This is a genomic window from Paraburkholderia solitsugae, from assembly GCF_013177695.1.
GTDB classification, from domain to species: domain Bacteria; phylum Pseudomonadota; class Gammaproteobacteria; order Burkholderiales; family Burkholderiaceae; genus Paraburkholderia; species Paraburkholderia solitsugae.
Genome location: NZ_WOEY01000089.1, coordinates 1 through 57,671, shown reverse-complemented (window position 1 = coordinate 57,671; position 57,671 = coordinate 1). Strand labels below are relative to the sequence as shown.

Sequence of the window (57,671 nt, the reverse complement as noted above, 5' to 3'; positions counted from 1 at the left end):
CAGTTCGCCTGTGACGGACGGCATGCGAAAAACGCTGTTGCCCGCGGCGTTCGCGTGCGACACGTATTCGATGCCGGTGTCGGTGATGCCGTAGAGCGTCACGCTCGATTGGGCTGCTGCGGTGCCGCTGGCGGCGCACAATGCGCCGCAAAGAAGAAGGCGTGTGGATGCTTGCATGCAGGGTGTCTCCGAACCTTTGATTGAATGTGTTTGTTGTTGGGTTTTCTTGGTGTTGCCAGGTTTTGCTTGTGCGACTGGTCAGTCGTCGGCGCGCGGGCGGCGTAGCAACAGCAACGCGGCTGCGGCGGCGATCAGCGTGACGGGAATGCTCGCGCCGATGACGGTCGACGAACTGCGGCCCATCGCCAGCAATTGACCTGCTGCCAGCGGTCCGACCACCGAGCCGATACGGCCCACCGCCACAGCTGCGCCGACGCCGGTGCCGCGCATGGCAGTCGGATAAAACGCCGCCGAGAGTGCGTACAGCACCGATTGCCCGCCGATCACGAACATCCCCGCGAAGAAAGCTGAGCTAGCGAGCGCGCCGAAGCCGGGCGCCATCGAAAGCGCCGCGAGCGACGCGATGATCCCGACGTACATGCCCGCCACCACGACGCCGGAGCGCATCCGGTCCATCAACATGCCGATGCACAACGCGCCGATGCCGCCGCCGATGTTGAAGAAAATCTGCACGTAACCCACTTGCGCACGCGACAGGCCGCTTGCCGCCATCAGCGAAGGCAGCCAGTTGAGCAGGAAGTAGAGGACAATCAGCGTGCAGAAATAGCTGACCCAGATCTGCACGGTCGAGAGGCCGCGTGTGCCACCGAACAGGACCTCGCCGACCGGCGCGGGCTTCGCATGACCGTCTCGCGAGGCCTTGGTGAATGCCTTCGAATCCGCGAGAAACACGAGCAACAGCGGCACCAGCACCAATGGCCCTGCGCCGCCGACGTAGAAGATGTGCCGCCACTCGGCGTCGCCCGCACTTAGCACGCCGATCACCGAAGCGATCACGCCGCCGAACGGAATGCCGCAATACATCACGCTCACCGCTGTGCTGCGCGAGCGCGGATCGACCGCTTCCGACGACAACGCGATCAGATTCGGCAGGGCGCCGCCTAGGCCGATGCCCGTCAGCACTCGCACGATCACCAGCGTGTGAAAGTCGCTCACCACCGCGGTCGCAATCGACAACAAGCCGAACAGGCATGCGGAAATCACCAGCACGCGTTTGCGGCCGATCCGGTCGGCAAGCCGTCCGCCGAACATCGCGCCCGGCAGCAAGCCGAAGGTCCCGGCGCTGAACGCGAGCCCCATTTGCCCGACCGACAGACCGAACTCGCGTGCCATCCTGGGCGCGGCGACGCCGACCGACTGCAGATCGAGTCCCTCGAGCAACGCGACGGCAAAACACAATCCGAGTGTGGCAACGGCGCCTGTCCGGCTGGACGTCGCCGATCCGGCAAGGCTTTCTGTCGAGGGTAGTATTCCGGCTCTTTTCACGTTAGTGATCCTTATTAAAATGCGTGCTTTTCCGGTGTCGATGAAGAGCGGCAGGTGCAGAGTCGCCGCCTGGTGTGCCGGCTTGGCGCAGAAACGGTTGCGTTTGCTCAGCGCGATGCAACGCGTCTCCCCGCGCTGCATCGTGGATGGGATTTAATATCAGGTAGACTGATAATACAAGTACAAATGCTTCGGTGAAAACACCTAGCGATTTGCTGAGACGGGGAAGTTAGCCGCGCAGGTTGCGCACGAAAGTTTCGAGGTGGGTTTGTACCGCGCCGGCCGCTTCGAGTTCGATGCCATCCATCATCTGCTTCTCGATCGCCTTGACGGCCTGCTCGCATTCGCGCAGCACGGCCCGCCCTTCATCGGTCAGTTGCAGAAGAACGATGCGACCGTGCGTCGGATCCGGCTCGCGGCTAACCCAGTTCCGGCTCGCCATTGCGTTCATCACTTCATTGGCCGATTGCGGCGTGATGAAGGAGCGCTCGGCCACTTGCGCATTGGACGCCTGCCCCTTTGCATCGAGCACCGAAAGCGCGGTGAATTGCGAGAGCGTCAGGCCGAGTGGTGCGAGTGCTTCGGTCATGCGGCGCCGCAGGATGCGGTCGAGACTCCCGATCACATAGGCCAACCGCAGGTGGGGGCGACGGGTACGCGTGGCGGTGGGTTCGGCGGGCGAATCTGGATTTTTGCTCATGGTGGGCTGGAGGTCCGGTCTAGCCTGCATCTTAGCGCGCCTCACCGTTTATTCGACCGATAGGGGTTTGCACCGAGTCAGCGAAATTACGCTTTACATATCAGGTAGACTGATATCAAATGCAGTCATCAGGCCGCCGCCGCGGTCAACATTCACGGAGAAAACAGATGAATTACGAAGGTCGTTGGAAAACCGTCAAGGTCGATGTGGCAGAGGGCATCGCATGGGTCACGTTCAATCGTCCCGAGAAGCGCAACGCGATGAGCCCGACGCTGAACAAGGAAATGATCGAGGTGCTCGAGGCAGTCGAGCTGGATGCCGAAGCACAGGTTCTCGTGCTGACGGGCGAGGGCGACGCGTGGACCGCCGGCATGGACCTGAAGGAGTATTTCCGTGAAGTCGACGCCGGCCCGGAAATCCTGCAGGAAAAGATTCGCCGCGATGCATGCCGCTGGCAATGGCAGTTGCTGCGCATGTACGCGAAGCCGACTATCGCGATGGTCAACGGCTGGTGTTTTGGTGGCGGCTTCTCACCGCTGGTGGCGTGCGATCTCGCGATCGCCGCGGACGAAGCCGTGTTCGGCCTCTCCGAAATCAACTGGGGCATTCCGCCGGGCAACCTGGTGAGTAAGGCGATGGCCGATACCGTGGGGCATCGTCAGGCGCTTTACTACATCATGACCGGAGAGACGTTCACGGGTCAGGAAGCCGCGCAGATGGGCCTCGTCAACAAGAGCGTGCCACGTACCGAACTGCACGAAGCCACGCGTGTTCTCGCAGGCAAGCTGTTGCAGAAGAATCCGGTGGTGCTGCGCGCGGCCAAGCACGGCTTCAAGCGCTGCCGCGAGTTGACGTGGGATCAGAACGAAGATTACCTGTACGCCAAGCTGGATCAGGCGCAACTGCGCGATCCCGAAGGCGGCCGCGAGCAGGGGCTGAAGCAGTTCCTCGACGAGAAGGCGATCAAGCCGGGTCTGCAAACCTACAAACGCTGAGCTGTCGCACGCGCAGACGTAGATTCAGGCCGATTCACGCGCCTGAGGGTGGTGGACGGCGAGCGCGAGAAGATCGGCAAGACGAGCGACACAGCGAGGAGACAACAGACATGCACGAAGTAACATTGTTGATCGGCGGCGAGAGCCGCGGCGCATCGGACGGGAGAACCTTCGAGCGGATCAATCCCGCGAGCGGCGTGGCGGCCTCGCGTGCGGCCGCCGCCACGTTGGCCGATGCGGACGCGGCGGTCGTCGCCGCGGCGCGCGCGTTCCCGGCATGGTCCGCATTGGCGCCGACAGAACGTCGCAAACGTCTATTGGCCGCAGCCGATCTCATGGATGCCCGCACCGCGCAGTTCATCGAAACCGGCGTCGCCGAAACGGGCGCCATGCCGAACTGGTACGGCTTCAATGTGATGCTGGCCGCCAACATGTTGCGCGAAGCCGCTGCGATGACCACGCAGATCGACGGCGACGTGATTCCGTCGGACGTGCCGGGCAGTCTCGCGATGGCCGTGCGCCAGCCGTGCGGTGTGGTGCTCGGCATGGCGCCGTGGAATGCACCGGTGATTCTCGGCACACGGGCAATCGCTATGCCGCTCGCTTGCGGCAACACGGTCGTGCTCAAGGCATCGGAAGGCTGTCCGGGGGTGCACCGGCTGATCGGCAGCGTGTTGCAGGAAGCCGGCCTCGGCGACGGCGTGGTGAACGTCATCACGCATTCGGCCGACGATGCGCCAGACATTGTCGAGCGCCTGATCGCTCATCCGGCGGTGCGGCGGGTCAATTTCACCGGCTCGACGCGGGTTGGACGCATCGTCGCGCAACATGCCGCGCAGCATCTGAAACCGGCCTTGCTCGAACTCGGCGGCAAGGCGCCCGTGGTGGTGCTCGACGACGCCGACCTGGATGCGGCGGTGGACGGCATCGCGTTCGGCGCATTCTTCAACCAGGGGCAGATTTGCATGTCGACGGAGCGGCTGATCGTCGACCGCAAGATCGCCGATGCGCTGGTGGAGAAGCTCGCGGCCAAAGCGCGAACCCTGAAGGCGGGCGATCCCGCTGCGGCCGATTCAGTGCTCGGCGTGCTCGAAAGCGTGGCGGCCGCACGGCGCATCAAAGCGCTTGTTGAAGACGCGCATGAGAAGGGCGCGAAGCTGCCGGTCGGCTGCTCGGTTGAAGGCGCCGTGATGCAACCGGTGATTGTCGACGGCGTGACGCGCGACATGTTGCTCTATGCCGAGGAATCCTTCGGCCCGGTGGTGACGGTGCAGCGTGTGGACAGTGACGAGGAAGCGATTCAGGTTGCCAACGATAGCGAATACGGTCTCTCCGCGGCGGTGTTCAGCCGCGATATATCGCGCGCGTTGCATGTGGCGAAACGGATCGAATCGGGTATCTGCCATATCAACGGGCCGACCGTGCACGACGAAGCACAGATGCCGTTCGGCGGCGTGAAGAAGAGCGGCTATGGGCGCTTTGGCAGCAAGGCGTCGATCGCCGAGTTCACGGACCTGCGCTGGATCACGATTCAAACCGGCCCGCGTCACTATCCGATTTGATTGTCCGCGGTCGATGAGCCGCGTCGAAGCATCGAAAGAAGGTCGCTCCGCCGCAGAGGGCGGAGCGGACTTTCCAGGGAGACAGGCGTTGCATTCCGAGCCGAGACAACCGAACACCCCCGTCGCGCACGACAACGCGCCGACGCATTACCGCGCGACGACGATCGGCGCGTCATCGTTGCACGCGCAACGACACGGCGACACGTGGTATTTGCGCGCTGCCGAGCCGCTCGGCGAACACCCGCAACGTTTGACAGACCGGCTCGGGAGCGGCGCGCGCGAACATCCGGAGCGCTGGCTGGCGGCGCGACGCGGCAGCGACGGTCAATGGATCGGCCTGAGCTACGCGAAAGCGCTGCAAAGTGCTCGCGCGATTGGGCAAGCGCTGCTGGCGCGCGATCTTTCCGTTGAGCGTCCGGTCGTGATTCTTTCGGGCAACGATCTCGAGCATCTGCAACTGGCACTCGGCGCGATGTGGGCCGGCATTCCGTATGCGGCGATTTCCCCGGCGTATGCGCTCGCTTCCGGCGACTTCGGCAAGCTGCGCCACACGATCGATCTGTTGACGCCGGGCCTGGTCTTCGCAAGCGGCTACGACACCTTTGCCAGGGCGATCGATGCAGTGGTGCCGATCGACGTCGAAGTCGTCGCTGCAACTGGGCCCAAAGAGCCGCAGGCGGCGCGCAGCGTGACTTTGTTCAGCGACCTGCTGAATACAATGCCCGGCACGGTTGATTCCGTTCAGGCGGCGGTGAGCCCGGACGCCATCGCCAAGTTTCTGTTCACGTCAGGCTCGACCAAACTGCCCAAGGCCGTGCCGACCACGCACCGCATGCTGTGCAGCAACCAGCAGATGCTGCTTGAAACGTTTCCTGAGTTCGCGAGCGTGCCGCCGGTGCTGGTCGACTGGTTGCCGTGGAATCACACCTTCGGCGGCAGCCATAACGCGGGCATCGCGCTCTACAACGGCGGCACGCTTTATATCGACGACGGCAAACCGGTCAACGGAAAGTTCGAGGAAACGCTGCGCAATCTGCGTGAAATCGCGCCGACGATCTACTTTAACGTGCCGAAGGGCTGGGAAGAACTGGCCATCGCGCTGGAGCAGGACGCGCAATTGCGCGAGACGTTTTTCTCGCGCGTGAAGGTGTATTTCTTCGCGGGGGCGGGGCTCTCGCAAGCGGCGTGGGACCGGCTCGAACGCGTCACCGAGCAATATTGCGGCGAGCGCATTCGCATCATGGCCGGACTCGGCATGACCGAGACCTCGCCGTCCTGCCTGTTCACCACGGGTTCGATCATGCGCGCTGGCTATGTCGGCTCGCCGGCGCCTGGCTGCGAGGTCAAACTTGCACCGGTCGGCGACAAACTCGAAGCGCGCTATCGCGGACCGCATGTGATGGCCGGTTATTGGCGCGCGAATTCCGCGGAGCTGAACGGTGTCTTCGACGAAGAAGGTTACTTTTGCAGCGGCGACGCGTTGCGCTTTGTCGATGTCGAACGGCCGGAGCTCGGACTGCTGTTCGACGGGCGCATCGCCGAGGACTTCAAGCTGAGTTCGGGCACCTTCGTCAGCGTCGGCCCGATGCGGGCTCGCGTGATTTCCGAAGGCGCGCCGTATGTGCAGGACGTGGTCGTTACCGGGATGAATTGCGACGACGTGGGTTTGCTGGTGTTTCCGCGGCTCGACGATTGCCGGCGACTGGCTGGTTTGCCTTTGTCGGCAAGCGCGCGTGAGGTCGTCGAAGCAGCCGTCGTGCGGGCGCATTTTGCGGCTTTTTTGGCGACGCTCAATCGCAGCGCGACCGGCGGCGCGACCACGATCGCACGTATCCGGCTGATGGACGCTGCCCCTTCGCTCGATCTCGGCGAGATCACCGACAAAGGATCGATCAATCAGCGCGCGGTATTGACGCATCGGGCGGCGCTCGTCGAAGCGATGTACGACGCGGCGCGGCGCGACCCCGCCGTGATTTACGCGGCCGCTGATGGCGCGACGTAAGGCACGCATCGCTCGCTGGCTCCGGGTCCCTCGTCGCACGGCAAAGGCGCTTCGCCGTATACAATTCGGCAGCGCCTGAATTTTGCCCAATACTGACCTGATCCTATCCATGCCGAATCCGACCCGGGCCTTTCTTCTCGGCCCGCTCCTGAAAGGCGTTTCACGCTCCTTCTATCTCACCCTGCGCGTGCTGCCCGTCGGGATGCGCGATCCGATCGGACTCGCGTACCTGCTCGCGCGCGCGGCCGATACGATTGCGGACACCTCCCTGATCTCGCCCGAGCAACGCCTCGCCATGCTGCTGTCGCTGCGCGGCCAGGTCAACGGCGCCCCGGACGACGGCGCGCTGTTCCAGCGCATGGCTGCCGAAGTGGCGGGCCAACAGGTCCAGTCCGATGAAAAAGTCCTGCTGGAATCGCTCGGCCCCGCGCTCGAGGTGCTGTCACAACTCAGCGAGTCCGACCGCAAAGCCGTACGCGAGATCGTGTCGACGCTGACCGAGGGCATGGAGTTCGACCTTCGCACGTTCCCCGACGAACGTTCCGGCGAGATTGCCGCGCTGCGCGAGTACGAGGAACTCGATCGCTATACCTACCTGGTGGCGGGCTGCGTCGGCGATTTCTGGACCACCATGACTTATGCGCACATGCCTGGCACGCTGAAAGAGCGGCCCGAGATCATGGCGCGCCGGGGCGTGCGTTTCGGCAAAGCGCTGCAGATGACCAACGTGCTGCGCGATTGCGGCAAGGATTTGCGCATCGGCCGGTGTTACCTTCCGCAGACGATGCTCGATCAACATGCGCTGAGCGCGCAAGATCTCTTGCAGCCGGCGAATTCTGTTCGCGCCCGGCCGCTGATGATCGAACTCGTGCGCAAGACGCTGGATCACTTCCGGGAGGCCTTGGACTACACGCTGGCGATTCCCGCGCTGTCGGTGCGCTTGCGTCTCGCCTGTTTGTGGCCAATCCTGATCGGCCTCGATACGCTGCTGTTGCTGGTGGATAGCGATGCCTGGCTCGACCCGGCCAAGGTCTCCAAGGTCCGGCGCAATCAGGTGTATCAGATCATCGCGTCATCCTTGCTGCTGGTGCCTTCGAATGGCCTGGTGCGCAAGTCGGTTGAAACGCGGATCAAGCAGATTGAAGCTCGGTTCTGAGCGTCCGTTCCGCTGTATGGATAGTTGGTTATCCGATGTAATGGAAAGGACGAATGGGCCGAAGGCGCGCAACGTATGCTGAAGACCGTGCGGATGCGGTGCGCGTGCAGTGTGGGCAAGCGAACTGAATAAAAACGCCGTGAGCCGTAGTTTGGCGGACAAACCTTTATGTCCGATTCCAGACGCCCATGGCACCCACCGGCAAACAGCATTGCGACACGTTAGACCTGATTCGCGCGCTGGCGGCAGGCGCGGTGTGCATCAGTCATTTGCGCAATCTGATGTTCGTCGACTACGGCTCGAGTACGGGTATCGGACTCGCGGGCAAGGCGTTCTATTTCATCAGTAACTACGGCCATACCGCGGTGATCGTTTTCTTCCTGCTGAGCGGCTATTTTGTCGGCGGCTCGGTGCTGCGGCAGGTCGAGGCGGGAACATGGAGTTGGCAGCGCTATCTGACCGAGCGCATGTCGCGGCTATGGATCGTGCTGATTCCTGCCTTGCTGCTGACGCTGTTCTGGGACCGCATGGGGATCGCGCTGGCAGGCGGGCCTTTTTATCTTGGGACCGAGGGCACGTTCGATCAGCAGATCAATGTCGCCTCACACCTCGGCCAGGCAACGCTGCTGTGCAATCTCGCGTTCCTGCAGACGCTCGCATGCGGCACATATGGGTCCAACGGACCCTTGTGGAGCCTCGCTAACGAGTTCTGGTACTACATGTGGTTTCCCGCCTGTTATGGTTTGCTGCGCCGGCGTCGCGGATTCAGCACAATTGCCGCGGCGGGGCTCGCGCTGGGCACGATGGTCGCGTTTCCTTCGCTCCTGAGCGGGTTCGGATTGTGGATGCTTGGCGTCACACTCGTGTTGCTTGAAAAGCGCTTCCCGGCGCGCAACACGCGAACAGGTTTGCCGTGGTTCACGCTCGCAAGCGGGACAGTTTTCATTGCGGCGCTGGTGTTGTCGCGCATATTCCTATTGAGTAACGACTGGATCGTCGGCGTGCCGTGTTTCGTGTTCCTGCGTTGCATACTGTGGGAAAACGTTCGCCTGCGTCCTGCGCCCCTGTCGCGTATCGCGGTTCTCTTTTCCGGATTCTCGTATTCGCTGTATCTGACGCACTTCTCATTCATTCTGTTTGTCGCGGCGGTCGTGGTCGGGCAGCGCATCCAGTTCGATGGCCGGGGCGCGCTGGTGTTCGTGACCATGCTGGTTGTTTGCTATGTGTACGCGTTCGCGGTGTACCTGCTGTTCGAGCAGAATACAAAACGCGTGCAACGTGGTATCCGGCAGTTCCGCTTTCTGCGGGCCAAGCCTGATCCAGCCACGCCGCATAGCTGATTTACGTGGCAGTATCCCTTAACTTAATCTGCATCATTGATTAGCCACCAATCGGGAAACCCCTAGCATCCTGCATCGATGGTTCACGTTAGTCTCTTCAAAAGAGGAGACGATCCATGAGACAAGCGTTCAATATTGCTGTGGTGTTGTTGCTTGGCTATTTGATGGCGGATAGGGCGCTGATGCGTGCGCAAGCCGGAGAAATGGGAACAATTACGTGCCACCAAGGCGCGGAGATGGTCAAGTCGGACGCGTTGAAAAAGGGTTTCGGTGACGCCGGGGCCAGCAGCCAGGGTGAAAATTTCCTGTCGAGCTGTCTTGTCATGGGGCGTGGCCAGGTGGGCGATCTGATCGCCCGTGAGTGACGCAAGCAGCTTGTCGCCGCTGAGGCGCGAAGAGGCGTAGCGACACATCAAGAAAAAGCGCCCAGACCGTGAAGGTCCGGGCGAAGTCATCGGGAGCCCGATGACGGAGGTATCGAATACAGAACTGGCCCGCGATCGGGGATGCTCGGTCGCGGGCCAGTTCGTTTGAATCAGGGCGCGCGGTTGTGTTGCGCGCTTAGCGGTCGATCAGGGCAAACGGCGTGGCCTCTGCGGTTGGTTCCGCTGGGCAGCTGGGTTGCCAGCCTGGTTACCCGCTTGGTTGCCGAAGCTTAGTTGCCGAAGTAAACCGACTTCGGACCGTTCGCCGGAACCGGGTGGCCCGACTGCGACGAACCACTCACCACACCGCCGTAACCGCTTTCTGCCGCTTGTGCGGCGCCGTTTTGCGCGGTGACACGGGCTTGCGCAGCCTGAATGTCAGCCGGGTAGTACGGGTCGGCACGGCCCGGATGGTAGCCGGCTTTTTCGAGTTGGATCAGTTCTGCGCGCACCTGGGCGCGGGTCACGGGCTGGTTGGACTGCGCAAACGCGGCAACGGGAGCGGCCAGCGCAGCGGCGATAACAACGGCTTGAATGAGCGATTTCATGATGAACTACCTCCAGTTCGGTCTTTATCGTGCTACGAGCGGTGTTGTTCGTAGCCAGTGATTGCATTGTAGTTTTGCGATCTGCCTGGAGTAATCGTCGATTCAGGTAAGGTTTGTTGCAAGATTTGCAATAAAAGAACAGATTCGGTTGATGGACTCTCGTGCGCGCGCCTTGCTAGGACCGCGATACCGTGACTGGGGCGCTGTCTTGCGGAGTCTTCGCAGGGGCCCTCGTGGACTGTGTGAGCCGTGTGAACGCCTGGCCGGTGCGCGCTTCACGATCATCTCGGGCTTGATAGAAGTCTTTGCTGAGCCACTGCCCAAAACGCATCATCGCGGAGCCGAGCGCGCTCTTTAGCCGAACCCACCCCGTTTCGGTAAGCGTGAGATGTGAAGCCGACTCCACCAGGTCCGCGGCCAATTTGTCCAATTCTGCGTGCAAAAAGTCCGCGAAATGATGGAGTCCGTGCTGATTGCCGTTCGTCGACTTCCTTTCCAGATCCACGTGCTCCGCAATCAGCGATTGATTAGTCACGCGGATAAAAGGTGGCGTATTGGTCCGGGCAATTCCCGTGGAACGGATCGCCAGTCCAACGCTTGCCGCGGCCTGTGTACGATTGCCGAGCGGCGCAAGCTCCCATTTGTCACAGAGGTATTTCAGCAGGCTGCAATGATCGAATTGCCTATTGCACACGCCTGCGTTGCACCATGGGGAGACGAGAATGGCGGGAACTCGTACACCGAGTTGGGTGAAGTCGAAGCTGTCCGTGTGTTCGTCGGGCGCCACTGCGTTCGACGGCGGAGGCACATGGTCGAAAAAACCGCCATGCTCATCGTACAGGATGACTAACAGTGTGCGTTCCCACAATGCCTGATTGGAACGCAGCGCATTGTAGGTGTCGGCGATCAGCTTCTCCGCCTTCATGATGTTGTGCGGTGGATGGTCGTCGTTCTGTGCTTCGCCGAAGTATTTCGGCTCGATGAGAACGAACTCGGGAAACTTGTTCGCGGGACCGACTGCGTCGTCGAAGAACGTATCGAACCGCCGGTAATTTGCGAGGTTTTTCGCTTGACGCTGGTTTTTCAAAAGCAGGGACGCGGGAAAATCGTAGAAGTAGACCTTCCACGTTTTCCCTTTGTCATTGAGGCGGTCGAAAATCGTGTCCTGGTTTTGCTCGGTGTACCACCTCGGATTCAGGGCGTCGAGTCCCACGGGCATCCCTACCTCGCCCTTCGACGTACCCGTCAGCGCAAAATAACGGTTCGGCCAGGTTGGGCCGGGTAACGATGAAAACCACTTGTCGCACACGGTGAATTGCTCGCCCAACGTGTGTAGCGCCGGCAGAAAGCCGCGCGGGTAAAAGCCCATGATGTCCTGCCGCGCGGCGAGGGTGCTCTTCGGGTAGTCCTTCGCGAACGACCGAACGAAGCCGCCGTTGTCTCCCGCGATCTGGGCCAGCACGGCCTCGTATCCGTGGTCCGGATCATGCCGCATCTGCCGCTCTTGGGTCGCCTGCGGGAAAAAGGTATGGCCTTCGCCGTCGTCGTTGGACTTCGACGCGGCGTTGCGTATTCCATCCAGGCCGGTGTGCACTTCGTCCAGACAGCCGAGCATCTGATCGAAGGAATGATTTTCCATCAACAGCAGAACGACATGTTCGATCCGATCCTTCGGCACGTTCGCTGCGTTCGACGTGTTTGCCTCGCTTGCTGCTTTGCCGTCGTGGACGTCACTCATACTCATCGCTCCAGCAGGGGATTGGATGGATTTTTGTGCGTACTACCGTGTCAGCTTGCTCAGGTGATGCCAGCGTTGCAAACGTAGCGCAAAACGCGCCGTTGCGAAAGCGCTGAGCTTCTCTGTTATGCTGAATGAGTGCAAGTCGGAACAAACAAATAAAGCGGAACGAAAAAAAGGGCGCCGACGGCGCCCTTTGTCCTTATACAACCTGATGGTCAACTCAAACCGCCGCAGGCCGCCACTTCAACAGTCGCTGTTCGACCGTCGTCAACAGATAGTCCGCAGCCAGCGCGACCACGGCCAACACGATCATTGCCGCAAACACACCGCTTGCATTGAACGCACCTTGCGCAGTGGAGATCAGCAGACCGATACCTTGCTTCGAGCCGAGGAACTCGCCGACCACCGCACCGACCAGCGCAAAGCCGAAGCTCACGTGCAAGCTGGCAAGAATCCAGCTCAACGCCGACGGAATCACCACCGAAGTCGTCACCTGACGGCGCGAGGCACCGAGAATCTGCGCATTCGCGATCATGTAGCGGTCCGCTTCACGCACGCCCTGGAACGCATTGGCGAACACGACGAAGAACACCATCACCACCGCCAGCGCCACCTTCGAAGCCATCCCAAGACCGAGCGAAATCACGAAGATCGAGCCGAGCACCACGCGCGGAATCGAATTGGCGATCTTGATGTAGAGGCTGAACACATCGGAGAGCAACTTGTTGCGGCCGAGCACGATGCCGCAGAACACGCCCGCCACTGAACCGATGATGAAGCCAAGACCGGTTTCTTCCAGCGTGACCCAAACCTGCGTAAGCAACGGACCTTGCGATGTGCCGTTCACGAACCAGTCGATGATCTGATTGAAAATCGCGGTCGGCATCGAGAAGAAGAACGGATCGATCCACTTCAGGCGCGCGGACAATTCCCACCCGCCGAGTACAACCACCAGCACGACAATGCGCAGCGTGATCACCAGCGCATGGCGTTGCCGGATGCGTTTTTGCGCGACGCGCTCGACCTGGGCGAGCGTCGCGGGATCGATGCCCGAAGGCATCGTCTGTTGAGGGGTAGTAGACATGTTTGCCGTTCCTTGATTAACCGATCTGCACTTCTTCGCGCAGGTCGTGCCAGATGTCGCGCGAGATTTCGATGAAACGCGGGTCGTAGCGAACCTCCGACGTGACGCGCGGGCGCGGCAGGTCGATTTCGTACACTTTCTTCAGCGTCGCCGGGCGGGCCGTCAGCACGAACACGCGATCAGCAAGCGCAATCGCTTCTTCCAGATCGTGCGTGACGAACACCACCGAACCGGCACCGCCCCACAGCTGCAGCAATTCGTCCTGCATCAGCGTGCGCGTCTGCATGTCGAGCGCCGAGAAGGGCTCGTCCATCAACAGGATTTCCGGCTTGTTGATGAAGGTTTGCGCAAGCGCCACGCGCTTTCTCATGCCGCCGGACAGTTGATGCGGATAGTGCTTGCCGAATTTGTCGAGGCCCACGCGGCGCAGCCATTCGTTGGCCTCGTCGTATGCGGCGGATTTCGAGCGGCCGCGATACAGCGGGCCGGCCGCCACGTTGTCGAGCACCGAGCGCCACGGAAACACGGCGTCCGCCTGGAAAACGAAGCCGATACGCGGATCGATGCCGTCTACCGGCGCGCCCATCACGCGCACTTCGCCGGTGGTCGGCTTCAGCAAGCCGGTGATCATGCTGAGCGTGGTCGACTTGCCGCAACCCGTCGGGCCGACAACCGCGACGAATTCGCCGCGCGCCACCGACATGCTGAAGTCGCGCAACGCGATGGTCGCCTTGCCGTCCGGAGAAATGAAACGGCACGATACGTTGCGCATCTCAATGGCGGGCGTATCGCGTGACATAGGTTGATTCATCGGCTGGTGCCTCGAAGTTCTCTTGATGTTGAAGGGGCGTGACGTCGGGGGCGTTGCTTCTAGAGCGTTATTTCGCCGCGGTCTTGACCGGTGCCGACACGTAGTCGTTGGTGTAGGTCTTGGCGAGGTCGATATGCTTGCCCTTTACCGAAGGATTGAATGCCGACAGTACCTTCAGGACCGTGTCCGGGCCGTCGGCGGGCATCTTGCCGTCCTTCGTGAACATCGGCAGCGACGCCTTCAGCGCGCCGACGTACAGGTCCTTGTTGTTGCCGTAGTAGTCCTTCGGCATCTTCGCGGCGATCTCTTCCGCGCTATGCGTGGCAATGAAGTTCAGCGTCTTCGCGAACGCGTGCGCGAGTTTCGCGGCGTCGTCCTTGTGCGATTCGGCCCATGCGCGCTGCACGTAGAAGCTCGAAGCCGGATACGTGCCGCCGAGCGCGGCGCGCGTGCCTTCCAGCGTGCGCATATCCACCAGCACCTTGGCGTCACCGGTCTTCAGCAACTGCGAGACGGTCGGCTCCGTGGTCATGCCCGCGTCGATACGGTTCTGCTTGATCGCGGCGATAAAGCTGTTGTCCGCGCCGACCGGCAGCAGCGTGTATTGCGTGGACGGCACGCCCGCGCGTTGCGCGAGGTATTGCGTGAGGAAGCTGGTCGACGAGCCGAGGCCGGTCACGCCCAGCGTTTTGCCCTTCACGTCCGCCATGCTCTTGAGCGTTTCGGACACCTTGGTGGAGACCATTTCCACTTCACCCGGCACCTGGCCGAAAATCACCAGCGCCTGGACTTCCTTGCCCTTGCTCTGCAAGTCGATGGTGTGATCGTAGAAGCCCACCACGCCTTGCACCGCGCCTGCGAGCAGTTCGTTTTCCGCGTCCACGCCGGCCGGTTGCGAGAGGATTTCGACGTCGAGGCCTTCGTCCTTGAAGTAGCCGAGCTGCTCCGTGAGTTTGGCCGGCAGATAGATGATCTTGGTGGCGCCGCCGACCATGATTGTCAGCTTCTCGGCTTGAGCCGAGGCGGAAGCGGCGGCAAGGGTGAACGCAACACCTGACACAGCGGCAATCTGGCGCAAGGTACGCATGAAGCAGTCTCCTGAGGTTTGGTCGCCGCTATGTGCGGATGCGGCGCTTTCTGGATGAATGACGGTGATTATAGAAATCGGAAACCTTCTGGCAGCTTTCGGGGCTGGGGGCAAATTATGGGTGTTAACCCGAGAATTCGCCGCAACTGTAGCGCTGCCCCCAGGCAAACCCCCTAACGTGGGCCACGAAACACGCAAGTCGCGCGCAAAGCCCTTGTTTTACGGCACAATCGGCGTCCTGACTTTTGCCGCGCATTGAGTGACCCAATTCGCCGTTCCCGCCATGAAGCTGCTGCTGATCGAAGACAACCCCACGCTGGCGCACTGGCTCGCGAAGATGCTGGAGCAGGAGGCGTTCGCGCTCGACGCCGTGCAGGACGGCGACGCCGCCGACCACTTGCTGCGCACCAATCACTACGACGTGATCCTGCTCGATCTGAATCTGCCGAAGCTGTCGGGCAAGAACGTGCTGCGCCGCCTGCGCCAGCGCGGTGACGCCACGCCGGTGCTGATCCTGACCGCGAGCGGTTCGATCGACGAAAAAGTGGAACTGCTCGGCGCCGGGGCGGACGACTACCTGGTCAAGCCTTTCGAAGTGCGCGAGCTGATCGCGCGGATCAAGGTGGCGATCCGCCGCCAGTCGCCCTCGAAGGCAAGCGAAGTGGTGTGCGGCGATCTTGCGTTCGACATCGACACGCGCCAGTTCACGCTGAAGGGCGCGCCGCTGAACGTCACGCCGCGCGAGCGCTCGGTGCTCGAAACGCTGATCCTGCGGTTGGGCAAGACGGTAACCAAGCCCGCCCTGGTCGACGCGATCTTCACGCTCGCGGACGAGCCGAGCGAGGACGCGGTCGAAATCTACATTTCGCGGCTGCGCAAGAAGCTCGACGGCAGTTCGGCGGCGATCGTCACGTTGCGCGGGCTGGGCTATCTGCTGCGCAAGAAAGAAGATGACCAATAGCCTGCGCATGCGCCTGCTGTGGTGGCTGCTGGTGCCGCTCGCGTTGTACGTGTTCGTCACCGGCAAGGCGGAGTACGACAACGCGCGGCGCACGGCTGACCTGGTGCAGGACAACCAACTTATCTCATCGGCGCGGATGATCGCCGGTGAGGTGGAGTGGGTGGACGGTTTTCTGCGTGTGGACGTGCCGCCCGCCGCGCTTGAAGTGTTCGTGTCGCCCTATCGCGATCAGGTGTTCTACAGCGTGCGGGTCGACGATGGCCGCCTGCTGGCGGGCACGCCGGATTTTCCGCAGCGCGCGGCGCGCTCGCCCGACACGGCCGATCACTACGACACTGAACTCCATGGCCAGCCCGTTCGCGCGGTCGGCCTCGTGCGCCTGATGTACGACAATGGCGCGACGCGCCGCGTGCGGGTGACGGTGGGCAAGACGGTGCGCTCGCGCGACGCGATGGCGCAGCAGTTGTGGCAACCGCAACTCGTGCGGCAGATCGAGATGATCGTGCTGGCGGTCGCGCTGGCCTGCATCGGCCTCACCTTCGAATTGCGGCCGCTGATGAAAGTGAAGGAAGAGGTCGCCGACCGCGACCCCATGCAACTCGAGCCGATTCGTGTCGAGCGCCTGCATACCGAGTTGCGGCCCATCGTCGAAGCGATCAACCAATGTATCGCGCGGCTCGGCGTACAGGTGGCCGCACAACGGCGTTTTATCGCCGACGCCGCGCACCAGTTGCGCACGCCGCTCACGCTGCTCGGCACGCAGTTGCAGTTCGCGCGCCAGCAGGACGGCCTGAATCCCGCGCTCGACGAAGCGCTCGCCGCGATGCACCGCAGCAACCGTTCGATGGTCGGGCTCACCAACAAGCTGCTGCTGCTCGCGCAGGCCGAGGCCGCGGATAACAAGCAGTTGGCGGTGGAAACGGTGGATCTGGTGCCGTTGGCCATGGAAGTGGTGGAAGATCTGGCGCTGCTCGCGCAGGCCCGGGACATCGATCTGGGCGCAGAGCTGAGCGGCGCCGCGCCGGTGGCGGGGCATCGTGGCCTGCTTCAGGCGTTGATCGCCAACCTCGTGGAGAACGCGATCCGCTATACCGGCAGTGGCGGCCACGTCACAGTGGCGGTCAGCGCCCACGCCGATGCGGTTGCCGTGTCGGTGCTGGACGACGGCCCCGGCATTCCGGCCGAGTCGCGTAGCCGTGTGTTCGAACCGTTCTTCCGGGCGTCGGCGGATACGGAGGGAACGGGGCTGGGCCTCGCCATCGTGCGCGAAATCGCGGACGCGCATCACGGAGAGATTGTGCTCAAGCCGGGCGAGGGCGGCAAAGGCGTGCACGTGACCGTCTCGTTTCCGCGCGCGCCGATGGAAGGACCTCAGGCTGGTTAAATCGGTCGCTTCAAATCGGCGGCCTCAAAAGTAGTCGGGACAAACCCGCAATCGGCACAGGAAACGCGTGTTCGAAAGCTTAGAGAAGGTTTTGTACCCGTAGAATTTCGGGCAGGCGATTCATCAAACGCCCACCGCGCACGTGGGATATAGCGGAGACATCCAGCAGAGAGGAACGACGAATCGTGTTTTCAGGCAGTTTGCGCGGACGCTTGCTGTGGTGGCTCTTGCTGCCACTGGCGGCGTTCGTTTCCATTTCCGGAATGATTTCGTATCGCAACGCGCAGACGACGGCCGACCTGGTTCAGGATAACGCGTTGCTATCGTCGATACGCATCATTGGCGAGGACATCGACTGGGATAACGGCAACGTGTCGGTCCAGATTCCGCCGGCCGCGCTCGAGCTGTTCGAGTCGCCGGAACAGGACAGTGTGTTCTATCGCGTCGAAGCGAGCGGCCACCGCCTGCTGGCCGGCAGTCCCGAGTTACCGGTGCCGCGCGGCGTGAGCGACGTCCCCGTGCTCTATTCCACTCATCTCGACGACGGCCGGGCCGTGCGCGCGGCGACTTACGTGCGGCAGCTATACGACTCGGGCCGCACCGAAGAAGTCGTCGTAGCGGTCGCGAAAACGGAAGGTTCGCGCGACGCCATGGTGTGGCGCCTGTTGCGGCCGCAACTGTTCGGCGAGGTGCTCACGCTGGTGCTCGCCATGGTGTTCGTCTATCTCGGGCTGACCTTCGAATTGCGGCCGTTGATGAAGGTGAAAGACGACGTTGCCGATCGCAACGCGTCGCAACTGGAGCCGATACGCGTGGCGCGCTTGCATGTCGAATTGCGGCCCATCGTCGAAGCGATCAACCAGTGCATCGCGCGCATGGGCCAGCAGGCTGCGACCCAGCGGCAATTCATCTCCGACGCCGCGCATCAGTTGCGCACGCCGCTCGCGTTGCTGCTGGCGCAGATCCAGTTCGCGCGGCAACGTGAGAATCGCGACGTGCCGCTCGCCGAAGCGCTGGCCGGCATGCATAAAAGCAGCCGCAAGCTGACCACCCTGACGAACAAACTGTTGCTGCTCGCCCAGGCCGAGTCCACGACGCTGTCCGATACGCGCGAGCGGGTCGATCTGAGCGCGTTAATCGCGGGGGTGCTGGAGGAGTTGATTGCATTCGCACAGTCGCGTGAAATCGATCTGGGCGCTGACCTGGAAGACGGCTTATACGTGACCGGCGACGAGGCGTTGACCGCGGCGCTCGTCACCAATCTCGTCGACAACGCGCTGCGTTATACGCAACCCGGAGGGTGCGTCACCGTGCACACCCAGCGCAGCCATGACCGGGCGATCGTACGCGTGATCGACAATGGGCCCGGTATCAAAGCCGAAGCGAGGGTGCGTGTGTTCGAACGGTTCTATCGCGCGTCGGGTCATGCCGACGGAACCGGCCTCGGTTTGCCGATCGTGCGCGAGATCGCCCACAGGCAAGGCGGCACGGTGACGCTCGAACCGGGAGCCGGCGGTGTCGGCCTGGTCGCTACCGTCGAGATGCGACTATGGTCGGCGGCGGTTTGATACGCCGCCACATTAGGGGAGACTTATGAAACTGCTGCTCGTTGAAGACGACGCTGACCTCGCGCGTTGGGTGATGAACCTCATGCAGGTCGAGAACTTCGCGATTGACTGGGCGCAGGACGGCGAGCGGGCGGAGACACTGCTCGGCCTGCAGTGCTACGACGCGGTGCTGCTCGATCTGCGGCTGCCGGGTATGGGCGGCAAGGACGTGCTGGCGCGCCTGCGCCGCAAACGCGACAACGTGCCGGTGCTGATGCTCACCGCCAACGGCTCAACGGATGACAAAGTAGCCTGCTTCTCGGCCGGTGCGGACGACTATGTCGTCAAACCCTTCGATGCACGCGAACTGGTGGCGCGCATCAAGGCGCTGATCCGCCGCCAGGCGTCTGGTGACAAGGGCCAGTCGATCGACTGCGGCGATCTGCGCTATCTGTTCGATTCCCGCGAATTCGTACTGCAAAGCGAACCCTTGCCGTTGCGGCGGCGCGAACATGCCATCCTCGAAACGCTGATACTGAAGCAGGGCAAGACGGTCTCGAAGGCCACATTGATGGACAAGGTTTTCACGTTCGACGACGAACCCAGCGCCGATGCCATCGACATCTACATTCACCGCTTGCGCAAGCATCTTGCCAGTTCAAGCGCGAAAATCATGACTTTGCGCGGGCTCGGCTACATCCTGCGTGAAGAAGTGCCGTGCGAAGCGTTCGCCGAGGCGCTTTAGCGCGTCAGCGCAATCCTTAAGGATTTCTGAGGGCTCGCTCGAGACGCTTCTTGACCACGCATTTCGCTGCCGCGATTCGGCTGTTTCATCGGCACCTTCCATAAGGTTTTCATAAGGTTCCCCATTGCACTATTCGCCGCATCGAGCGAGCGCAAGCGCGCCTGCTCGCAACGTCGAATTAAATGCTTATTGATGGGAGAACCCGCTTGCTAGAGACCTCGACTTATCGTGTTGCCGAGATGCGCAACAAAGTGCCCGAGGCAACACTTGTCTTCTGGGCGATCAAGATCATGGCGACCACGGTCGGTGAAACCGGCGCGGACTATCTGGCCGTGCACGTGGGGCTCGGCACCGCGCTCACCGGCGGGATGATGCTCACGCTGCTGATTTCAGCATTGGCCGTGCAGCTTCGCATGCGCAAGTACGCCCCGTGGATTTACTGGCTGACCGTGGTTCTGGTCAGCGTGGTCGGCACGCAGATTACCGATGCATTGACCGACAAGCTCGGCGTCAGTCTTTATGTCAGCACGATCGTGTTTGCCCTCGCGCTGGCTGTGGTGTTCGCGCTCTGGTATCGCAGCGAGCGGACCCTGTCGATTCACACCATCTACACGACGCGGCGGGAGCTCTTTTACTGGGCTGCTGTGTTGTTCACCTTCGCGCTGGGCACTGCAGCCGGCGATCTCGCGACAGAAGCGTTGGGGCTCGGCTTCATGATCGGTGTCGTGGCATTCAGCGCGCTAATCGCTTTGGTGGGCGTCATCTATTACATAGGCGGAAATCCGGTGCTGACTTTCTGGCTTGCCTACATTCTGACGCGGCCGTTGGGCGCTTCGTTCGGCGATCTGCTTTCGCAATCGCGCGCATACGGCGGTATCGGCCTCGGCACGATCAACACGAGCTTGCTCTTTCTGAGCGCAATTGTCGTGCTGGTCATCGTCGCGAGTGCAGTCGAACAACGGTCTATGCGCGCTATCGCAACACGTGAGCCTTGAGTGGGCTCCGCTCCGGAAGTCGTGGATGCAACCCTGTTTCAATCGTATATCGGATCAAACGGAAGAGAACAATCATGAATCAACGCACGCTCAGCAAAGCCGTCATCGCTTCTTTCCTCGCCATCTCCGCGCTCAGCTTCGGATATCGCGAGGCAGGCAGAATCGGCTTTCCGTCGGCCGAGGCGGCAGAACCTGTCAAGGCGTCGAAGCTTGGCGACCTGTCTCAGTTTCGCAAGATCGCCGCCGACACCGCGGCACTGGTCGACAAAGGCAATCTCGCGGGCGGCAAATCGCGCATTAAAGACCTGGAACTCGCATGGGATGACGCCGAGCCTTCGCTGAAGCCTCGCGCCGCAGCGGACTGGCACACCGTCGACAAAGCAATCGACCGCGCGCTGAGCGCGTTGCGGGCCAGCACGCCAAACGCAGTGGCATGCAAGCAGTCGCTCGCCGATCTACTGGTGGTGATGGATCGGATGAACGGCAAGGCGTGACGGGCCATCAGGCGCAAGCGAGCAGTGGCCATCCGCGAAACAGCAGTTCGCATTTGAATCGATATGGCATGCGAAGTAATGCTTGTGCTGGGTTCAGCAGGTCGAAAGCTCTTGGTCGCACAGTGGCAGACGCTCATTCACCTGATCTAGAACGCCCGTTTTTTTCCAGGTCATATACCGAAGATAACAAGTCTGTTGCGGCGGAAAAGTCGCCGGCAGCCTGTGCCATTTTTCTTTTGTTTGCTGCACCCAGAGTATCGCGTTGAGGATCTCGCGATCGCTGCGGCGGGGGCGCCCGCGACCTGACGAAACCACCGGAAAAAGATTCTGGACGCGCGCCCAATCGGCGTCGGTAAGAGGAATCTGAAGCATCTGCCGCCTTGAATGACTGTGTGAGGAATGCGCAGTCGATGCATGCTGCGTTGATGCCGATACTAGTAAATATTTTTTACTCGGTCAATCGTTCTTGTTGCAGTGCGGTAGCTTATTTCATCGCTTGTTGTATTACGAATCGTATTCGCGATGCATGACACAGTGGCTCAGTGAATGAAGGGGCAGACTTATGGAAATCACCGCGTTCAACTCACTACTGTGCGAGGCACCGTAACGTCGATGCGAAACGCTACGTAACGTTCGCGTTCAAAATACGTGTTTGGCGACGAAAGTGACGCTTCGAAATATTTAACTGTCTCGCCCAAAACCTTTGCCCAGAAGGGTTTGTCAGCTATCTTGGTTGTTTGGTTGTGCAGCGGACGCGTTACTTGGCACGGCATGTGCATACGTTAGCGGGGTTAAAAAAACACGCTTATGCCATGCTAACGCTCGACTATGAAAAGCCTGTATCGCTCGCAACTACGTTCGGCACGCGTACCGCATGCGTTGAGCAGACCGATTGGGACGACTCGCGCGACGATGCCATGGCGCTGAGCGAACTCGAACGCCGAGTCCGAGAAGGTTTGCTCGCGGGTGAATTTCATCTCGTGTTTCAAGGCGCCTATCGCGCGGCAAGCGGAGCGCTGACGCGCCTCGAAGCACAGGTCCGATGGACGCATCCCGACTATGGGCTGCTGCTTCCTGGCATTTTCATGATGCCGCTCGAGCACCCGCAGGTCGCGCTGGAGATGGCCTTGTTCGTCATCGACGGGGTGTGCCGCGAACTGCGCGACTGCCTCTCCTCGAAGATAGCGCTGCTGCCGGTCGCGATCACGGTGCCCGAGCAAGTGGCTATGCTCGAATCGTTTGCCGGCGACCTCGCGCGCATCGCACGCTCGTATGGCGTGCCGGCTAACCTGCTTGAGATCGAAGTGCCCGATAGCGCTGACGCGGCACGTCTCCTGTCTTTGCGGACTCTGACTGCCGGCCTTCGGTCGGCGGGTGCCGGCATCTCGCTGGGTAAGTGGGGCAACGGCACGTCTTCGCTCGCACTACTCGGCGCACTCGATGTGGACACCGTTACGATTGCGCCTGAACTGATGGCCACGGTGCCGCGCGATCCTCGTGCCTGCGTGGTGATGTCGGCGTTACTGGATCTGCTTCATGCGCTTGACGTCCAGGTCGTGGCGAACGGCGTCGAGACCAAAGCACAGCTGCAATGGTTGAGCGCATGGCCGGAAGCGTTAGCGCAGGGCTTCCTGTTCTCCCGCCCGAAGGCTGGGCTAGCCAATGTGCTGGCGTTAAGTCGCGAATCGTGAGCACGGCCCCGGACGTTACGTAACGTCCTGGGTGCAATGTCGTTGATACAAGCACCCGTTGCTCGCTGAGCATTGCGCCTGGTCGTGCCTTTCACTCAACGAGCGCTCTCATCTGCTTTCACCGGCCCCGGAAATTACCGGTGGTAAAAAATACCTATCACGGTTCTCACGCCGTTGATGAATGGTGCGCTGCAATAAAATGCGCTCTACCGCGTTCGTAGCATAAACACCTCATTGAAACGCGCGTGCGATTCTGGCGAATAATCCGTTCCTCGCGATCCATTCAGCGTAAGCCCGATAGTCAGGATCGTTCATCAGATGCCGTTCCTCGGTTTTAGCGCGCATGAAATACAGCAGATTCACGGCTGCCAGCGCGAAGCAGTGCGTGAGCGCGCGTTGCCAGCCCAACGGTTCGATGAACGGGACCGAGACCATCCAGAACGAAAGATTCTTCGTGATGTAGGCGGGATGCTTCGTGAAGCGATAAGGGCCCGAGGTGATGATGCCGCGATTGGTCAAGTTCGAAAACCGCAATCCGAACGCGATGGTGGAAAGCGCGTAGCAGAAGACCAGGGCGATAATCACGGCACCCCAGATGATTCGGACAATGGGTACGGATATTAGCCAGTTGTCCCAGAAGAACGAGCCCTCGTAGTGGATGTACTGGCTCGAGATCAGCGACCAGAATGGCTGGTAACAGACCAGCGCAACCAGCCAGCCGAGCGTGGTCGGCTCCGCGCTGCGCACGTGGGTATCGAGAATGCGCAGTGTGCACAGATAACCTACCGTGCCGAACATCAGGTCCATCGTGAAGGACAGGTCGTACATGAACCTGAACGTCGCAAGCGAGAACGGCGCGTTCATGGCGTTCACGAGCGATGCGCCGATATGGTCCGCATCGGTGGAAAGATAGGTGATCATCAGCGGCAGGAAGAACGCTTTCACCATCCATCCGGCCAGCATTTCACGCACGGGCTTCCAGTTGGCTGGGCGCTGCCCGCGAAACACCAGGCGGCCCCACGCCATATAGGCATCGTCGGTTTCACGCTGACGCCGGTCCATCCACGCAAAGTAAAATGGCGCGGCCACGATCAGATACGGTGCGAGCGTACCGATCAGCGACCAGAACGGCTTATAGAACGTGCCGTGATACTCGGGCAGCAGCCAGTAGAGCAGGCCGATGCCCGTATACACGGAAGCCAGAGCGGCAAGGCGAAAACCCACGCGCGCAACACTGAGCGGCCGAACCGCCTGGCCGGTCAGTCCGGCGCTTGGGCGTAGATACACGCGCGCGACAAACAGCTCGTAGACGGCGATCGTCGCGATGATCGCGAGACATGCGGCGGTGCTGCGGCCCGCGCCGTCCAGCGCGGTACTGTCGCGTAGCAGCCAGAGCGTCAGAAGGCCGACGACGATGCCAAGCAAGCCCACGGAAAACGGCGTCGCCGAACGCGGCCGCTGTTCTTCTACGTGCGCTACGTTATCGAAAGTGGAGTTCATGTCATCCTCGTATTCATGACATAGATAGCGGCCGGGCTTTTGATTTTTTAAGTCCCGGCCGCTTTGCCGAGTTGCCGCTTATTTACCGGCGACGCCGCCCAGTAATCCGGTGACAAGGTTCGTCACCGGCGCGAGCGGATTCGTGCTGGTCGACCCGCTACCCGCACTGCCGCTCAAGCCCGTCACGAGGCCGGTGACCGGCGCGAGCGGTGAGGTCTTGCCAGCCGCGCCGCTGGCGGTCGAGGTCAACGTGGTGACGAGGCCTGTGACGGGTGCGAGCGGTGAGCTTTGGCCCGCGGCGCCGCTCAGCGTCGAGGTCAGCGTCGTGACGAGACCGGTGACCGGTGCGAGCGGACCGCCGGCGCTGGAAGTGCCGCCAAGCGAACCCAAGCTGCCGAGAAATCCGGTGACCGGTGCGAGCGGACTGCCGGCGCTGGAAGTGCCGCCAAGCGAACCCAAGCCACCGAGAAGTCCGGTGACCGGTGCGAGCGGACCGCCGGCGCTGGAAGTGCCGCCGAGCGAACTCAAGCCACCGAGGAGTCCGGTGATCGGCGCGAGCGGGCTGCCGGTGCTACCGGTTCCACCGAGCGAACCGAGGTTGCCGATCAGGCCGGTCAGCGGCGGGATGCCGATGCCGCCGCCGGTTCCGCCCAGACCGCCAAGCGGGCCCAGCAGGCCGGCGATCGGCGCCAACGGATTGGTCGTCGCGCCCGTCAGCAGTCCGCCGGTGCTCGTGACCGTCTTGCCCAACTGGCTCACGATGCCGCCGACATCTTTACCCACCTGATCACCGGTTGCGCCCGACACTTTCTGACCGGCCGAATCGAGTCCGTTGCCGACGGTGCTCAGCAAGCCGTTGAGCGGCGCTCCGAGGCCCGTGGTGTTGCCGATGGTCTGCGTCGTATTCGAGACCATGAGCGTGATCGGGTTGATGACGGTGCTCAGTTGCGTCTCGACCTGTTGAACCGGCGCGCTGGTCAGCGCCGAGTTCAATCCCGAGCCAAGCTTGACGACGCCGTCGCCCACACCGGCGACAACCGTACCCAAGGTCGATGTGACGGGGGCGAGCGGCGCGAGAGGTCTGGTTCCGAGACTCGTCACCACGCCGCCGACGGCAGTAACGGCCGCCCCTGCGTTGGTCACGAGACCCGAAGTGGAGGTCAGGGTCGGGCCAAGCGGATTGGTCGAACTGCCCAGCGTGCCCAGACCTGCGGCGGTGCCATTGCCGAGCACATTGACGCCGTTGCCGAGATCGGTGATTGCAGCGCCGAGATTCGCAGTCGTTGCCCCGTTGACGCCGGGGATCGAGGTGCCGGTGATCTTGGAGCCCGTATCAGCGACGGTCGTGCCCACGGCCGTGAGGAGGTTGCCGCCTTGGGTGACGACGTTGCCGAGCGGCGTGGAAGAGGCGCCGGAGGTGCCCGAGCTGCTGGAGCTGGAGGTGCCTGAGCTGCTGGAGCTGGAGGTGCCCGAGCTGCTGGAGCTGGAGGTGCCCGAGCTGCTGGAGCTGGAGGTGCCCGAGCTGCTGGAGCTGGAGGTGCCTGAGCTGCTGGAGCTGGAGGTGCCTGAGCTGCTGGAGCTGGAGGTGCCTGAGCTGCTGGAGCTGGAGGTGCCCGAGCTGCTGGAGCTGGAGGTGCCCGAACTGCTCGTACCTGAGCTACCCGAAGTGCCGGAGCTACCCGAAGTGCCGGAGCTACCCGAAGTGCCGGAGCTACCCGAAGTGCCCGAACTACCCGAAGTGCCCCCGCCACTAGATGTGCCGGAACCCGAAATCCCGCCGAGTCCGCCTCCACCAAGCCCGCTGCCGGGCTGAGTGATAGTGGATCCGCAACCGTAGAGCGCGAGTAAAACTGACGTCGCAACAGCGATGGCTGTGCGACCGGCGAATGTGTGCATGATGTCCCCGTTGAACGACTATTGGCGGGGGCTCACGCTGCAAGTTATACGCCAGGTGCTAGTTGTAGCTCAATTTTAAATATTCATAGAATATATAGTTAAGATAATTATTATGCGAGGAATTTGTCGCGTCAAAAACACGATTCTGTCTAAGGTGGCCAAGCTATGTTCCACATGCGTGCTACGTAACGCGTCCAGTGAGCGTAACGGCGCGGGGCGGCCGCCAAACACCGCAGCGACTCTCGCGCCCCCGCTTACGTCCCGCGCCGATTAAAACGCAGCGGTATAGATCGCCAACGCATCGGCCTCAGTAACAGGCCGAGGGTTATTCACCAGAAGACGCGTCTGCAACATCGCGTCCCTCGCCATCCGCTCGAGCCCGCTACGTTCGATGCCGACATCGCGCAACCGGGCTGGAATCGCGGTCGCGGCAATCATCTGTTCGAGCCGTTCGATCAACGCCAGCGTCCTGCTTTCGGCACTGCCCGTCATGCCGGGCACGACCACGTCCGCGAGTTCCGCATACAGATGCGCCGCTGCCTCAGCGTTGAACCGCAACACGTGCGGCAGCACGAGCGCATTCGAAAGACCGTGCGGGACGTGATAAATGCCACCGATCGGATACGCGAGCGCATGGACCGCGGCCACCGGCGAATTGGCGAACGCCTGACCGGCGAACGCCGCGCCGAGCAGCATCGCTTCACGCGCCTCGCGGTTCTGGCCGTTCTCGCACGCGGGCAACAGATTGCGCGACAGGAGCTCGAGCGCCTTCACCGCCAGCATGTCGGACACCGGGTTCTTCAGATGCGCGGAGGTGTACGCCTCGATCGCGTGGACCATCGCGTCGACGCCGGTGGCCGCGGTCGCGGCAGTCGGCAGCCCGAGCGTGAGTTCCGCGTCGAGAATCGCCAGGTCAGCGACCAGTTGCGGCGCGACCACCCCCATCTTCTTTGCCTCGCCCACCGTCACGATCGACACGGCCGTGACTTCGGAGCCCGTGCCCGCGGTGGTCGGCATCTGCACGAGCGGCAAGCGTGACACCGTGACCTTGTTGACACCGTACATCTCGCTGAGCGCTTGCTGATCTTGCGGAGCCAGCACGGCGATCAGCTTCGCAACGTCCATCGACGAACCGCCGCCGAGTCCCAGCACGATTTCCGCGCCGGCTTGACGTGCGCGCAACGTGGCTTCGAGGACGATGTGTTCGGGCGGATCGGCAATCACGTCGTCGATCACGGTGGCATTCCAGCCATGCGCCGCGAGACCGTCGAGCGCGGGATTCAGCAGCCCACTCTTGTGAAGAAAGCCATCCGTCACCACGCACAGGCGTGTGAGCGACGGAAATTGCGCGCGCAACAAAGCGCCGAGGCGGCGCGCCGCGCCGAACTCGACGACCATTGTCGGCACGGTTTGAAACCGGAACGCGTTCATCATGCTGCGTCCCCGGGCACCATGTGGCTCGTGACTTCGCGCCGGTCGAGCAGCGGAATGATGGTGCCGAAGCCGAGGCGTTGGAAGTGCGGCGTATCGCGATGCACCGCAAGGCCATCGGCGTCGCTGTACTGTTCGAGAATCACAAAGTGGTCGGGATCGACCGGCGAACGGAAGAATTCGTAGTAGAGATTTTTGGGTTCCGCGCGGGTCGCCGCCGCGAGTTCCGTGAGCGGCTTCACAATCGCGTCGCCGGTGCCGGGTTTGGCGAAATAATGCGCGATCACCTGCAGGTAAGCACTAGCCATCGATGACTCCAACAAGATGGGACCTTCAACGTTCAGGATCCAGATTCCACAATTCGCTGTCGCTGGTGGATACCGCGACGGCGCCGTTCTTCAGCGCATCGAACACGTCGCCCTTGTTGCAGACGAAGCCCGAGGCGACGATCGGCGGCAAAGCCTTGCGGTCTTGCGCGGACAGATGCGAGAGCATCGGCGCAAACATCAGTTGTACCAGATTCGGATCGCTTTGCTCCAGTGCCTTCACGCTGCGCGTTGGGACGAAGAGAATCGAGCGGGAAAGATTGAGCGGGACAGATTGAAGTTGGGCAGGGATTTCCACTACGGCACGTCTACAACGCGCTCGAGCAATTGCCGCCGCGCAGCCGCGCGGCGTTCGAGATGGTGCGCTTGCGCGAGGAAACGCTGCAAAGCACGGCACGCGCACTCGACGTTTCGCAAACGCTAGTGCATTGCATGGTGCGCGACGCCGAGAAGCATTGCGCCGAATGCGTCGACGCCGGCAATCGCGGCGCGACCGATCCCGCGTTCTGCAGCGGCCGCGCCCGCCGGCGATAAAAAGCGCCTGTGCCGCTCAAGCTTTGCTAGCCCCGCCTGCGGGAACTTCTGCCTCAAGCGTCTCTACCATCTCCCGCGCTGCGCTCTGCAGCTCGGGCACATAGCGCCGTTTCGCGTCCGCGAGCGTCACGGCCCGTGAAAGAAACACCACATTCAGGCTTGCCAGCACACGCTCTTGCGACACGATCGCGACGGCGACCGCGCCGATCTTGCTTTGCGCGGCCCAGTCGCCGTGATTGGAGCCGAAGCCGTCCGCACGTACCCGCCGCACCAGGTTTTTGATCAATGCGTCGCTGGAGGCAATCGCCTTCTGCTCGTCTCCGCCCGCGCCGGAACGCAACAAGTCAAGGATGTCCTCGCGCTCGCCTTCTGGGCACATCGCGAAGTACGCGCGGCCGGCCGCCGTCAGCAGAATCGGCAAGCGCCGGCCGACCATCGAGCGGTGAAACGAAAGCGGACTGAAACGGTGCGTCGTCTCGCGGATGATCATCGCGTCGCCGTCCGGCGTGGTGAGATCCGAGGGCCATGCAACGCGCTGCAATAGCCGTCCCATGATCGGCGGCGCGATCGTCGCGATTCGTTCGTCGTCCGTAAAACCTTCGCTCAGTGCGCGCACTTGAAGCGTTAGACGAAAGCTGTCGTCCGACACGCTGCGCCGCACGAAACCTTCCTCCATCAGCGTTTCCAGCAGCCGCCGCACGGTGGTGCGATGCAAGCCCGTCATGTCGCTGATCTGCTGGCTGGTGGCGCGGCCGCTGTCCATTGCATTGAGCGCCTGAAGCACCTGCAGGCCGCGCGATAGGCCGCGTACGCTTGTGTATTTAGTCACGAAAAAACCTTTTAAATCAGTCATGTGCATTGTATGCACAATTTTCACAAAATGTTGAGAGAGCGAGGTGGCGAGTCCTAGACTGCGGTCAGATCAAACGATTCAGCAAGAAAGGAGACAGCATGCCCCCCACTCTTGACCCTGTACCGACTGAGGCGCGTCGCGAGACCGTGTCCGCCGACGTGGTGATTATCGGCGCCGGTCCTGTTGGCTTAATGATCGCCAACTATCTGGGCTTGCAGGGCGTGCGCGTCGTGCTGGTGGAAAAGCTCGAACAGATCATCGATTATCCGCGCGCCATCGGTCTCGATGACGAAGCGCTGCGTGTGTTCCAGTCGGTCGGCCTGGTCGACGCCTTGTTGCCCCACACCACGCCTGACCACTGGATGCGTTTCGTCACGCACACGGGCCATTGTTTTGCGTCGATCGAACCGCGTACCGACGAGTTCGGCTGGTCGCGCCGCAATGCGTTCATTCAGCCGCTGGCCGATCGCGTGCTGTATGAAGGCCTGAGCCGTTTCCCGCATGTCGAGGTGTTGTTCGGGCACAGCCTGAGCGCCTTCACCCAGGACACCACGGGCGTCACGATCGAAGCCGAAGACATACGAGACGGACGCCGCACGATTCGCGCGTCATACATGGTCGGCGCGGATGGCGGCAACAGTTTCGTGCGCCGTATGCTCAACGTGCCGTTCGAGGGCCGCACGAAGCCGAATCAATGGATCGTGGTCGATGTGCGTAATGACCCGATCGGCTCGCCGCATGTCTATATGCATTGCGACCCGAAGCGGCCTTATGTGTCGGCGGCTCTGCCGCACGGTATTCGCCGCTTCGAATTCATGGTGATGCCGGGCGAGACTGAAGAAGCGTTGTCGAAGCCGGAAAACATGGCTGCGTTGATTCGCAAGGTGGTGGCCGATCCGGAACAGGTCGACTACATCCGCAAGCGCGTCTACACCCACAACGCGCGGCTCGCCGATACGTTTCGTATGAACCGCGTACTGCTGGCTGGGGACGCCGCGCACATCATGCCGGTCTGGCAAGGGCAGGGTTACAACAGCGGCATTCGCGACGCCAGCAACCTCGGCTGGAAGCTGGCGATGGTGGTCAAGGGGCTTGCCGGCGACGCGTTGCTCGACACCTATACAGCGGAGCGCCGCGCGCATGCCCGCTCGATGATTCATCTATCGGAGGTGGCCGGCGACATTTTCGCGCCGACGAGCCGCCTGGGCATCAAGTTCCGCGACGCTTTCGTGCGCACCTTCAATCTGTTTCCGGCGGTGAAACGCTACTTCGTCGAAATGCGTTTCAAGCCGATGCCGCGTTACGAAGCAGGCGTGGTGCTGCTGGCCGAGCGTCCCCGCAAGCATGGTTTTCTCGCGCGCGTGCTGGAACGTTCGGGTCATTCCGCACCGGGACGATTGCTCGGACTGATGAGTCAGAAGCGTGAGTCGCTGCTGGGCCGCCTCGTTTACGGCCGCGATCCGCTGTGTCATTCGCCGGTGGGCCGCATGTTCATCCAGCCGCGCGTGCGGACGGTGGACGGCAATGTGGTGCGTCTCGACGATGTGTTGGGAAATCGCTTCGCCGTCATCGGCTGGGGTTCCGATCCGACCTTCGGCCTGACGCCCGCAGCGCGTGAAATCTGGCAGCGGCTGGGTGGCTGTTTCGTGCTCGCCAAACCCGACACGCAACTCGGTTTTCACGATGACGTGCCCGACGGCGTGATCGCTATCGGCGACGTGAACGGCCGCATGAAAGAGTGGTTTGCGCGCGTGCCCGAATCTGTCGTACTGTTGCGCCCGGATCGGTTTGTTGCGGGCATGTGCACGCCGCAGGAGGTCTCGGCGCGCATCGGCGATCTAGCCTGCAAGCTGGCGTTAGAGCCTGCCGGCCGGCAAACGGAGACGCCCGCGGCACGAAGCTCAGCGCGTGGCACGACCGTTATGCAAGAAAGCGGTGTCGCGCTCGCCACGGGAGCCTGACATGCCGATGCTCCTCGAATGCCTCTCACACACGCCGCTCACCGGCTATTACGACCCCGCGCCGGAAATCGTTGCTGAAGTGGCGCATGTCCATGCGGCGGCGCGAGCACGCGTGGCCGGCTTCGATCCCGAACTGGTCGTGGTGTTCGCGCCGGATCACTACAACGGTTTCTTCTATGACGTGATGCCACCGTTTTGCATCGGCGCGTCGGCGAGTGCGATCGGCGACTTCAAGAGCCTCGCCGGGCCGCTCGCGGTGCCGGCCGACACAGCGCTCGAACTCACCGAAGCCGTGCTGGCCAGCGATGTCGACGTGGCAGTCTCGTACCGCATGCAGGTCGATCACGGCTGCGCACAAGCGCTGGACCTGCTCACAGGCGGGCTCGATCGCTATCCGGTGGTCCCCGTTTTCATCAATTCGGTTGCGGCGCCGATGGCGTCATGCCGTCGCGCGCGTCTGCTCGGCGATGCACTCGGCCGTGCGCTTGCACGTTCGAACAAGCGTGTCCTGGTGATCGGTTCAGGCGGCATTTCGCATGAGCCGCCGGTGCCGGAGCTGGCCGGCGCCAACGATGAAGTCGCGGAGCGGCTCATCGCCGGACGCAATCCTTCGGCGGAATCGCGGGCCGCGCGCGAGGCGCGCACGGTGGCCGCGGCACGTGCATTCGCCTCGGGCGACAGCCGTTTGCATCCGCTCAATCCCGAGTGGGACCGCGCATTCCTGAAGCTGCTCGAAGAGGGTGAACTGACCGCGCTCGATGGCCTCACCGACAACGCGATCACGCGCGACGCCGGCAAGTCGGCTCACGAGATTCGCACATGGGTCGCGGCATTCGGCGCACTGAGTGCGTACGGCCCGTATCGCGCGACGCTCGACTATTACCGGCCGATCCCCGAGTGGATCGCAGGTTTCGGCGCGATGCACGCGCGGCCTGTTGCCGAAACCGTCTAACAGAATCCAGGAACACGCCATGATCAAGCAAAGCAATGTTGAAGCGATGGCCCTGCGGCTGCGCGATGCCGAATGCACGCGTCAGACCGTTGCGCCTTTGCGCGACGACCGGCAATTCGCACAAGCCGCCAATGCTGTTGAGGCCGCCAATCTCGCCTACGCCGTGCAGCAGTTCAATGTTCAGGCGCGCGAGGCGGCCGGCGAGCGCATCGTCGGCCGCAAGATCGGGCTGACTTCGCCAGCGGTGCAGCGCCAGCTTGGTGTCGATCAGCCGGACTTCGGCGCGCTATTCGCCTCGATGGCTTTCGGCGACAACCAGCCGATTCCGCTCGGCGAACTGATCCAGCCGAAGGTCGAAGCAGAAATCGCTCTGGTGCTCGAGCACGACCTGACGCACGACAAACACACCTACGCCGATCTGATTCGTGCGACGGCCTATGCGGTAGCGGCGATCGAAGTCGTGGACAGCCGCATCGAAGGCTGGAATATCCGCTTCGTCGATACGGTCGCGGATAACGCGTCGAGCGCGTGCTTTGTGCTCGGCAGCCGTCCGGTGCTGCTGCGCGACATCGATCTGGCCGCCTGCGCGATGACGCTATCGAACGAAGCCGAGGTGCTGTCGCGCGGCAACGGCTTCGCGTGTCTGGGCAATCCGCTCAACGCCGCGGCGTGGCTCGCGGACCGGATGGTCCGGCTCGGCACGCCGCTACGGGCCGGCGACGTTCTGATGACAGGCGCCCTCGGTCCGATGGTTGCGGTGACGCAACCCGGCACCTTCAGCGCGCAGATCGACGGTCTTGGCAGCGTCCGCGCGACTTTCTCCGCATAAGCAAGCACTCGATTGAGGACTGACATGGCAAGCGAAAAACACAAGGCCGCGATCATCGGCTCGGGCAACATCGGCACCGATCTGATGATCAAGATCATGCGCAACAGCAAGCATCTGGAAATGGCGGCGATGGTTGGCATCGACGCAGCCTCCGATGGACTCGCGCGCGCCGCGCGCCTTGGCGTGGCGACCACTCACGAGGGCGTCGAAGGACTGACACGCCTGCCGGTGTTCGACAAAATCGACTTCGTATTCGACGCGACCTCGGCGGGCGCGCACGTGAAGAACGACGCGTTCCTGCGTGCGCTGAAGCCCGGCATCCGTTTGATCGACCTGACGCCGGCGGCAATCGGTCCGTACTGTGTGCCGGTCGTGAACCTTGACGCGCATATCGACGCCCGCAACGTCAACATGGTGACCTGCGGTGGGCAGGCGACGATTCCGATGGTCGCCGCGGTGTCGCGTGTGGCGAAGGTGCACTACGCGGAAATCGTCGCGTCGATCAGCAGCAAATCGGCGGGTCCCGGCACGCGCGCGAATATCGATGAGTTTACCGAAACCACCTCGAAGGCCATTGAAGCCGTCGGCGGTGCGGCGAAGGGCAAGGCCATCATCGTGCTCAATCCGGCCGAGCCGCCGGTGATGATGCGCGACACCGTCTACGTGCTCTCCGAACTCGCCGATCAGGCGCATGTAGAAGCCTCGATTGAAGCGATGGCCGCGGCGGTGCACGCGTATGTGCCGGGCTATCGTCTGAAGCAGAAGGTGCAGTTCGACGTGATCCCCGCCGATGCACCGCTGACTATTCCGGGCCTTGGCCGCTTCAGCGGTTTGAAAACCTCGGTGTTCATCGAGGTGGAAGGCGCCGCACACTACTTGCCCGCCTATGCCGGCAATCTGGACATCATGACCTCGGCCGCGCTCGCGACCGCTGAGCGCATGGCGCAATCGCTCGTGCAGGCTTAAGGAGACTTTTCGCATGGACAAGAAACTGGTTATCTCTGACGTGACGCTGCGCGACGGCAGCCACGCGATCCGCCATCAGTATTCGATCGACAACGTGCAGCGGATCGCGCGTGCGCTCGACAAGGCCAAGGTGGACAGCATCGAAGTCGCGCATGGCGACGGCTTGCAAGGGTCGAGCTTCAATTATGGCTTCGGCGCACATAGCGATCTCGAATGGATCGAGGCGGTCGCCGACGTGGTGAAACATGCGCAGATCGCGACGCTGCTGCTGCCGGGTATCGGCACGATCCACGATCTGAAGGCCGCGTACCAGGCGGGCGCGCGCATCGTGCGCGTGGCGACCCATTGCACCGAGGCGGACATTTCGAAGCAGCACATCGAATACGCCCGCGAACTCGGCATGGACACGGTCGGTTTTCTGATGATGAGCCACATGACCACGCCTGAGAACCTGGCGGTCGAAGCGAAGAAGATGGAGAGCTACGGCGCGACGTGTATCTACGTGGTCGACTCGGGCGGCGCGATGAACATGAACGACGTACGCGCGCGATTCCGTGCCTTGAAGGCCGTATTGAAGCCGGAGACGACGACCGGCATGCATGCGCATCACAACCTGAGTCTGGGCGTGGCTAACTCGCTGGTCGCGGTGGAAGAAGGATGCGAGCGCATCGATGCGAGTCTCGCCGGGATGGGCGCGGGCGCCGGTAATGCGCCGCTCGAGGTGTTCATCGCTGCGGCGGAGCGTGCCGGCTGGAATCACGGCACCGATCTTTACACGTTGATGGATGCCGCCGACGACATCGTGCGGCCCTTGCAGGACCGCCCGGTTCGCGTGGACCGCGAGACGCTCGCGCTGGGTTATGCGGGTGTGTATTCGAGCTTCTTGCGTCATTCCGAAGTCGCCGCGAAGAAGTATGGACTGAAGGCCGTCGATATCCTGGTTGAGTTGGGCCGCCGGCGCATGGTCGGTGGTCAGGAGGACATGATCGTCGACGTCGCTTTGGATCTGAAGCGGGCGGCGGGCCAATAGCGCTTTCCTGCCAGGACCTGACGTCGCCCGGTTGCGCTGGGCAATCCGGGCGACGTCCACACCACCACAGCATGATCGCCATCAAGAGCGATGCGGAGTACACATTGGAGACTTTTATGCAGCGATCAACGAACACTCGGACCCACGGTGCCGTCACCGTCGGGCTATGCCTCATCGTCGCTCTGCTGGAGGGGCTGGATCTGCAATCCACCGGCGTTGCCGCGCCGCGCATGGCGCGCGAGTTTCATCTGGCCGTCGCGCAGATGGGCTGGGCGTTTAGCATCGGCGCGCTCGGACTGCTGCCCGGCGCGGCGATCGGCGGACGTCTCGCCGACAAGCTGGGCCGCAAGAGCGTACTGATGCTTTCGGTGGCGCTGTTCGGCATTTTCTCGATTGCGACCACGCAGGTGTGGGATCTCCACAGCCTGCTGGCGGCGCGCTTTCTGACGGGGTTAGGCCTCGGCGCTGCGATGCCGAATCTGATCGCGCTGTGCGCGGAAGCGGCGCCGCTGGATCAGCGCAACACCGCGGTCGGCGCGATGTATTGCGGCATGCCGTTCGGCGCGGCGCTGGCAGCGGTGATCGGCATTGTCAGTCCCGGCGATGCAGGCTGGCGGCATATCTTTTATGTCGGTGGCGTCGGGCCGCTTCTGGTGCTGCCGTTGCTTGCGATGTTCATGCGGGAGTCGGCGCATTTCGTGAAGGCGCGCTCGAATCCCGGCCGATTGCGCGAGGCGTCGCCTGGCGTTGCTCAGGCGCTGTGGAAAGAAGGGCGCGCCGGGACGACCGTCGCGTTGTGGATCAGCTATCTGGGTACGCTCATCGTGCTGTATTTCCTGATCAACTGGCTGCCGTCGCTGGTGTTGAGTCGCGGCCTCACGCGAGTGCAGTCGGGTGTCGTGCAGATGATGTTCAACATCGGCGGCGGGATCGGCGCGATTGTGATCGCCAGCATGATGGACCGGATTGGCCGCCGCCGGACAGTGGCCGGCATGTATCTGGGCATTGCGGTGGCGCTGGCCGCGCTCGTGGGTGCGAGCGGCGGCACATCGATGGCGTGGGGCGGATTGCTGGCGGGTCTGTTTCTTGTCGGTGGACAGTCGGTGCTGTATGCGCTTGCGAGCAGCATCTATCCGACCGAAGTGCGCGGTACGGGTGTGGGCGCGGCAGTCGCGGTGGGGCGCATGGGTTCGATTCTCGGACCGCTGATCGCCGGCCAGCTGCTCGCAATTGGGCAAAGCGCCACCGTGTTGTTGAGCGCGAGCATTCCGCTGATCGCGATTGCGGCGGTCGCGGCATGGCTGGTGGTCGGCAAGTCTGCGTCTATCTATGCGCCGGCGACCGCGCAGTAGATTTGCGGATTGCATGCGCAGGCTTGTTGTCGATCACGGCCTGCGGCCAACTCATTCTATTTTCGGAAAAAGGAATTCAACGTGGACTCAAATGTACCGGCATTCACCGAAGCGTCGACCAGCAAGTTCGTGCGTATCAAGGAAGGCGAGCGCGATGTGCAATTGCATTACAACGACGTGGGGCAGGGCGCGGAGACGGTTGTGATGCTGCATGGCTCGGGACCGGGCGCGAGCGGCTGGGCGAATTTTAATCGCAATGTCGAACCGCTGGTCGCCGCGGGGTATCGGGTCATTTTGATGGATTGTTTGGGGTGGGGGAAGAGTGATCCGATTGTGTGCGAGGGTTCGCGCTCGGAACTCAATGCGCGCTCGTTGCTGGGGTTGCTCGATGCACTCGCTATTGAGCGTGTACATATCATCGGGAACTCGATGGGGGGGCATAGCGCGGTGGCGTTTGCGCTGGCTCATCCGCAGCGGGTTGGTAAGCTGGTATTGATGGGAGGTGGGACCGGTGGCCCCAGCCAGTTCGTTCCCATGCCGACTGAAGGGATCAAACTGCTGCAAGGCTTGTATCGCGAGCCGACGATCGAGAATCTCAAGCGCATGATGAATGTGTTCGTGTTCGATACGAAGGCGCTGACCGACGATCTCATGCAGGTTCGGCTAGAGAATATGCTCGCGCGGCGTGATCATCTGGAAAACTTTGTTAAGAGCCTGGCGGCTAATCCGAAGCAGTTTAATGATTTTGGTCATCGGCTTGGTGAGATTGCGGCGCCGACGCTTGTTATCTGGGGGCGAGATGATCGGTTTGTGCCCATGGATGTGGGGTTGCGGTTAGTCGCGGGGATGCAGAATGCCGATCTGCATGTGTTTGGACGCTGCGGGCACTGGGCGCAGTGGGAACATGCTGAGAGGTTTAACCGGATGGTTGCGGAGTTTTTGAGAGGGTGAAGGTGGGGGCCTCGCGGGGGCGGGTTTTTTTGTTCGCCTATGGCGTTGGCCTTTCCTTGATTTGATATTGGACTATTAGCGTCGCCCCTGTGCGGGGCGGTTTCAAAATACAAGTGCAACAGCTTCAGTTAGGATGCGTTGCATGGGAAAAATATACGAACATCTGAGCGCCGAAGAGCGCGGCGTGATCTTTGCGATGAAGATGGAGAACCGCAAATCAAGCGAGATTGCGCTCGCTTTGCAGCGCTCGCGCAGCACGATCAGTCGGGAGTTGAGGCGCAATAACTGGAAGCCCAAGCACGAGCGCAGCGCGCTGGGCAGGCCCCCGGTTGCGGGTGGATACAATGCAACATCCGCCGGACGCAGGGCAGCGCAGCTTCGCCACAAGCCGCGCCGCGAGCGCAAGCTCCAGCCTGAAGGCGCCCTGTGGGCTGAAGTGCGTCAGCATCTGGACGAGTGCCACTCTCCCGAACAGATTTCTGCCGAGCTCAAACGTACCCATCCAGACGAAGCTGCCTTGAACGCCTCACATGAAACCATCTACAACGCCATCTACGCCATGCCACGCGGCGAGCTCAAGCGCGAACTGGTGGGCCTGTTAAGACAGGGGCGTAGCACGCGCAAGCCGCGCACGCGAGGCGAGGACCGGCGCGGCAAGCTGGTCGATATGGCTAGTATCCATATCCGGCCTCCGGAGGCCAATGAGCGGCTGATTGCGGGGCATTGGGAAGGCGATCTGATCAAGGGTGCGGGCAACCGTTCAGCCGTGGGCACGCTGATCGATCGCAGCACGCTGTTCGTGATGCTGGTGAAGATGGAAGACAGCACCGCTGAGGCCGCGCTGAAGGCGTACAGCGCGGCATTTGCGCCGCTTGATGCGGAACTGCTCAAGACCCTGACTTACGATCAGGGTAAGGAAATGGCGCTACATAAGAAGCTGGCAGAGGCCACAGGTATCAAGGTCTACTTCTGTGATCCGCATAGCCCCTGGCAACGCGGAATCTGCGAGAACACCAATGGGTTGCTGCGCCAGTTTCTGCCCAAAGGAGCAGACCTGTCGAAGTTCTCGCAGCGCGAGCTTGATGCGATCGCGCTGAATCTGAATCGGCGACCTCGAAAAACGCTCGGCTGGCGCAGGCCTGGAGAAGCCTTCATTGAAAACTGCGCAAGGCAAGGAATTGTTATCGACCCGGCTGTTGCACTTGGTATTTGAAACCGCCAGGCAAAAGAAAGCGGCTCAAACCGCTAATTCTTAAGCGGGTCTCCTGGCTTGGAGGGGGCAGTGGTGCATCTGGAATCTGTGTTCTCGCACATTCAGCCCTGGTGACAAGGGCGTCATACTTCCGGCGACGCTACGCGCGCCGAAGCGCACCTCTCAACACCGATCGGGATGGATGCGAAGAGCGTCTACTGCACGCACGCAGGCCGCTTGGCGGCAGCCTGCCGGCCGTTGGCGTTCAGCAGGAGTCGCATCGAACGGCCTGCTGCGTGGGGATCGTTTCTATTTTTCTCAGCCTTCTCGACGCGTTTCCCGAAATCACAAAACTCAGCGCGGCGAGTACCCAAACGCCGGCGCCGCCATAGAGCATTACCCAGCCGAAGCCTTCTATTAGCGCGGTGTGAACGGCGGTTCCGGACGGGTCGAGTGTGGCGAGTGCGGGGATGCCCCGTCTGACCGCTTCGACATCTCCCGCTGCAATCTTCTCCGCCAACCAACCGAGTGACCTGGTGTCGAGCGTCGCCGGAAGTCTCGCCTTCAGATTGAACAGGATGCCGCCGACCAGGATCGCCCCCATCAACGCGATGTTGATCGCAAGCGTAATCATCCGCGCACTCATATCGATCCCGGATGCCATGCCCGCTCGCTCCGCGGGAACCGCACCGGTTGTCGTGTTGGTGACAGGCGTATTGGTGAGGCCGAGGCCGGCGCCGGCAAGCAGGCAACCGGGCAGCATGGTCAGCGCGTCCGGATGCGCGACGCTGCTGCCATATCTCATCAACATGAAGCCGAGGCCAATCGTAAACAGGCCGGCAGGTATCGCGATTCCCGAGCCGTAACGCAACGCAAGCCGTTCGCCGAGCGGGGGAAAGAGGAGCGTCGGCAGCGTATAGGCGAGTAGCGCCAATCCCGCGTTCACGCTGTCATAGCCGAGGCCGATCTGGAAATAGATCGGCAAATAAATCATGAATGGCCAGAAGCTGAAGTTCATCCCCGCCGAGCCCATCAGCGCACCCGAAAATTTCCGGATCCTGAATACGGAGAAGTCGGACATCGGACGAGCACTGAGTCGCTCAGCACACAGAAAGGCCACGAAGGCGACGGCCGTTGCCACGAGAACCAGGATCGCGCGAAGACTCGTGAAGCCAAGGTCCGAGCCCTGTGTGATGTAGTACGTAAGTCCGAACACCGCCAGCGAAAGCGTGACGATGCCGGCAACATCGAGCGTATGCGCGTGCGGATCGCGTGACTCCTGGACACCGCCGAAAACGAGCGCCAACGTCACGGCTGCAAGCAGTGCGTGGATCCAGAAGACCCATTGCCATCCCGATACGGCAACGATCATCCCGCCGATGATCGGTCCAAAGCCAAGCCCAATGCCGAGAATAATGCCCCACGCACTGAAGGCCCGGACGCGCTCAGGTCCCTCGCTGAATTGGTGTGAGAGCACGGCGACCTGGCATATCAGCATCGCGCCGCCACTTGCGCCTTGCAGCAAGCGCGCGACGATCAGCGTCGGCACGCTCTGCGCGAAACCGCAGATCAACGAGGTGATGCCGAACAGCGCGATCCCGATGACGAAAATACGTCTGCGGCCGAACCGGTCCGCAAGCGCGCCGGTCGCCATCAGCACCGTCGTCACCCCGAGCGTGTACGCATTCATGATCCACTGCATGCCCTTGAAGTCGCCGTGAAGCAGCCTCTCGAACGTAGGCAGGATAACCGGCACGCTTGAAATCTCGAGGCCGAACATCAGCGAAGCGAGGCACACCGCGCCTAACGCCAAGGTGTTCCTGCGAATGGAGAAGCGAGTCGTCGATTGCGCAGCGGCGCTCGGCTTGGCATGCACCGCCCGCATGTCCTGCATGGTCGATGGATGTTCTGTCGCGGCAACCGCCTCGGGCCGTTCGTCGTGCCGCAGCTGTGCGCTTCTATACCTGGACATAGGAATTCACCTCAATAGTCGATGGGCTTGGCCGCCATGAACTGTGTACTATAGAGGGAATTAAAGTCCCCATTGACGCTAGTAAATCCAGAAAATGCGTCTCATGAGGAACCAATAGGGTAAAAATATGAGCGACATTCTCGACGGCGTGACGACGTTTGTGCGCGTGGTTGAAACCGGCAGTTTCGCGTTGGCTGCCGAACGCATGAACCTGACGCGCTCGGCCGTCGGCAAGGTGATCGTGCGGCTCGAAAAGCGCCTCGGCGTGCGCCTGCTCAATCGCACCACGCGCAGTCAAAGTCTCACCGAGGACGGGCAAGCGTATTACGACCGTTGCGTGCGTGCGCTCGCTGAACTCGAGGCCGCTGAGGCCGATCTGGACTCAGGGCGGCGTGAACCTAAAGGACGTCTGCGGGTGAGCGTGCCGCAGGCCTTCGGCCATCATTGCGTGGCGCCGGTCCTGCTTGGGCTTGCGCGCAGGCATCCGCAACTGAAGGTCGATATTTCGATCAGCGATCGCTTCGTGGACGTGGTGGAGGAGGGCTTCGATCTGGTCGTGCGGATCGGTCCGCTGCCTGACAGCGCGAGTCTCGCGGCGCGCCGGCTGGGGGTGCAATACGCGAGCATCGGCGCGGCGCCGTCCTATCTCGCGCAACGCGGCAAGCCTCGTAACGTCAATGAATTGCGTGGACACACGATCATCGCCTACATGCGGGCGGGCGCGGCACAGCCGTGGGATGTAGTCGATGTCGACGGGCAAATCCGCCGTGCGCAGGTCGAGCCGCAGCTCGGCTTTGACGACATGCAGGGAATCGTGGATGCCGCGATTGCAGGCTTCGGGCTGGCGTGGCTGCCGAGTTGGTTGCTGGCGCGTTATGCGGCAACAGGTCAGTTGGTGAGCGTGATGGAGAATTGCTTTCGCCCGTCTCAGGAGATCCACGTTGTGTGGCCGAAGAGCCGGTATCTCGCGTTGAAGACGCGCTGCGCGATCGACGCGCTGGTCGCGGAGATTCCCACTATGGTCGGGATGCAGCCGGCGAACTGATTGGGAGGAGAAGCGCCCGCTGTTGCCGCGGGCGCTTCTTCCTTCAAACGGATTGTTTAGAATTGCAAAGTAACGCTAGCTACGGCCGTGCGTGTCGGCGAAGGTGCTACATAGTAGCCCCATGCAGTCGTCCAGTAACGGCGGTTGAAGAGATTATTGACGCCTGCCCGGAACGTCACGTCCTTACCGGCAATTTTCGTCTCATACCTGCCGCTCAGATCGTAGGTGACATAAGCCGGCACGAACTGCGAATTAGCCGCATCGACCGCCTGGTTGCCCACATATTTGCCACCGAACGCCAGCGTCAGCGGACGCAGGTAAGACGGGTTGTATTCGACACGGCCGGTGACGGTGAACCGCGGCGCCCCATACACGCGCTTGCCCTCGACGGTTGGATCGTCCACATCGACCGCCTTCGTATCGAGCCACATCACGCCGCCCATCACGCGCCATTCGCTCGTCAGCGCAAGCCAGCCGCTTGCGTCGACGCCGGTGTAGCGCTTGGTGCCGTCCTGCACGAAGATGTTGGCGGAGTTCGTATAGTTGTAGCCCTGATCGACGCGGAACAGCGCAAGATTGGCGCCCCACTTGCTGTGGTCCGTCTTGAAGCCGATTTCGTACTGCTTGCTCTTCAGCGGGCCGAACGTGTCCGGGTAGTTGAGGTTGGTGTTCGATGCCGCGCCACCCTGTTCCAATGATTCGACATAGCTGCCATACACCGTCGAGTAAGGATCGGTCTTGAACATCAGCGCAAAGGTCGGCGTGACCGGATCCGCGCTGTATTGCGACGTCACGGCACTCGACGGGGCGTACACGTGCTGTTGGTATTGCGTGTAACGCACGCCGACCAACGCGGACAGGCGCGACGTGAACTGCACCGTATCGCTCGCGTACACCGCTGCCTGCGTGGTGCGCTGCTGACGATACAGCTGCGAGCCGATGCTGACTTCATCGTTGGTCAACAGTGTGCTGTTGTACAGATTGCCGTTGCCGAGGAAGTAGCCGTTATTCCAGCCGTAGCTATTGCTGTACTCGCTGGTTTGCGTCTCGAAACCCGCGCCGATTACAACGTCATGCTTGATGCTGCCGGTGTTGAATTTGCCCTGCACCATTGCGTCGACGTTCTGGTAGAAGTACCGCGTCGTCGCCGCATAGAGCGTGTTCGAGTAGTTGCCGGCGTTGTCGGTGACAAACAGGAAGCTGTCCGAATTGGTGCGATTCTCCTTCGCAAAGCGGTATTTCACGCTCGCATGCCAGTTCTCAGAGAGGCGGTAATCGAGACCCGTACCGAACGAGGCCATTTCGGTCTGGTAGTAATTTTGCGGTTGCGTCAACGCATGGGTGACGGTGCTTGCGTCGGGAATGCCGAGGCCGCTGCCGAACATCAGGCCGAATAGCGTGCCGTTGGTTTTGCGCTTCTGATAGAACGCGTCGGCGCTAAAGGTCAGGTCCGGCGTAATGCGGAAGTCGAACGCAAGCGAGGCCACCTGGCGGCGTACATGACCGTGGTCTTCAGCGGTGTTCCCGTCTTCGTTGACGAGGTTCAGGCGGTAGCCGAAGCGGTTGTCGTTGCCGAAGCGGCCACCCAGATCGACCGCCTCGCTGAACACACCGGCCGACTTGTAGCCGACCGACATGCTGCGGTACGGGTCGTCGGTCGGACGCTTCAGCACGTAGTTGACGATACCGCCCGGCGAACCGAAGCCATACATGAAGCCGGACAGGCCCTTGAGCAATTCGACCTGCTCGAAGGGTTCGAGCGAGAGATCGGTGTCCCACGACGGGGAGGTCTGGCCATCCACCTTGATGCTGTTCAGCGTGTCGATCGGCATGCCGCGCACCGTGAACATCGAGTTTTCGCTAATCCCGTTTTCGCTGATGGTCGATACCGCCGGATCGTACTTGAACAGATCGTTGGCGGTTGCCGCCATCAAGTCCTGCGCCTCGTCGCTCGTCACCACGTGCGTCGAAAACGGCGTGTCCACAGCCTTGCGCGAACCCAACGCACCGGCGCTGACGGTATCGGCCTGCGCCACGGCGGTGTCTTTCGTCGCCGACACGCTCACGGCGGGCAGGGTGGCGGTGGTGTCGCTTGCCGCGACCTGCGCCCATCCCGAGGATGACAGCGTGGACAACGATAACCCGACGCTGACGAAGAGCCCCGCACTGAGTAACGACGAAGTACGGCGTTGGCCGCGCATCAACGCTGGGCGCGCCGGGCGTCCCGCGACAAATGAATTCTGCATGTTGTTTGAATTAGGCAGCGCGACGCCACGGCACCAAAAATGTGCGGCATGGCATCGTTCGAGCGTGGTTGTTAAACGGGTAGTGCAAACTTGCATTGCGCACGAATAGTAATGCATCTGATTCGCATTCACTATCTATTTCACGTCGCCAGTCCTCTATAAGACATCTGTCTTAAGGCATAGGCCATTTGGCTCTAAGCCTTATCTGGCGGGGCTTGACCCTGTTCGGGACGCGGCGGGGATATGTTTGTTTCGCAGCGAGTAGAGGAAAACACGCATATACTCACGTCCGGGCCGTAAAAAGTAGTGCCGTGGGTCGCGCTGCGTTTTTGCTGCTTCGTCGCACCCGCGGGCTCAGCGCCACGAACGCTCTGTCTACCACTTCACTTAGCAAAGCATCAAACATGTCCACATCGCCTAAGATCATCTACACCCTGACCGACGAAGCGCCTGCTCTGGCGACTTATTCGCTGCTGCCGATCGTCAAGGCGTTCACGCGCTCGTCCGACGTGATCGTTGAAACGCGCGATATCTCGCTTGCTGGCCGGATCATTGCTGCCTTTCCGGATTACCTGACCGCGGAACAGAAGGGTTCCGATGATCTGGCGGAACTGGGTGGGCTGACCACGCGTCCGGAAGCGAACATCGTCAAGTTGCCGAACATCAGCGCTTCGGTGCCGCAACTGAAAGCCGCGATTGCCGAACTGCGCGATCAGGGCTTCAAGCTGCCGTCTTATCCGGACGAAGCGAAGACCGACGAACAGAAAGACGTCAAGGCACGCTACGACAAGATCAAGGGCAGCGCGGTGAACCCGGTGCTGCGCGAAGGCAATTCGGATCGCCGCGCGCCGTTGTCGGTCAAGAACTACGCACGCAAGCATCCGCACAAGATGGGCGCGTGGAGCGCGGACTCGAAGTCGCACGTGGCGCATATGAGCGGCGGCGATTTCTACGGCAGCGAAAAATCTGCGCTGATCGCAGCGGCCGGTGCCGTGAAGATTGAACTGATCGCCGCCGACGGCTCGACGAAGGTCCTGAAAGAAAAGACGGCCGTGCAAACGGGCGAGATCATCGACGCTTCGGTGCTCTCCAAGAACGCGCTGCGCAGCTTCATCGAAGCAGAAATCGCGGATGCGAAGAGCAAGGGCGTGCTGTTCTCGGTGCACCTGAAAGCGACCATGATGAAGGTGTCGGATCCGATCATCTTCGGTCACGTGGTCTCGGTGTTCTACCAAGACGTGCTGACCAAGCACGCTGACGTGTTGGCGCAAGCCGGTTTCAACCCGAACAACGGTATTGGCGATCTGTATGCGCGCCTGAAGGACCTGCCGGCCGAAACGCGTGAAGCGATCGAAGCCGACATCAAGGCTCAATACGCACAACGCCCGCAACTGGCCATGGTCAACTCGGACAAGGGCATCACCAGCCTGCACGTGCCGAGCGACGTGATCGTCGACGCCTCCATGCCGGCCATGATTCGCGAGTCGGGCAAGATGTGGGGCGCGGACGGCGCACTGCACGACGCCAAGGCCGTGATTCCGGACCGTTGCTACGCCGATGTCTACCAGGCTGTGATCGAAGATTGCAAGAAGAACGGCGCATTCGACCCGGTCACGATGGGCACCGTGCCCAACGTCGGCCTGATGGCACAAGCTGCTGAAGAATACGGTTCACACGACAAGACGTTCCAGATCCCGGCAAACGGCGCAGTTCGCGTGACCGACGCAGCCGGTACGGTGCTGATCGAGCAGGCGGTTGAAGCCGGCGACATCTGGCGCATGTGCCAGACCAAGGACGCACCGGTTCAGGATTGGGTCAAGCTCGCGGTCAACCGTGCACGCGCCACCAACACGCCGGCTATTTTCTGGCTGGACGCGGCACGCGCGCATGACGCGCAGATTATCAGGAAGGTCGAGCAATACCTGAAGGACCACGACACCAGCGGTCTGGATATCCGCGTCATGACGCCGGTCGAAGCAACGAAGTTCTCGATCGAGCGCATCCGCGCCGGCAAGGACACGATCTCGGTCACCGGCAACGTGCTGCGCGACTACCTGACCGACCTGTTCCCGATCATGGAACTGGGCACCAGCGCGAAGATGCTGTCGATCGTCCCGCTGATGGCAGGTGGCGGCATGTTCGAAACCGGCGCCGGCGGTTCGGCACCGAAGCACGTTCAGCAACTGGTTGAAGAAGGCTTCCTGCGTTGGGATTCGCTCGGCGAATTCCTGGCGTTGGCGGCTTCGCTCGAACATCTGAGCGGCGCGTATCACAACCCGAAGGCGCAGGTTCTGGCCAAGACGCTGGACCAGGCAACGGGCAAGTTCCTCGACAACGACAAGTCGCCGGCGCGCAAGGTTGGCGGTATCGACAACCGCGGCAGCCACTTCTACCTGGCTGTGTACTGGGCTGAGGCACTGGCTGCGCAAACTGAAGACGCTGCATTGCAGGCGCAGTTCGCCGGTGTGGCGAAAACGATGGCCGACAACGAAGCGAAGATCATCGACGAGTTGGCTGCAGCGCAAGGCAAGCCAGTGGATATCGGCGGTTACTACCGTCCGAATGTCGAACTGACGAGCAAGGCCATGCGCCCGAGCGCCACGCTGAACAAGATCGTGGACGCAATCGCTTAATGGTCTGAATGAGGTGCTGAATGAAGTACTGAGGCTGTTGCTCAAGGTACCGAAGCAGGCATTGAAGTAAGCAGTAAGCAAGACAATGGCGCTCTTCAGGAGCGCCATTGTCGTTTTTACGCGTACGTGAGCGGCCATGCTGACCCTCACACGTAAACGATTTCCCAATCGCTGAGTTTTTCTGGAATTTCGAGCATCGACGTGTCGATTTCGGACAGCTGCGGGCAGGTCAAGCCGCGCGCGAGGTCGTCAGCTGCCTGTTGCGGGCTGGAAAACGCGCCGAGCGTTTCGTTGCCGTAGGTTGCTTCCCAACCATCCTGACCCGGCATGATGTAGAACGCTCCTTGCGTTGAGCCAAAGCGAAAGCCTTCCATTTTTAGTCTCCCAGTTGCCAATTAAAAACTGCGATGCCGTGGCGGCTTCAGGTAGGGGCGGGGGACTCACTGCGACTGCGTTTTCGTCCCGTCTTTCCCTGCACCCTTTTCGCTGCGTCCTATGAACCGTCGGCTCTTGTAAAAGAGTCTACGTCAGCGAGTCCTGGCGCAAGGGGTTGTTAGACGGTTCGTTCGATCAAAAATTGTCGTTTAAAAATAAAGGTTTATAACCTTCATTTTACGATGTGCAACGTGGGGCGGCATTGCGAAATGCGGAATTTGTGCCACGCAACACGATTTTTTACGAAGCAAGGGCTCGTTCCACATCGTGAAATTTTGGCGTTCTGGCCAGATAGTAAGGCGTCATGGCTTCGTGGTGCAGCGCAAACGTCGCGCGAGATCGCTTCGTTCAGGGAAGAACCCGCTTCAGAAAATCGAGCAGCACGCGGTTGAACTCCTTCGGCCGTTGCAGCGGGGCGAAGTGGCTCACGCCAGAGAGAAGAATCAGCGCCGCGCCGGGAATACTGCGGGCGAGATAGTCGGCGTGTTCCGCCTTGATGAATTCGTCGTGCTCGCTTTGGACGATTGCAACCGGCACACGGATCCCGGCCAGATCGTGCGCGGAATAGTTGGGCTGGGTCCTCATCATTTCGCTGACCGCGCCGACAAACGCGTCGAAGTCGTCGGGCGTCGCCGACAGTTGCGCATAGTCTTTGGCATGCCTCGCGAAGCAGCGGTCGATCACCGGCGTCGGCACGAAGGCCTTGGTACCGCTCGGGTCCATATTGCAGCCGAAGAAAAACACACCCGCCACGCGCTCCGGGAACTGGCGGCCCAGCACCAGGGCGACGCAGGCGCCGTCGCTCCATCCGACCATCGCGGCCTGGTCGAGTTGCAGCGTGTCCATCACGGCCAGAACGTCGGAGGCCATCAACTCGTACATATAGGGGCGCGCATCGCGGGTGCTGCGGCCATGGCCGCGGCTGTCGATCACCACCACGCGATGCCCCGAGCCGACCAGCGCCGGGACCTGAAAGCCCCAATTGCCGCTGTGCCCCAGACCGCCATGCAGCAGAATCACCGGCGCGCCGGTCCCATATGACGCGTACCAGATTCGCGCCCCTTCGTGCTCGACGTAGCCCTGGTCGTTCGAGACCGGCAGCGCGGCCGCGCCATGGGCTTCGAAGTGAGTGAGGTCGTCGTCGTGGAATTCCATGAGCGGTTCCTTCCTGGTGAACTCAACAGCGCAAGGATCCGTTAAGTTGCCTGCAGCGCCACCAGAAAATCAACAAAGCTACGAATTTTCGCCCTCGGACGGCGGTTGGGCAGCGTCAACGCATGTAAAGACGGGCAAGCGGCGTCTCGTCCGGCAGCACGCGAACGAGCGTGCTCGCGGCGAGATCCGCACGCGCCAGAATCTCAGCCGGTAAGGCGATACCGAGGCGGGAAGCGCGTGTCGGCGCCGGTCCCTCCTCTCAATGATTCGTCTGGCCCAGGCCATGCTGCGCCGGCACATTCGCATTGCCACTGGCCGCAGCGTTCGACACGCTTTTCCCCTGCGCCGGAAACACCACCAGCATCAACACGACGCCGGCCAGCAACACCACCGCCAATCCAATCAGCCCATATTGCGCGCTGCCGGTCTGCGTCTTGACCCAGCCGACGAACGCCGGACTCACGAAGCCGCCCGTGCCGCCGAGACTCGTGATCATCGCGATGCCGCCCGCTGCAGACGAGCGCGGCAGGAAGGTCTGCGGAATCGTCCAGAACACGACAAACGAGCCATACGACGCAGCCGCCGCTAGCGCCAGCAACCCAACGCCGAGTGCGACGTTATGGCCGGCGGCCGACAGCAGCGCGAACGCCAGCGCGGTCACGCAAGCGCTCGCCGCGACGTGCCAGCGCCGCTCCATGGTCCGGTCGGAACTGGCGCCCACCACATAGGTGCCGAGCGCAGCCGCCATGAAGACGAGCGCGGACAACAAGCCCACGTCCAGCACGCTGGCGACGCCCAGGTCGCGGATGATGGTCGGCGCCCAGAAGCCGATCGCGTTGAACGGCATCATCACCGCGAAATAGACGAGCGCCGCGAAGTACACGCGTGGATTCGCAAGCGCGCCGCGCAGTCCGTCGAGATGACCGGTTTGCTTGGTCTTCTCATCGGCGGCGAGTTCACGCGACACCAGCGCTTTCTCGCGCTCGTCGAGCCAGTTCACGTCTTCCGGCTTGTCGCCGAGCGTCAGGAACGCGATGATCCCGAGCGTCACAGCGGGCACGCCTTCCAGAAGGAACAGCCATTGCCAGCCCGGCATGCCGCCGACGCCCGCGAGCCGCGTCATGATGAACCCGGACAGCGGCCCGCCGATGATCCCCGCCACCGCGGTCGCCATCATCAGAAATGCGGTCACGCGTGCGCGCCGCGCGCCGGGAAACCAGCAGCTCAGATAGTAGATGATGCCGGGGAAGAAGCCCGCTTCGGCCACGCCGAGCAAGAAGCGCATCGCGTAGAACTGTGTCGGCGTGCGCACGAACATCATCAGACTCGACACCAGCCCCCACGCGAACATGATGCGCAACAGCGTGCGGCGTGCGCCGACGCGCTGCATCCACAGATTGCTCGGGACTTCGAACAGCACGTAGCCGATGAAGAAAAGCCCTGCGCCCAAACCATAAGTCGACTCCGAGAAGCCGAGGTCGTGCATGAACTGAAGCTTGGCGAAGGCGATGTTGACGCGGTCGATATAGCTGATCACGTAGCAGAGAAACAGCAACGGAATCAGCCGGAAGAATATCTTGCGGTAAGTGCGTTCGACTTCGGTGGGCGTGAGGTCGTCCGTAGTCGAGGTGCCTGAATGCGAATAGCCGTGCATGATGGTCTCGCGAAGAATGCCAACTGCGGTGGGTGTCGCTGCGCATGTTGCGATGCATATTGCCGCGCGTGGTGCGGTTTTAGTGCGATGTTTAGCACTGAATGTAGCGCGGCAAATCAGCGACATCCGGTCTCAAAGCGGCCTGGCACCGCGTCACTATCCGTCCACGACGGCTGGCGCGCAATGCTCGCTTTCGTGCACGTCGTCGGCGGGACCGACACCATTGACGGCGTCGGCCGCGTGCGGCATGCAGCGCGCCAACGCGTCGCCGGCCCGCACGCCCTTGCCCGTGGGCAGCACGAAAAGCGGATTGATATCCAGTTCCTTCAGGCTGGCCTGCTGGTCGAGCGCCATCGCGGACAGCGCAACGATCGTTTCGACGAGCGCCTCGATATCGCCACGCGGTTTGCCGCGCGCACCGTCGAGCATCGCGAAGGCGCGCAGTTCGCGGATCATCGCGTGAGCGTCGGCGTGCGAAACCGGCGCGAGTCGGAACGCCACATCCTTCAGCACTTCGGCATAGATCCCCCCGAGACCGCACATCACAGCCGGTCCGAACGACGCATCGTTCTCGATACCGACGATCATCTCGATCGCGTCGCGGATCTCTTCCTGCACCAGCACGCCGTCGATTCGCGCATGGGGGACATGGCGGCGCGCGTTCGCGACGATTTCGTCGAAGGCGCTGGCGAGCGTCGCTTCATCGCGGATGCCGACCCGCACGGCGCCAGCTTCCGTTTTATGCGGAATGTCGGGTGACTGCACCTTGATCACGAGCGGAAAGCCGATCTTTCGCGCGATGGCGCATGCTTCGTCGCGGTTGTGCGCGAGCTCGCTCCTGGGCGTCTCGATGCCGTAATCGCGCAGCAACGCCTGCGAGGCGTGTTCGGTCAGGTCGCCCTGACTGACAGCCAGCAGCGCGCGAGCTTGCTCGACATCATATTGCGCATGTGCAAGCGGTTCGGCACAGCGTGCCGCTGCACGCACCCGCCGCGCCTGCGCATAGTCCGACAACGCCGCGAACGCGCGTCCGCAACGCACAGGCGTCGCATACAGCGGCACGCCATGCGTTTCGATCATCTCGTAGGCGTCGGCGGCCATGTCGCGGCGCGCGTTCCAGGCGAGCATCATCGGCTTGGTCGTGGCGGCGTAGACGCGCACGATCGCCTCGGCCATCGCGCGTGCCACTTCTCCGCTCGCCGCGGCTGCCATGATCGCGATGGCGTCGATGTTCGGATCGTCGGCGATGATCTGCAGTGCGTCGGCAAAAATCTTCGGCTCAGCGAGGATGCCCGCGGTGAGATCGATCGGATTGTTCAACGAGGCGAACGCGGGCACGATCGGTTTGAGCTGCTCGAGCGTCGCCGCCGACAACGCGGGTACCGACATGCCACGTTCAGCACAGGCATCGGTGATCAGAATGCCGGCGCCACCCGAGAGCGTGACGACCGCGATTCGATTGCCGCGCGGCAGGCGTTGGGCTTCGAACGCCTTGGCGTAGTCGCCGAGGTCCGCGACATCGGTGACGTCGATCACGCCGGTCTGGCGGAAAGCTGTGCGATAGAGCGCGGATGCGCCGCCCAGATTCGCCGTGTGCGACGCGGCCGCTTTGGCGCCGTCGGCGGTGTTGCCGACCTTCCACGCGAGCAGCGGTTTGCCGGCGTCGAGCGCACGGTTGGCGACGTCGACGAGACGTCGCGCATCCTTCAAGCCTTCGATATAGGCGGCGATCAGCGACGTTTGCGGGTCCGCGATGCAGGCATCGACCAGATCGAGCAGGCTGATGTCGGCCTCATTGCCGGTGGTGATGAAATGCCGCAAGCCGATGCCAAGTTCGTCGGCCATCAGCAGCAGCGCGCAGCCAAACCCCCCGCTTTGCGAAATCAGCGACAAGCCGCCGCGCCGGTAGTCGACGCCGAACGGCGCGCCGAATCCGGCGTAGACGCTGGCACCTGTGCTGACGAATCCCTGGCAGTTCGGACCGATCACGCGGATGCCGAAAGCTTTCGCGACTTCCGCGCACTCGCGCTGCAACGCGGCGCCGGCTTCGCCCGCTTCAGCGAATCCGGAGCTGTAGACGATCGCGAAGCTGATACCCTTTTCGCCGCATTGGCGCAGCATGTCGGGCACGCGCCGCGCCGCGACGAGGATCAACGCGAGATCGGGCGTAGTGGGCAATGCGGCGATGCTGGCATGGCACGCCACGCCGTCAATCTCCGCGTATTTTGGATTCACCGGATACGGCGCGCCCTGATACCCGTGCTGCATGAGAAAGCGCATGGGCTGGCCGCTGATCGATTTCGGATCGTTTGAAGCGCCGATGATCGCGATCGAGCGCGGGTTGACGAGCCGTTCGATGTCGAGCGTGGTTGCACAGTGCGTGGTGGTGTTCATGACCGTGCTCATGCTGCACACGCAGCGTCGGCTTGTGCGCTGTCCTTCTGTTTCGCCTGATCCCGTTCGGCCGCGCGTCGCAGCGTGATCTTCGCGATGTTCAACTGATGAATCTGCGTGGTGCCTTCGTAAATGCGGAAGGCGCGCACATCGCGGTAGAACCGCTCGACCGCATTGCCCGCGAGATAGCCGCGTCCGCCGAGCATCTGGACCGCACGATCCGCGACACGTCCGCACATTTCAGAGGCGAACATCTTGCACATCGACGCTTCCAGCGCGACGTCCTCACCCGCATCTCGTTTGCGCGCGGTTTCGAGAATCATCGAGCGCGCGGCGAAGATTTCTGTCTGGCATTCGGCGATCAGGGCCTGCACGAGCTGGAACTCGGCCACGGGCTTGCCGAACTGCTCGCGTTTCGAGGTGTACGCAACGGCTTCTTCAAGCATCCGCATGGCAGGGCCGGTGCACAGCGCGGCAAGGTGAATGCGCTGCTTGTTCAATACCTTCATCGCGGTACGGAAGCCTTGACCTTCGACGCCACCGATCAGATTGGCCGCAGGCACGCGGCACGCGTTGAACACGACGTCACCGACCGGCGAACCGGCCTGGCCCATCTTGTCGTAAGGCGCGCTGGTGGAGAGACCTGGCATGCCGCGTTCGACGAGAAATGCGGAAATGCCACCGGCGCCGGGCGTGTCAGCATCGGTGCGGGCCATCACCGTGAACAGGTCCGCGATCGGCGCGTTGGTGATGAAGCACTTGCTGCCGTCGAGGATGTAGTGATCGCCGTCGCGTCGCGCGGTGGTGCGCAATGCGGTGGCGTCCGAGCCGGCGTCCGCTTCGGTTAGCGCGAAAGCGCCGGTCAGCTCGCCCGAGGCGAGGCGCGGCAGATAGCGCTGCTTCTGCGCGTCGGTGCCGTCGGCGACGAGCGCTTCCGAGCCGATGCCGGTATTGGTGCCGACCCGCGCACGGAATGCTACCGACGCTTGCGATAGTTCGAATGCGCCGCGTACGAGTTGCTCCGTCGACAGTCCAGCGCCACCGAAATCGCGCGGAATGCTCCAGCCGAAATAGCCGAGTTCGCGCATGCGTTCGACGAGATCCGCCGGTACGGCATCCGCCTTTTCGATCTCGTTTTCGCGCGGCATCGCTTCTTCGCGAACGAAGCGCGCGACGTCGGCGAGCATCGAATCGAAATGTGAGGGTGTCCTGGTCATGCTTGTCTCCGTCATGTGAGTCGATTTATGACTTCACTATCGAAGATTTACAGGCAGTCGGCGCGATTTGTTCGACTCTGCAGAACAGAGTTTGGATATGCTGAACAGGAGGCGCAAAATTGGCTATCTGAAGGGAGACGATCATGGCAGCCAACAACAAGCGCTCCGAGGCGGCGGCGCTGACAGGCGACTATCTGGATTCGAAGGCGCGCTATGTGCCCGACGAATTCGACGGTGACCGGCAGTTCGCCACCACGTTGGCGCGCGGCCTCGACATCCTGCATTGCTTCACGCCGCGCGAATCGCAACTCGGCAATGCGGAACTGGCTGCGCGCACCGGCATGACCAAGGCCACCATCTCGCGCTTCACCTACACGCTCACGCGCCTCGGCTACTTGCGCGTCAATCGTATGAACAACAAGTTTCAGCTCGGCTCGGCGGTGCTGTCGTTGAGCTATCCATTGCTCGCAAGCTTGAGCGTGCGGCAGATCGCGCGGCCTTCGATGAAGGAGTTGGCGGATCAGATTCGCGGCTCAGTCTCGCTCGGCATGCGGGACCGGCTCAATGTCGTGTACCTGGAAAGCAGCCGCAGCACGACGCCTTTGGGGTTGCCGGCGGATATCGGCCTGAGCTATCCGATCGTGCGAACCGCGATGGGCCGCGCGTTGCTCGCGGCGTTGCCGGCCGAGCGGCGCGAGGCGCTTTGCAATGAGATTGCGGTGAAGGCGCCGAGTGAATGGAATACGTTTGCCGAGCGCGTGATGAACAGCATCGATTACTTCTATGAGCGCGGGTTCTGCGTCTCGTACGGCGACTTGCGGCGCGAAGTACATGCTGTCGCCGTGCCGATGAAACCTTCGGCCGACGGAGAGATTCTGGTGTTCAACTGCGGCGTGCCTTCCTATTTGCTGAAGGAGAATCAGCTGGAAGGGGATATCGGGCCGCGGCTGGTTTCGATGGTGCGCAGTATTGAAGGGGCGATGGGGATTTATTAGGGGAGGGCGCTTCTGCAAAATAGGGGCTCATGGCGTATCAGTCAGCGTATGCGCAACGAGTAGGTACTTAGCCAGGATGGCCAGCATGGTGGCGGCCTCAGCCTTTGACACCGGGGGAAACGGTGAAACGTAAGAGGTACCGTTGCGACGTTCGTGGGCCTTCGTGATGAAGGCAAATTCTTGGGAGTTCACACCCAGCGAGGTGGATACACGCTGGATGGCCAGGTTACGGCCGGCATCTTTGGTGCGGACCTCGTAGAACTCCAGGACGGCCTGGACCACTTGGAAATAGCCTTCGTAGGCCAAGGTAAAGACCTGCAGATGTCGGCTGGGGTCTAGCCCATCGGCGGTGGCCTTATAGTCCGCTGCGTTGCGCAGGAAGCCGGCGATAGCTCCGGGCGTTGGCGCGACCGCCTCAAAGGCTTTCGTCTTGATGAGGTTTTCGTATTCAGATGGGCGCGGCATCACAGTATCTTCAGGGTGGGGCCTTGGGCAATCTGGGCCATAATAGGGTCTGATTTTATCAGGGCAGCCCATTCAGCAGGCTCGTACAGAGAGAAGTTGACGGGGCGCAGCAGACCTTGCTCGGCCATCTGCATGGCCTCAGAGAGCTCTAGGAGAGGGGCACTCCCGACGACAATCAAGTCGATGTCGCTTCGGCCACTGTCCGTGCCCTTGGCCACGGAGCCAAACACGAACGCTGAGGTGATTTGTTCGGCAAAAGGCGCGAGGGCATCTTTCAGCGGCTCCACAACGGCAAATGACTTGCGCGCGATACTAAGCAACTCTGGATAGAGGACGAATTCGGTATTCGCGCGGATGCTCCGTTGCCGGCCTCGTCGGGCGTCTTCCTGAAGTACGCCGACCTCGACCAGTCGGTCCACTTGCTTTTGAGCGCTTCCGCGCCCACTGTCTGCCAGACGCAGCAGTTCCTGTAGCGTAAAACTGCGGTCAGGCTGCAGCAGCGTGGCACCAAGCACGCGTTGCAAGCCCGGTGTGAAGAGGAAGTCGGCAACACTCATCACGAATCCTTGATACAGGGACGATCGTCCTCATTATAGGGATTCTCTGGGAAATCCTCAATAGAGGGATGTTCATCCCTGTTTTAGGGATTATGCAAAGCGGTCACTGGGCATCAATTCCTCTTTCAAAGTGTTTGAAAGTCTTGCTGCCACGCGCGGTTTGCTCGCCCCGCGCAAATGAATATCGACCCCACCGCCGATATTCACCGCGCGAGACGCAACGTCACTTAGCTCGAAACGTACGCGACATACGGTCCGGTGCCGCCACCCGTGGACGCCTTGCCGGAAATGCCGTAGTACACGTGCCGGCCATAAAAGAACGGCATGCCGAAGTCGAACTGACGGGTCATGTAGATACCGAGGTTATTGAACGCGTTATTCCCCGACGCGTTCAGCGTTGCTCCGTTCGCAATATTAAAACCGAGCGACACACTCGTCGGGATGGCGCCCACCAGCGTCGATGACCGCCCCACCGTCGTCGTCGGTATGTAGTATCCGGACGTGCTGCTCACCGGGATCGACAGGTCCGGGAAGAACATCACCGTCGAGCCGGAATCGAAGAACGTTTTTGTCTGCGTGGTCCCGTTGTAGGTCGAGGTGAAGTCGCCGTTCCCGTTCGTCCGCATCAGCGTAGCGCCCGTGCCGTACAACATATTGTTGGCCTGCGTGTCGATGCCGAAGACCAGCGTACCCTGAGCGGTCGCGCTACCGGTGTCTGACACCTGAGCCATCTCCAGAATCACGCCGTTGCTGTCCTGCCCGAACAGCGAGACGGGGTTGGTGATCTGGCCGTTGAGGGGCACCGCGGTGCCGGTGCCGGCGTTGGTGTAGTAGAACGTCGACACCGCTCCATTCACGCATGCCGTACCGCAGTCGGTCGGGCTCACGCCGATGCCGAGAATACCGTTTGCGCCGAGATCGGTCGTGGTGACCAACTGACGGCCAACCTGGCACTCGGTCGGCGCAGGCGTCGTCAGCGTTGTATCGCCGATCACGTGGATCGGTACGTTCGTGGCCGTCTCACCCGAAATCGCAACGTTCGCGTAATGGACGGTACCCCATGCGTAGCCGCTGCCGAACAACGCGCATTCGGCGAGCGGGAGGCCGCTCGCGGTTTCGGGTGTCAGCGCGCTGAAGGTGGGGGCCGGAATCGCTGAGCTAACCAGACGCAACCCGAACGATTCGGTATCGACAATCACGTTCGGAATAATCGCGCAGTTAGTAGTGGCGCTAGATCCAGGGGGACAAATTGTGACGCTGACCATGGGCTGATTGTGGATGCTCGTTCCGGTCACCGTCACCGCGATCGTATTGCCGGGGCCGACAGGGGTTGGCACCGCCGACGCGTCGGTCGCGAGTACGTTGGGCGCCGAAGTATTGGTTCCGCTCGCGGGTGCGGGCGAACTTGCGCCGACCGGTGCGTTCAGCGTTGTGCTGCTGTTGGTTCCACTCCCGCTACCCCCACCTCCACCGCAGCCAGCCAGACTCAGCCCGAGCGCCGCGGCAATGATCCATGCGATTTTGCGCACTTGGTTTCTCTCGATTAATTTTTAAAGGCTTAATTGATGTCGTCAGCGCTAACGCCTTGCGGCAACGCTTGCGGTAGGTAGGCTCGACCCACAAAGGCGCCCATATGGCCTCCGGTCTCCACGACCAGCGCCGGCTGATGCACGACGGCGGTTCCGTAGCCGCTGCCTTGCGCGGCGTGCGCGTCGGTGAGGCCCTGCACATAAGACGGGAAGTAAGTGGCGAGCAGCGTCTTGAGCGGCGGCATGGTCGGGCCTTCCCAACTCAGCGCGAACACCGTATTGCCCGCCGCGATGTATTCGTTCACCACCGTGCCCGACGGCAGCGTGGTCTGACTCACGGTGTACGCCGGCGCAGCCGCATTGGCGCTTGCCGCGTAGCGCGCCACCGCGGCGGCGCTCTGGCTGGCCGCCCCTGCGCGGGTGCTGCTGGCTGTCACAGGGTAGGTCGGTGCGCCGCCTAATCCTGCGTAAGCCGGAGCGACCGTGGCGACCGTGGCGACCGTGGCCGCGGCCACCACGAGCATTCGAAATTGACTGATTATCATTTTTTGCTTTTCGAAGTTTTTCGGAATATGCGCGCGAACTGTCCTCGCGTCCGCGCGAAGTTAATACTAGCGTGAGTTTGTGCGATTAAACGAGAGGAATAGCGTGGCTATTCGGGTTCTGTTTGAAATTTTAAGGTCATCTGCTGGAAACTAAACCGAACTTTGACCAGGCCGAAACATAAGCTATTGATTTCGCGCTGTTATGCGTGCGAAGGCGGGATGGTTACTGGGTACAGGCGGGGTTAACGTTCAGGAGGCGGAAGGCTTTTTCCTGAATGGGCG

The 57,671-nt window shown here is 61.7% G+C and carries 49 protein-coding genes and 2 pseudogenes (1 of these 51 running past the window's edge); 25 read left to right on the top strand and 26 right to left on the bottom strand.

Annotated elements, in window-relative coordinates; genetic code table 11:
• The 3 genes from GNZ12_RS22675 to GNZ12_RS22665 all read right to left on the bottom strand — a co-directional run.
• Positions 1-177, bottom strand: partial view of a porin gene (locus GNZ12_RS22675; protein WP_172313844.1) — the beginning only. 963 nt of this gene lie to the left of the window's left edge; 177 of the gene's 1,140 nt are visible here — the first part of the coding sequence; its start codon is at positions 175-177; its stop codon lies off the left edge, out of view.
• An 81-nt stretch (positions 178-258) separates the two neighbouring features.
• Entirely contained in the window at positions 259-1,491 is a 1,233-nt protein-coding gene (gene mhpT, locus GNZ12_RS22670; protein ID WP_407947723.1) for a 3-(3-hydroxy-phenyl)propionate transporter MhpT, read from the bottom strand.
• A 244-nt stretch (positions 1,492-1,735) separates the two neighbouring features.
• Entirely contained in the window at positions 1,736-2,206 is a 471-nt protein-coding gene (locus tag GNZ12_RS22665; protein ID WP_235993846.1) for a MarR family winged helix-turn-helix transcriptional regulator, read from the bottom strand.
• 167 nt (positions 2,207-2,373) lie between these two features.
• Here GNZ12_RS22665 and GNZ12_RS22660 point away from each other — a divergent pair, with 167 nt between their 5' ends.
• The 6 genes from GNZ12_RS22660 to GNZ12_RS22635 all read left to right on the top strand — a co-directional run bounded on the left by GNZ12_RS22660 (position 2,374) and on the right by GNZ12_RS22635 (position 9,626).
• Positions 2,374-3,201: a p-hydroxycinnamoyl CoA hydratase/lyase gene (locus GNZ12_RS22660; protein ID WP_172313838.1), complete on the top strand. Its 828-nt coding sequence runs from the start codon at positions 2,374-2,376 to the stop codon at positions 3,199-3,201.
• A gap of 110 nt (positions 3,202-3,311) precedes the next feature.
• Positions 3,312-4,763 (top strand): aldehyde dehydrogenase, encoded by a 1,452-nt coding sequence (locus GNZ12_RS22655; RefSeq protein WP_172313836.1) that lies wholly within the window; start codon positions 3,312-3,314, stop codon positions 4,761-4,763.
• 88 nt (positions 4,764-4,851) lie between these two features.
• Positions 4,852-6,765, top strand: a complete 1,914-nt coding sequence (locus tag GNZ12_RS22650; RefSeq protein WP_172313834.1) for a feruloyl-CoA synthase — start codon at positions 4,852-4,854, stop codon at positions 6,763-6,765.
• Between the two features lie 109 nt (positions 6,766-6,874).
• Positions 6,875-7,921 (top strand): phytoene/squalene synthase family protein, encoded by a 1,047-nt coding sequence (locus GNZ12_RS22645; RefSeq protein WP_172313832.1) that lies wholly within the window; start codon positions 6,875-6,877, stop codon positions 7,919-7,921.
• Between the two features lie 188 nt (positions 7,922-8,109).
• Positions 8,110-9,261, top strand: a complete 1,152-nt coding sequence (locus GNZ12_RS22640; RefSeq protein WP_172313830.1) for an acyltransferase family protein — start codon at positions 8,110-8,112, stop codon at positions 9,259-9,261.
• 116 nt (positions 9,262-9,377) lie between these two features.
• Complete coding sequence (locus GNZ12_RS22635; RefSeq protein WP_172313829.1) at positions 9,378-9,626, top strand: hypothetical protein; 249 nt, start codon at positions 9,378-9,380, stop codon at positions 9,624-9,626.
• A 290-nt stretch (positions 9,627-9,916) separates the two neighbouring features.
• Here GNZ12_RS22635 and GNZ12_RS22630 read toward each other — a convergent pair whose 3' ends face one another.
• The 5 genes from GNZ12_RS22630 to GNZ12_RS22610 form a co-directional block, all read right to left on the bottom strand.
• Positions 9,917-10,234, bottom strand: a complete 318-nt coding sequence (locus GNZ12_RS22630; protein ID WP_172313827.1) for a DUF4148 domain-containing protein — start codon at positions 10,232-10,234, stop codon at positions 9,917-9,919.
• A gap of 175 nt (positions 10,235-10,409) precedes the next feature.
• Positions 10,410-11,972 (bottom strand): alkaline phosphatase family protein, encoded by a 1,563-nt coding sequence (locus GNZ12_RS22625; protein ID WP_172313825.1) that lies wholly within the window; start codon positions 11,970-11,972, stop codon positions 10,410-10,412.
• 223 nt (positions 11,973-12,195) lie between these two features.
• Positions 12,196-13,059, bottom strand: coding sequence for an ABC transporter permease (locus GNZ12_RS22620; protein WP_172313823.1), 864 nt, complete (start codon positions 13,057-13,059; stop codon positions 12,196-12,198).
• Between the two features lie 16 nt (positions 13,060-13,075).
• A complete protein-coding gene (locus GNZ12_RS22615; protein WP_007178237.1) occupies positions 13,076-13,870 on the bottom strand; it encodes an ABC transporter ATP-binding protein in 795 nt (264 codons plus the stop codon).
• A gap of 67 nt (positions 13,871-13,937) precedes the next feature.
• On the bottom strand, positions 13,938-14,957 hold the full coding sequence (locus GNZ12_RS22610; protein WP_172313821.1) for an ABC transporter substrate-binding protein: 1,020 nt from the start codon (positions 14,955-14,957) through the stop codon (positions 13,938-13,940).
• Between the two features lie 283 nt (positions 14,958-15,240).
• Here GNZ12_RS22610 and GNZ12_RS22605 point away from each other — a divergent pair, with 283 nt between their 5' ends.
• From GNZ12_RS22605 to GNZ12_RS22580, 6 genes are all read left to right on the top strand, one after another.
• Positions 15,241-15,918, top strand: coding sequence for a response regulator (locus GNZ12_RS22605; RefSeq protein WP_172313939.1), 678 nt, complete (start codon positions 15,241-15,243; stop codon positions 15,916-15,918).
• Complete coding sequence (locus GNZ12_RS22600; protein WP_172313819.1) at positions 15,908-17,302, top strand: sensor histidine kinase; 1,395 nt, start codon at positions 15,908-15,910, stop codon at positions 17,300-17,302. The genes GNZ12_RS22605 and GNZ12_RS22600 overlap by 11 nt, the downstream gene beginning before the upstream one ends.
• 185 nt (positions 17,303-17,487) lie before the next feature.
• Positions 17,488-18,870 (top strand): sensor histidine kinase, encoded by a 1,383-nt coding sequence (locus GNZ12_RS22595; RefSeq protein WP_172313817.1) that lies wholly within the window; start codon positions 17,488-17,490, stop codon positions 18,868-18,870.
• 25 nt (positions 18,871-18,895) lie between these two features.
• Positions 18,896-19,594 carry a response regulator gene (locus tag GNZ12_RS22590; RefSeq protein ID WP_172313815.1) on the top strand — a complete coding sequence of 233 codons (699 nt, stop codon included), beginning with the start codon at positions 18,896-18,898 and terminating at the stop codon, positions 19,592-19,594.
• Positions 19,595-19,833: 239 nt separating this feature from the next.
• A complete protein-coding gene (locus tag GNZ12_RS22585; protein ID WP_172313937.1) occupies positions 19,834-20,589 on the top strand; it encodes a COG4705 family protein in 756 nt (251 codons plus the stop codon).
• 74 nt (positions 20,590-20,663) lie between these two features.
• Positions 20,664-21,083 carry a histidine kinase gene (locus tag GNZ12_RS22580; protein WP_235993845.1) on the top strand — a complete coding sequence of 140 codons (420 nt, stop codon included), beginning with the start codon at positions 20,664-20,666 and terminating at the stop codon, positions 21,081-21,083.
• A gap of 93 nt (positions 21,084-21,176) precedes the next feature.
• Here GNZ12_RS22580 and GNZ12_RS22570 read toward each other — a convergent pair whose 3' ends face one another.
• Positions 21,177-21,455 (bottom strand): transposase, encoded by a 279-nt coding sequence (locus GNZ12_RS22570; protein ID WP_172313813.1) that lies wholly within the window; start codon positions 21,453-21,455, stop codon positions 21,177-21,179.
• Between the two features lie 440 nt (positions 21,456-21,895).
• Here GNZ12_RS22570 and GNZ12_RS22565 point away from each other — a divergent pair, with 440 nt between their 5' ends.
• On the top strand, positions 21,896-22,774 hold the full coding sequence (locus GNZ12_RS22565; RefSeq protein ID WP_172313811.1) for an EAL domain-containing protein: 879 nt from the start codon (positions 21,896-21,898) through the stop codon (positions 22,772-22,774).
• Between the two features lie 231 nt (positions 22,775-23,005).
• On the opposite strand, the gene GNZ12_RS22560 is transcribed toward GNZ12_RS22565, so the two are convergent.
• From GNZ12_RS22560 to GNZ12_RS22540, 5 genes and pseudogenes are all read right to left on the bottom strand, one after another.
• Positions 23,006-24,274, bottom strand: a complete 1,269-nt coding sequence (locus tag GNZ12_RS22560) for an isoprenylcysteine carboxylmethyltransferase family protein (RefSeq protein ID WP_172313809.1) — start codon at positions 24,272-24,274, stop codon at positions 23,006-23,008.
• 78 nt (positions 24,275-24,352) lie between these two features.
• Positions 24,353-26,170: a collagen-like triple helix repeat-containing protein gene (locus tag GNZ12_RS22555; RefSeq protein ID WP_172313807.1), complete on the bottom strand. Its 1,818-nt coding sequence runs from the start codon at positions 26,168-26,170 to the stop codon at positions 24,353-24,355.
• Positions 26,171-26,440: 270 nt separating this feature from the next.
• A complete protein-coding gene (locus GNZ12_RS22550) occupies positions 26,441-27,601 on the bottom strand; it encodes an iron-containing alcohol dehydrogenase (protein ID WP_172313933.1) in 1,161 nt (386 codons plus the stop codon).
• Entirely contained in the window at positions 27,601-27,909 is a 309-nt protein-coding gene (locus GNZ12_RS22545; protein ID WP_172313805.1) for a putative quinol monooxygenase, read from the bottom strand. The genes GNZ12_RS22550 and GNZ12_RS22545 overlap by 1 nt, the downstream gene beginning before the upstream one ends.
• Before the next feature lie 25 nt (positions 27,910-27,934).
• Positions 27,935-28,156 (bottom strand): annotated as a pseudogene (locus GNZ12_RS22540) (glycerol-3-phosphate responsive antiterminator); the annotation flags it as partial.
• A 68-nt stretch (positions 28,157-28,224) separates the two neighbouring features.
• On the opposite strand from GNZ12_RS22540, the pseudogene GNZ12_RS22535 reads away from it, so the two are divergent.
• Positions 28,225-28,461: pseudogene (locus GNZ12_RS22535) on the top strand (sigma factor-like helix-turn-helix DNA-binding protein); the annotation flags it as partial.
• A 16-nt stretch (positions 28,462-28,477) separates the two neighbouring features.
• Here the strand turns inward: GNZ12_RS22535 and GNZ12_RS22530 are convergent.
• Positions 28,478-29,290, bottom strand: coding sequence for a DNA-binding transcriptional regulator (locus tag GNZ12_RS22530; RefSeq protein ID WP_172313803.1), 813 nt, complete (start codon positions 29,288-29,290; stop codon positions 28,478-28,480).
• Positions 29,291-29,412: 122 nt separating this feature from the next.
• Between GNZ12_RS22530 and GNZ12_RS22525 the strand changes: the two genes are divergently transcribed.
• The 8 genes from GNZ12_RS22525 (at position 29,413) to GNZ12_RS22490 (ending at position 38,568) form a co-directional block, all read left to right on the top strand.
• On the top strand, positions 29,413-31,275 hold the full coding sequence (locus tag GNZ12_RS22525; protein ID WP_235993844.1) for a bifunctional 3-(3-hydroxy-phenyl)propionate/3-hydroxycinnamic acid hydroxylase: 1,863 nt from the start codon (positions 29,413-29,415) through the stop codon (positions 31,273-31,275).
• A 1-nt stretch (position 31,276) separates the two neighbouring features.
• On the top strand, positions 31,277-32,227 hold the full coding sequence (locus GNZ12_RS22520; RefSeq protein WP_172313801.1) for a 3-carboxyethylcatechol 2,3-dioxygenase: 951 nt from the start codon (positions 31,277-31,279) through the stop codon (positions 32,225-32,227).
• A 19-nt stretch (positions 32,228-32,246) separates the two neighbouring features.
• The gene (locus tag GNZ12_RS22515; protein WP_172313799.1) at positions 32,247-33,056 is read left to right on the top strand and encodes a fumarylacetoacetate hydrolase family protein; all 810 of its coding nucleotides are present in this window, start codon (positions 32,247-32,249) and stop codon (positions 33,054-33,056) included.
• Positions 33,057-33,080: 24 nt separating this feature from the next.
• Positions 33,081-34,022, top strand: coding sequence for an acetaldehyde dehydrogenase (acetylating) (locus GNZ12_RS22510; RefSeq protein ID WP_172313797.1), 942 nt, complete (start codon positions 33,081-33,083; stop codon positions 34,020-34,022).
• Between the two features lie 13 nt (positions 34,023-34,035).
• Positions 34,036-35,052 carry a 4-hydroxy-2-oxovalerate aldolase gene (dmpG, locus tag GNZ12_RS22505; protein ID WP_172313795.1) on the top strand — a complete coding sequence of 339 codons (1,017 nt, stop codon included), beginning with the start codon at positions 34,036-34,038 and terminating at the stop codon, positions 35,050-35,052.
• A gap of 116 nt (positions 35,053-35,168) precedes the next feature.
• Positions 35,169-36,404, top strand: coding sequence for a 3-(3-hydroxy-phenyl)propionate transporter MhpT (gene mhpT / locus GNZ12_RS22500; protein WP_172313793.1), 1,236 nt, complete (start codon positions 35,169-35,171; stop codon positions 36,402-36,404).
• Between the two features lie 81 nt (positions 36,405-36,485).
• Positions 36,486-37,355: an alpha/beta fold hydrolase gene (locus tag GNZ12_RS22495; protein WP_172313791.1), complete on the top strand. Its 870-nt coding sequence runs from the start codon at positions 36,486-36,488 to the stop codon at positions 37,353-37,355.
• Between the two features lie 142 nt (positions 37,356-37,497).
• The gene (locus GNZ12_RS22490) at positions 37,498-38,568 is read left to right on the top strand and encodes an IS30 family transposase (protein WP_172313789.1); all 1,071 of its coding nucleotides are present in this window, start codon (positions 37,498-37,500) and stop codon (positions 38,566-38,568) included.
• A 244-nt stretch (positions 38,569-38,812) separates the two neighbouring features.
• Here the strand turns inward: GNZ12_RS22490 and GNZ12_RS22485 are convergent, their stop codons facing one another.
• Positions 38,813-40,432, bottom strand: coding sequence for an MFS transporter (locus GNZ12_RS22485; RefSeq protein WP_172313931.1), 1,620 nt, complete (start codon positions 40,430-40,432; stop codon positions 38,813-38,815).
• 214 nt (positions 40,433-40,646) lie between these two features.
• On the opposite strand from GNZ12_RS22485, the gene GNZ12_RS22480 reads away from it, so the two are divergent.
• Positions 40,647-41,564, top strand: coding sequence for a LysR family transcriptional regulator (locus tag GNZ12_RS22480; protein WP_172313787.1), 918 nt, complete (start codon positions 40,647-40,649; stop codon positions 41,562-41,564).
• Between the two features lie 56 nt (positions 41,565-41,620).
• On the opposite strand, the gene GNZ12_RS22475 is transcribed toward GNZ12_RS22480, so the two are convergent.
• Entirely contained in the window at positions 41,621-43,810 is a 2,190-nt protein-coding gene (locus GNZ12_RS22475) for a TonB-dependent siderophore receptor (protein ID WP_172313785.1), read from the bottom strand.
• Positions 43,811-44,214: 404 nt separating this feature from the next.
• On the opposite strand from GNZ12_RS22475, the gene GNZ12_RS22470 reads away from it, so the two are divergent.
• Positions 44,215-46,443 carry an NADP-dependent isocitrate dehydrogenase gene (locus GNZ12_RS22470; RefSeq protein WP_172313783.1) on the top strand — a complete coding sequence of 743 codons (2,229 nt, stop codon included), beginning with the start codon at positions 44,215-44,217 and terminating at the stop codon, positions 46,441-46,443.
• 146 nt (positions 46,444-46,589) lie between these two features.
• Here GNZ12_RS22470 and GNZ12_RS22465 read toward each other — a convergent pair whose 3' ends face one another.
• The 5 genes from GNZ12_RS22465 to GNZ12_RS22445 all read right to left on the bottom strand — a co-directional run bounded on the left by GNZ12_RS22465 (position 46,590) and on the right by GNZ12_RS22445 (position 53,298).
• Positions 46,590-46,817: a hypothetical protein gene (locus GNZ12_RS22465; RefSeq protein ID WP_172313781.1), complete on the bottom strand. Its 228-nt coding sequence runs from the start codon at positions 46,815-46,817 to the stop codon at positions 46,590-46,592.
• Between the two features lie 409 nt (positions 46,818-47,226).
• On the bottom strand, positions 47,227-48,033 hold the full coding sequence (locus GNZ12_RS22460) for an alpha/beta fold hydrolase (protein ID WP_172313779.1): 807 nt from the start codon (positions 48,031-48,033) through the stop codon (positions 47,227-47,229).
• A gap of 259 nt (positions 48,034-48,292) precedes the next feature.
• A complete protein-coding gene (locus tag GNZ12_RS22455) occupies positions 48,293-49,687 on the bottom strand; it encodes an MFS transporter (protein ID WP_172313777.1) in 1,395 nt (464 codons plus the stop codon).
• A 156-nt stretch (positions 49,688-49,843) separates the two neighbouring features.
• Complete coding sequence (locus GNZ12_RS22450; protein WP_172313774.1) at positions 49,844-52,081, bottom strand: acetate--CoA ligase family protein; 2,238 nt, start codon at positions 52,079-52,081, stop codon at positions 49,844-49,846.
• A gap of 8 nt (positions 52,082-52,089) precedes the next feature.
• Positions 52,090-53,298 (bottom strand): acyl-CoA dehydrogenase family protein, encoded by a 1,209-nt coding sequence (locus GNZ12_RS22445; protein WP_172313772.1) that lies wholly within the window; start codon positions 53,296-53,298, stop codon positions 52,090-52,092.
• A 143-nt stretch (positions 53,299-53,441) separates the two neighbouring features.
• Between GNZ12_RS22445 and GNZ12_RS22440 the strand changes: the two genes are divergently transcribed.
• Positions 53,442-54,293, top strand: a complete 852-nt coding sequence (locus GNZ12_RS22440) for an IclR family transcriptional regulator (RefSeq protein WP_172313770.1) — start codon at positions 53,442-53,444, stop codon at positions 54,291-54,293.
• 27 nt (positions 54,294-54,320) lie between these two features.
• Here GNZ12_RS22440 and GNZ12_RS22435 read toward each other — a convergent pair whose 3' ends face one another.
• From GNZ12_RS22435 to GNZ12_RS22420, 4 genes are all read right to left on the bottom strand, one after another.
• The gene (locus tag GNZ12_RS22435; RefSeq protein ID WP_172313768.1) at positions 54,321-54,758 is read right to left on the bottom strand and encodes a hypothetical protein; all 438 of its coding nucleotides are present in this window, start codon (positions 54,756-54,758) and stop codon (positions 54,321-54,323) included.
• Complete coding sequence (locus tag GNZ12_RS22430) at positions 54,758-55,315, bottom strand: nucleotidyltransferase domain-containing protein (protein WP_172313766.1); 558 nt, start codon at positions 55,313-55,315, stop codon at positions 54,758-54,760. Before GNZ12_RS22430 ends, GNZ12_RS22435 begins: the two co-directional genes overlap by 1 nt.
• A gap of 227 nt (positions 55,316-55,542) precedes the next feature.
• Positions 55,543-56,844, bottom strand: coding sequence for a DUF3443 domain-containing protein (locus GNZ12_RS22425; RefSeq protein WP_172313764.1), 1,302 nt, complete (start codon positions 56,842-56,844; stop codon positions 55,543-55,545).
• A gap of 29 nt (positions 56,845-56,873) precedes the next feature.
• Complete coding sequence (locus GNZ12_RS22420; RefSeq protein ID WP_235993843.1) at positions 56,874-57,389, bottom strand: DUF2844 domain-containing protein; 516 nt, start codon at positions 57,387-57,389, stop codon at positions 56,874-56,876.
• Positions 57,390-57,671 lie beyond the last annotated feature (282 nt).

Bases quoted from the DNA above. Each gene is read 5' to 3' on its own strand.
- GNZ12_RS22455 (WP_172313777.1), bottom strand. From the start codon at position 49,687: ATGCACGGCTATTCGCATTCAGGCACCTCGACTACGGACGACCTCACG.
- GNZ12_RS22560 (WP_172313809.1), bottom strand. From the start codon at position 24,274: ATGAACTCCACTTTCGATAACGTAGCGCACGTAGAAGAACAGCGGCCG.
- GNZ12_RS22435 (WP_172313768.1), bottom strand. From the start codon at position 54,758: ATGCCGCGCCCATCTGAATACGAAAACCTCATCAAGACGAAAGCCTTT.
- GNZ12_RS22465 (WP_172313781.1), bottom strand. From the start codon at position 46,817: ATGGAAGGCTTTCGCTTTGGCTCAACGCAAGGAGCGTTCTACATCATG.
- GNZ12_RS22555 (WP_172313807.1), bottom strand. From the start codon at position 26,170: ATGCACACATTCGCCGGTCGCACAGCCATCGCTGTTGCGACGTCAGTT.
- GNZ12_RS22470 (WP_172313783.1), top strand. From the start codon at position 44,215: ATGTCCACATCGCCTAAGATCATCTACACCCTGACCGACGAAGCGCCT.
- GNZ12_RS22665 (WP_235993846.1), bottom strand. From the start codon at position 2,206: ATGAGCAAAAATCCAGATTCGCCCGCCGAACCCACCGCCACGCGTACC.
- GNZ12_RS22610 (WP_172313821.1), bottom strand. From the start codon at position 14,957: ATGCGTACCTTGCGCCAGATTGCCGCTGTGTCAGGTGTTGCGTTCACC.
- GNZ12_RS22605 (WP_172313939.1), top strand. From the start codon at position 15,241: ATGAAGCTGCTGCTGATCGAAGACAACCCCACGCTGGCGCACTGGCTC.
- GNZ12_RS22625 (WP_172313825.1), bottom strand. From the start codon at position 11,972: ATGAGTGACGTCCACGACGGCAAAGCAGCAAGCGAGGCAAACACGTCG.
- GNZ12_RS22640 (WP_172313830.1), top strand. From the start codon at position 8,110: ATGGCACCCACCGGCAAACAGCATTGCGACACGTTAGACCTGATTCGC.
- GNZ12_RS22655 (WP_172313836.1), top strand. From the start codon at position 3,312: ATGCACGAAGTAACATTGTTGATCGGCGGCGAGAGCCGCGGCGCATCG.
- GNZ12_RS22525 (WP_235993844.1), top strand. From the start codon at position 29,413: ATGCCCCCCACTCTTGACCCTGTACCGACTGAGGCGCGTCGCGAGACC.
- GNZ12_RS22600 (WP_172313819.1), top strand. From the start codon at position 15,908: ATGACCAATAGCCTGCGCATGCGCCTGCTGTGGTGGCTGCTGGTGCCG.
- GNZ12_RS22660 (WP_172313838.1), top strand. From the start codon at position 2,374: ATGAATTACGAAGGTCGTTGGAAAACCGTCAAGGTCGATGTGGCAGAG.
- GNZ12_RS22490 (WP_172313789.1), top strand. From the start codon at position 37,498: ATGGGAAAAATATACGAACATCTGAGCGCCGAAGAGCGCGGCGTGATC.
- GNZ12_RS22420 (WP_235993843.1), bottom strand. From the start codon at position 57,389: ATGATAATCAGTCAATTTCGAATGCTCGTGGTGGCCGCGGCCACGGTC.
- GNZ12_RS22565 (WP_172313811.1), top strand. From the start codon at position 21,896: ATGCTAACGCTCGACTATGAAAAGCCTGTATCGCTCGCAACTACGTTC.
- dmpG (WP_172313795.1), top strand. From the start codon at position 34,036: ATGGACAAGAAACTGGTTATCTCTGACGTGACGCTGCGCGACGGCAGC.
- GNZ12_RS22550 (WP_172313933.1), bottom strand. From the start codon at position 27,601: ATGAACGCGTTCCGGTTTCAAACCGTGCCGACAATGGTCGTCGAGTTC.
- GNZ12_RS22520 (WP_172313801.1), top strand. From the start codon at position 31,277: ATGCCGATGCTCCTCGAATGCCTCTCACACACGCCGCTCACCGGCTAT.
- GNZ12_RS22620 (WP_172313823.1), bottom strand. From the start codon at position 13,059: ATGTCTACTACCCCTCAACAGACGATGCCTTCGGGCATCGATCCCGCG.
- GNZ12_RS22635 (WP_172313829.1), top strand. From the start codon at position 9,378: ATGAGACAAGCGTTCAATATTGCTGTGGTGTTGTTGCTTGGCTATTTG.
- GNZ12_RS22510 (WP_172313797.1), top strand. From the start codon at position 33,081: ATGGCAAGCGAAAAACACAAGGCCGCGATCATCGGCTCGGGCAACATC.
- mhpT (WP_172313793.1), top strand. From the start codon at position 35,169: ATGCAGCGATCAACGAACACTCGGACCCACGGTGCCGTCACCGTCGGG.
- GNZ12_RS22445 (WP_172313772.1), bottom strand. From the start codon at position 53,298: ATGACCAGGACACCCTCACATTTCGATTCGATGCTCGCCGACGTCGCG.
- GNZ12_RS22630 (WP_172313827.1), bottom strand. From the start codon at position 10,234: ATGAAATCGCTCATTCAAGCCGTTGTTATCGCCGCTGCGCTGGCCGCT.
- GNZ12_RS22450 (WP_172313774.1), bottom strand. From the start codon at position 52,081: ATGAACACCACCACGCACTGTGCAACCACGCTCGACATCGAACGGCTC.
- GNZ12_RS22430 (WP_172313766.1), bottom strand. From the start codon at position 55,315: ATGAGTGTTGCCGACTTCCTCTTCACACCGGGCTTGCAACGCGTGCTT.
- GNZ12_RS22480 (WP_172313787.1), top strand. From the start codon at position 40,647: ATGAGCGACATTCTCGACGGCGTGACGACGTTTGTGCGCGTGGTTGAA.
- GNZ12_RS22485 (WP_172313931.1), bottom strand. From the start codon at position 40,432: ATGCGGGCGGTGCATGCCAAGCCGAGCGCCGCTGCGCAATCGACGACT.
- GNZ12_RS22570 (WP_172313813.1), bottom strand. From the start codon at position 21,455: ATGCTTCAGATTCCTCTTACCGACGCCGATTGGGCGCGCGTCCAGAAT.
- GNZ12_RS22460 (WP_172313779.1), bottom strand. From the start codon at position 48,033: ATGGAATTCCACGACGACGACCTCACTCACTTCGAAGCCCATGGCGCG.
- GNZ12_RS22590 (WP_172313815.1), top strand. From the start codon at position 18,896: ATGAAACTGCTGCTCGTTGAAGACGACGCTGACCTCGCGCGTTGGGTG.
- GNZ12_RS22545 (WP_172313805.1), bottom strand. From the start codon at position 27,909: ATGGCTAGTGCTTACCTGCAGGTGATCGCGCATTATTTCGCCAAACCC.
- GNZ12_RS22580 (WP_235993845.1), top strand. From the start codon at position 20,664: ATGAATCAACGCACGCTCAGCAAAGCCGTCATCGCTTCTTTCCTCGCC.
- GNZ12_RS22475 (WP_172313785.1), bottom strand. From the start codon at position 43,810: ATGCAGAATTCATTTGTCGCGGGACGCCCGGCGCGCCCAGCGTTGATG.
- GNZ12_RS22645 (WP_172313832.1), top strand. From the start codon at position 6,875: ATGCCGAATCCGACCCGGGCCTTTCTTCTCGGCCCGCTCCTGAAAGGC.
- GNZ12_RS22515 (WP_172313799.1), top strand. From the start codon at position 32,247: ATGATCAAGCAAAGCAATGTTGAAGCGATGGCCCTGCGGCTGCGCGAT.
- GNZ12_RS22585 (WP_172313937.1), top strand. From the start codon at position 19,834: ATGCGCAACAAAGTGCCCGAGGCAACACTTGTCTTCTGGGCGATCAAG.
- GNZ12_RS22440 (WP_172313770.1), top strand. From the start codon at position 53,442: ATGGCAGCCAACAACAAGCGCTCCGAGGCGGCGGCGCTGACAGGCGAC.
- GNZ12_RS22615 (WP_007178237.1), bottom strand. From the start codon at position 13,870: ATGAATCAACCTATGTCACGCGATACGCCCGCCATTGAGATGCGCAAC.